Annotated in this window: 46 protein-coding genes, 1 rRNA gene and 1 pseudogene (1 of these 48 cut by a window edge); 17 read left to right on the forward strand and 31 right to left on the reverse strand. The window is 41.9% G+C overall.

Annotated features, from left to right (window positions below):
• On the forward strand, positions 1-1605 hold the 3' portion of the coding sequence (locus B9T19_RS05800; RefSeq protein WP_094567645.1) for a sulfatase-like hydrolase/transferase. 87 nt of this gene lie to the left of the window's left edge; 1605 of the gene's 1692 nt are visible here — the last part of the coding sequence; its start codon lies off the left edge, out of view; the stop codon is at positions 1603-1605.
• Positions 1606-1798: 193 nt separating this feature from the next.
• On the opposite strand, the gene B9T19_RS05805 is transcribed toward B9T19_RS05800, so the two are convergent.
• The gene (locus B9T19_RS05805; protein WP_233146804.1) at positions 1799-3142 is read right to left on the reverse strand and encodes an MATE family efflux transporter; all 1344 of its coding nucleotides are present in this window, start codon (positions 3140-3142) and stop codon (positions 1799-1801) included.
• A gap of 244 nt (positions 3143-3386) precedes the next feature.
• Between B9T19_RS05805 and B9T19_RS05810 the strand changes: the two genes are divergently transcribed.
• The gene (locus B9T19_RS05810; protein ID WP_094567646.1) at positions 3387-4313 is read left to right on the forward strand and encodes an HAD-IIA family hydrolase; all 927 of its coding nucleotides are present in this window, start codon (positions 3387-3389) and stop codon (positions 4311-4313) included.
• A 127-nt stretch (positions 4314-4440) separates the two neighbouring features.
• Here the strand turns inward: B9T19_RS05810 and B9T19_RS05815 are convergent, their stop codons facing one another.
• The 3 genes from B9T19_RS05815 to B9T19_RS05825 all read right to left on the reverse strand — a co-directional run bounded on the left by B9T19_RS05815 (position 4441) and on the right by B9T19_RS05825 (position 8055).
• Positions 4441-5919 carry a Ppx/GppA phosphatase family protein gene (locus B9T19_RS05815; RefSeq protein WP_094567647.1) on the reverse strand — a complete coding sequence of 493 codons (1479 nt, stop codon included), beginning with the start codon at positions 5917-5919 and terminating at the stop codon, positions 4441-4443.
• 46 nt (positions 5920-5965) lie between these two features.
• Complete coding sequence (gene rsmA, locus B9T19_RS05820) at positions 5966-6748, reverse strand: 16S rRNA (adenine(1518)-N(6)/adenine(1519)-N(6))-dimethyltransferase RsmA (protein ID WP_094567648.1); 783 nt, start codon at positions 6746-6748, stop codon at positions 5966-5968.
• A 314-nt stretch (positions 6749-7062) separates the two neighbouring features.
• Complete coding sequence (locus B9T19_RS05825; protein WP_094567649.1) at positions 7063-8055, reverse strand: peptidylprolyl isomerase; 993 nt, start codon at positions 8053-8055, stop codon at positions 7063-7065.
• Between the two features lie 170 nt (positions 8056-8225).
• On the opposite strand from B9T19_RS05825, the gene B9T19_RS05830 reads away from it, so the two are divergent.
• The 9 genes from B9T19_RS05830 (at position 8226) to B9T19_RS05870 (ending at position 20298) form a co-directional block, all read left to right on the forward strand.
• Positions 8226-8810: a ProQ/FINO family protein gene (locus B9T19_RS05830; protein WP_094567650.1), complete on the forward strand. Its 585-nt coding sequence runs from the start codon at positions 8226-8228 to the stop codon at positions 8808-8810.
• A 177-nt stretch (positions 8811-8987) separates the two neighbouring features.
• Entirely contained in the window at positions 8988-10706 is a 1719-nt protein-coding gene (gene argS, locus B9T19_RS05835; RefSeq protein WP_094567651.1) for an arginine--tRNA ligase, read from the forward strand.
• Positions 10707-10759: 53 nt separating this feature from the next.
• The gene (locus B9T19_RS05840) at positions 10760-11506 is read left to right on the forward strand and encodes an SPOR domain-containing protein (RefSeq protein WP_094567652.1); all 747 of its coding nucleotides are present in this window, start codon (positions 10760-10762) and stop codon (positions 11504-11506) included.
• A gap of 233 nt (positions 11507-11739) precedes the next feature.
• Positions 11740-12309 (forward strand): single-stranded DNA-binding protein, encoded by a 570-nt coding sequence (locus B9T19_RS05845; RefSeq protein ID WP_094567653.1) that lies wholly within the window; start codon positions 11740-11742, stop codon positions 12307-12309.
• A 141-nt stretch (positions 12310-12450) separates the two neighbouring features.
• Entirely contained in the window at positions 12451-13059 is a 609-nt protein-coding gene (locus B9T19_RS05850; protein WP_094567654.1) for a 5-formyltetrahydrofolate cyclo-ligase, read from the forward strand.
• 96 nt (positions 13060-13155) lie between these two features.
• Entirely contained in the window at positions 13156-15339 is a 2184-nt protein-coding gene (yccS, locus tag B9T19_RS05855; RefSeq protein ID WP_094567655.1) for a YccS family putative transporter, read from the forward strand.
• 435 nt (positions 15340-15774) lie between these two features.
• A complete protein-coding gene (gene ppnN / locus B9T19_RS05860) occupies positions 15775-17184 on the forward strand; it encodes a nucleotide 5'-monophosphate nucleosidase PpnN (RefSeq protein ID WP_233146805.1) in 1410 nt (469 codons plus the stop codon).
• A 415-nt stretch (positions 17185-17599) separates the two neighbouring features.
• Positions 17600-19255, forward strand: coding sequence for an MFS transporter (locus tag B9T19_RS05865; RefSeq protein WP_094567656.1), 1656 nt, complete (start codon positions 17600-17602; stop codon positions 19253-19255).
• A gap of 44 nt (positions 19256-19299) precedes the next feature.
• Positions 19300-20298: a linear amide C-N hydrolase gene (locus B9T19_RS05870; RefSeq protein WP_094567657.1), complete on the forward strand. Its 999-nt coding sequence runs from the start codon at positions 19300-19302 to the stop codon at positions 20296-20298.
• Positions 20299-20467: 169 nt separating this feature from the next.
• Here the strand turns inward: B9T19_RS05870 and B9T19_RS05875 are convergent, their stop codons facing one another.
• The 3 genes from B9T19_RS05875 to B9T19_RS05885 form a co-directional block, all read right to left on the reverse strand.
• Positions 20468-21016, reverse strand: a complete 549-nt coding sequence (locus B9T19_RS05875) for a hypothetical protein (protein WP_094567658.1) — start codon at positions 21014-21016, stop codon at positions 20468-20470.
• Between the two features lie 289 nt (positions 21017-21305).
• Entirely contained in the window at positions 21306-22949 is a 1644-nt protein-coding gene (groL, locus tag B9T19_RS05880; RefSeq protein ID WP_094567659.1) for a chaperonin GroEL, read from the reverse strand.
• Positions 22950-23106: 157 nt separating this feature from the next.
• Entirely contained in the window at positions 23107-23397 is a 291-nt protein-coding gene (locus B9T19_RS05885; protein WP_094567660.1) for a co-chaperone GroES, read from the reverse strand.
• A 421-nt stretch (positions 23398-23818) separates the two neighbouring features.
• Here B9T19_RS05885 and B9T19_RS05890 point away from each other — a divergent pair, with 421 nt between their 5' ends.
• Positions 23819-25162 (forward strand): MATE family efflux transporter, encoded by a 1344-nt coding sequence (locus B9T19_RS05890; protein WP_094567661.1) that lies wholly within the window; start codon positions 23819-23821, stop codon positions 25160-25162.
• Positions 25163-25364: 202 nt separating this feature from the next.
• Here B9T19_RS05890 and B9T19_RS05895 read toward each other — a convergent pair.
• Positions 25365-25889 (reverse strand): annotated as a pseudogene (locus B9T19_RS05895) (RNA pyrophosphohydrolase); the annotation flags it as partial.
• Positions 25890-26451: 562 nt separating this feature from the next.
• Here B9T19_RS05895 and fabG point away from each other — a divergent pair.
• Positions 26452-27207, forward strand: coding sequence for a 3-oxoacyl-ACP reductase FabG (fabG, locus tag B9T19_RS05900; protein ID WP_094567663.1), 756 nt, complete (start codon positions 26452-26454; stop codon positions 27205-27207).
• A 194-nt stretch (positions 27208-27401) separates the two neighbouring features.
• On the opposite strand, the gene B9T19_RS05905 is transcribed toward fabG, so the two are convergent.
• From B9T19_RS05905 to B9T19_RS10595, 4 genes are all read right to left on the reverse strand, one after another.
• Positions 27402-28676, reverse strand: coding sequence for an MFS transporter (locus B9T19_RS05905; protein WP_094567664.1), 1275 nt, complete (start codon positions 28674-28676; stop codon positions 27402-27404).
• A gap of 3 nt (positions 28677-28679) precedes the next feature.
• Complete coding sequence (queA, locus tag B9T19_RS05910; protein ID WP_198959056.1) at positions 28680-29717, reverse strand: tRNA preQ1(34) S-adenosylmethionine ribosyltransferase-isomerase QueA; 1038 nt, start codon at positions 29715-29717, stop codon at positions 28680-28682.
• Between the two features lie 234 nt (positions 29718-29951).
• Positions 29952-31169 (reverse strand): diaminopimelate decarboxylase, encoded by a 1218-nt coding sequence (lysA, locus tag B9T19_RS05915; protein ID WP_094567666.1) that lies wholly within the window; start codon positions 31167-31169, stop codon positions 29952-29954.
• Positions 31159-31329, reverse strand: coding sequence for a lipoprotein (locus B9T19_RS10595; RefSeq protein ID WP_158214361.1), 171 nt, complete (start codon positions 31327-31329; stop codon positions 31159-31161). The genes lysA and B9T19_RS10595 overlap by 11 nt, the downstream gene beginning before the upstream one ends.
• Before the next feature lie 460 nt (positions 31330-31789).
• Between B9T19_RS10595 and gyrA the strand changes: the two genes are divergently transcribed.
• On the forward strand, positions 31790-34462 hold the full coding sequence (gene gyrA / locus B9T19_RS05920; protein ID WP_094567667.1) for a DNA gyrase subunit A: 2673 nt from the start codon (positions 31790-31792) through the stop codon (positions 34460-34462).
• 124 nt (positions 34463-34586) lie between these two features.
• Here gyrA and B9T19_RS05925 read toward each other — a convergent pair whose 3' ends face one another.
• The 16 genes from B9T19_RS05925 to B9T19_RS06005 all read right to left on the reverse strand — a co-directional run bounded on the left by B9T19_RS05925 (position 34587) and on the right by B9T19_RS06005 (position 51495).
• On the reverse strand, positions 34587-34940 hold the full coding sequence (locus tag B9T19_RS05925; RefSeq protein WP_229821689.1) for a RidA family protein: 354 nt from the start codon (positions 34938-34940) through the stop codon (positions 34587-34589).
• A 176-nt stretch (positions 34941-35116) separates the two neighbouring features.
• Positions 35117-35866, reverse strand: a complete 750-nt coding sequence (gene ptuB, locus B9T19_RS05930) for a retron Ec78 anti-phage system effector HNH endonuclease PtuB (protein ID WP_094567669.1) — start codon at positions 35864-35866, stop codon at positions 35117-35119.
• A 3-nt stretch (positions 35867-35869) separates the two neighbouring features.
• Positions 35870-37633 carry a retron Ec78 anti-phage system effector ATPase PtuA gene (gene ptuA / locus B9T19_RS05935; RefSeq protein ID WP_094567670.1) on the reverse strand — a complete coding sequence of 588 codons (1764 nt, stop codon included), beginning with the start codon at positions 37631-37633 and terminating at the stop codon, positions 35870-35872.
• A 169-nt stretch (positions 37634-37802) separates the two neighbouring features.
• Positions 37803-39437: a thiamine pyrophosphate-binding protein gene (locus B9T19_RS05940; RefSeq protein WP_094567671.1), complete on the reverse strand. Its 1635-nt coding sequence runs from the start codon at positions 39435-39437 to the stop codon at positions 37803-37805.
• A gap of 185 nt (positions 39438-39622) precedes the next feature.
• Entirely contained in the window at positions 39623-41092 is a 1470-nt protein-coding gene (locus tag B9T19_RS05950) for an aldehyde dehydrogenase (RefSeq protein WP_094567716.1), read from the reverse strand.
• Between the two features lie 26 nt (positions 41093-41118).
• A complete protein-coding gene (locus B9T19_RS05955) occupies positions 41119-41910 on the reverse strand; it encodes an aspartate dehydrogenase (protein WP_094567717.1) in 792 nt (263 codons plus the stop codon).
• A gap of 143 nt (positions 41911-42053) precedes the next feature.
• Positions 42054-42866 (reverse strand): SDR family oxidoreductase, encoded by an 813-nt coding sequence (locus B9T19_RS05960; protein WP_094567673.1) that lies wholly within the window; start codon positions 42864-42866, stop codon positions 42054-42056.
• Between the two features lie 125 nt (positions 42867-42991).
• Entirely contained in the window at positions 42992-43789 is a 798-nt protein-coding gene (locus B9T19_RS05965) for an alpha/beta fold hydrolase (RefSeq protein WP_158214362.1), read from the reverse strand.
• 255 nt (positions 43790-44044) lie between these two features.
• Positions 44045-44566, reverse strand: coding sequence for a cupin domain-containing protein (locus B9T19_RS05970; RefSeq protein ID WP_094567675.1), 522 nt, complete (start codon positions 44564-44566; stop codon positions 44045-44047).
• A 167-nt stretch (positions 44567-44733) separates the two neighbouring features.
• Positions 44734-45963 (reverse strand): MFS transporter, encoded by a 1230-nt coding sequence (locus tag B9T19_RS05975; protein WP_094567676.1) that lies wholly within the window; start codon positions 45961-45963, stop codon positions 44734-44736.
• 318 nt (positions 45964-46281) lie between these two features.
• Positions 46282-47493, reverse strand: a complete 1212-nt coding sequence (locus B9T19_RS05980; RefSeq protein WP_094567677.1) for an NAD(P)/FAD-dependent oxidoreductase — start codon at positions 47491-47493, stop codon at positions 46282-46284.
• Between the two features lie 59 nt (positions 47494-47552).
• Positions 47553-48485 (reverse strand): VOC family protein, encoded by a 933-nt coding sequence (locus B9T19_RS05985; RefSeq protein WP_094567678.1) that lies wholly within the window; start codon positions 48483-48485, stop codon positions 47553-47555.
• An 85-nt stretch (positions 48486-48570) separates the two neighbouring features.
• On the reverse strand, positions 48571-49329 hold the full coding sequence (locus tag B9T19_RS05990) for an SDR family oxidoreductase (RefSeq protein WP_304441084.1): 759 nt from the start codon (positions 49327-49329) through the stop codon (positions 48571-48573).
• Between the two features lie 11 nt (positions 49330-49340).
• The gene (locus B9T19_RS05995) at positions 49341-50411 is read right to left on the reverse strand and encodes an aromatic ring-hydroxylating dioxygenase subunit alpha (protein WP_094567680.1); all 1071 of its coding nucleotides are present in this window, start codon (positions 50409-50411) and stop codon (positions 49341-49343) included.
• Positions 50412-50439: 28 nt separating this feature from the next.
• Positions 50440-50739 (reverse strand): recombinase-like helix-turn-helix domain-containing protein, encoded by a 300-nt coding sequence (locus B9T19_RS06000; RefSeq protein WP_094567681.1) that lies wholly within the window; start codon positions 50737-50739, stop codon positions 50440-50442.
• A gap of 444 nt (positions 50740-51183) precedes the next feature.
• Positions 51184-51495 (reverse strand): non-heme iron oxygenase ferredoxin subunit, encoded by a 312-nt coding sequence (locus tag B9T19_RS06005; RefSeq protein WP_094567682.1) that lies wholly within the window; start codon positions 51493-51495, stop codon positions 51184-51186.
• 344 nt (positions 51496-51839) lie between these two features.
• On the opposite strand from B9T19_RS06005, the gene B9T19_RS06010 reads away from it, so the two are divergent.
• The 3 genes from B9T19_RS06010 to B9T19_RS06020 all read left to right on the forward strand — a co-directional run bounded on the left by B9T19_RS06010 (position 51840) and on the right by B9T19_RS06020 (position 53678).
• Positions 51840-52625: an IclR family transcriptional regulator gene (locus tag B9T19_RS06010; RefSeq protein WP_094567683.1), complete on the forward strand. Its 786-nt coding sequence runs from the start codon at positions 51840-51842 to the stop codon at positions 52623-52625.
• A gap of 208 nt (positions 52626-52833) precedes the next feature.
• A complete protein-coding gene (locus tag B9T19_RS06015; protein WP_094567684.1) occupies positions 52834-53187 on the forward strand; it encodes a TM2 domain-containing protein in 354 nt (117 codons plus the stop codon).
• A gap of 215 nt (positions 53188-53402) precedes the next feature.
• A complete protein-coding gene (locus B9T19_RS06020; protein ID WP_094567685.1) occupies positions 53403-53678 on the forward strand; it encodes a hypothetical protein in 276 nt (91 codons plus the stop codon).
• Positions 53679-53965: 287 nt separating this feature from the next.
• On the opposite strand, the gene B9T19_RS10780 is transcribed toward B9T19_RS06020, so the two are convergent.
• The 3 genes from B9T19_RS10780 to rrf form a co-directional block, all read right to left on the reverse strand.
• Entirely contained in the window at positions 53966-54091 is a 126-nt protein-coding gene (locus tag B9T19_RS10780; RefSeq protein WP_255406348.1) for a hypothetical protein, read from the reverse strand.
• 208 nt (positions 54092-54299) lie between these two features.
• Positions 54300-54479: a hypothetical protein gene (locus B9T19_RS10495; RefSeq protein ID WP_143436861.1), complete on the reverse strand. Its 180-nt coding sequence runs from the start codon at positions 54477-54479 to the stop codon at positions 54300-54302.
• A gap of 42 nt (positions 54480-54521) precedes the next feature.
• Positions 54522-54636, reverse strand: a 5S ribosomal RNA gene (rrf, locus tag B9T19_RS06025).
• Positions 54637-54863: the final 227 nt, after the last annotated feature.

Genomic DNA, 54863 nt, shown 5'->3' on the forward strand with positions numbered 1-54863 from the left:
ATCTCAATTGAACGCCCAGATCGGCTCATTCGCCATCTCTTAACAGCACTCTTTGCACTCACAATTGTTGAGCTCTTTGCTTTTACCAAAATGCGCTATCGCATCCCCCTCTACCTCCTCTTTCTCTTTGGCTCTATGACCTATCTGATCTACTATTTTTCAGCAGGGAGTGAGCCGGATTATGAGGATTTTCGTACTCTAATGGATGCACGCGTCATGATTAAAGATGCTGCTTTAGGCTATCAGAATGCTATATTTATGGCGATTCTCTACCATCTTCCTATCACGATCGGCATCTTTCTCTTTCCAAAGCTCTATATGGGTTGGAAGGGAACAACAACAGCCATCGCACTCTATCTTATCGCGCTTGCCGGCATGTTAATGATCATCTACAACAAAAGTGGAAAAGGAACCAATGGACGCGCTTCCTACATTACACCTGTAGCACAAGTAGTAACTTTCACCTACCTTAACTATCTGCGTGCAGATAGTGCCAGTTTCGATTTCTATCCCCGAGAAGCACCTACAACAGCTGATCTTACACACCCTAAAGCACGCAACATTATTGTCGTGATGGATGAGTCGATCCGTGGTGATATGGTCTCTCTTGATAATCACTCCGGCACAACACCCGCGCTGACCACGTTTGCGCCAGACACTGTTTATGACTTTGGTCTAATCGCTTCCTTTTCAAACTGTAGCGATACATCCAATCTTGCCGCCCGAAAACTTCCCCGCCTCAATAAAGAACCGAGTGATCTCTTTTTAGATAATACGACCGTTTGGGATCTTGCTGAAATTGCCGGCTTTAAGCCTTATGTTATCGATGCACAACATAATGCCTCTGGACATAACTTTTATACCGATAAAGAGTTAGAGAATGTCGTTAATATCCCTGCATCACAACTCAAAAATGATGGTGAAGTGATCGATATTATTGCCGATATCTTTGCAGAAAGTGAGACACCTACCTTTATTTATGCCGGGCTTAAAGGCTCACACTTCCCCTTTCAAAACACCGGTTTTCCAACACCTTTTGAGCCGGCAATGAAGAATACAGTCCTTGCAGATGCCACCTCGGAAGAGGCTCTCAATTCTTACAAAAACCTTATTTTGGCAAACACAAATCAATTTTTTGTAAAGCTAAAAGCACTACTCGAAACATACCCCGATACCATTGTGATCTACACATCTGATCATGGGCAAGATCTCTCCGACCCTAAAAATAAGAAGACCCATTGCGATGCAAAAACAACCTCAATGGAGGAAGGAATCGTTCCACTACTCCTCTTTGCTGATCAATCTGTCATAGAGAGCCCTTTTATTGAGCAATTTAAGGAGAATCCCGGCATTACTAATCAGATGATTATGGCACCAATGGTGATGGATTTTATGGGATATCAACCTGCCGTTATCGAACAATTTACAGAGTATCCAACACTACTCAACCGTAAAGGAAAAGAGATCGGCTTTATCTATAAACGGCCGATCCCCCACTTTAGAAGTGAGATTGAACGCTTCGATATTACGCCGGAAGATCTCCAATATTTCCGAGAACATGGGCGATCTGATAAGCAACTAGAATATAACTTCTTTGCAGATTAATAATAGGGAGCAATAAAACGATCTATCAAAGAAATCAGTCAAAATGAAGCCAATGTAATTCATCATACAATTCATAATAGAATTCATAATAGAATTAGAATTTGTAAGATATGATGCGTTACATTGGCTTTTTGGTAGCTATCAATAGCTAAATTCAACAATAAAACTTCCTATAGAGAGCTGTTCTCTTTCACTACCCGCCTAGCTCATCTTCAAACTCTTCATCCGTTATTCGCTGATAACGACGATAAAACATAATACTGACAGGAATTGCCAAAAGGACTGTAGCGATAGGCATCGTTAACCAGACGCCATCTAATCCCCAATACTTTGGAAGAATATAAAGGAATGGGACTTGGAGTATCAAGTTCCCAATGGAGATAACCAGCGCCTTCTGCCCTTCACCAATTGCTTGGAAAAACATTGTTGCTGTCACAAAAAGCCCATCTAAAAAGAGGACAGCTAGATGCAATCTTAAAGCGTAAGCTGTCACCTCTGTCAGCTGTGGATCATCGGTGAACCAGCTTGTAAAAAAGTGGGGAAAGATCAATAAAAAAGCGGTAATAATGATCCCGATTCCTAGCCCTACATAGACCATTAGACGCGTAACGTAACGGGTCGACATCACCCGCTCTTCCCCATAAAATCGACTAATTAAGGGCTGTGCACCATTAGCAACCCCCTCTACAGCAAAATAGTAGATCGTCAAAAGATAACCGGCGATTGTATAGGCTGAAACGGCAACAGTCCCACCATAAAGTACCAAAGCCTTATGATGCAATGTCATGATAAAGCCGATATAGATAAAGGTAAAAAAGGCGGAGCTACCGGTTAAGAGAATATTGCCTAGCAACCTCAAATCGGGCTTAAAATCAGAAAGCTTTAATCGTTCTTCACTCTGTTTTAAAACGTAATAGCCCCCTAAAGTCATCGCCACTAATTCCCCACCAATACTCGCTAAAGCCGCACCTAAAATGCCGATCTTAAAGTAGGAGATAAGGAGAAATGAGAGAAGAATATTGACGGCCACCCCAGCTGCAATATAACCCGTTGCTCGTAGAGGAGTTCCCACGTTTCGAACAATAAAGGGCATCGCTAAACTACCGATAACAAAAGGCGCCGCAAAAGAGAAGGTACGAATAAAGAGGATCGACATCTCTGCCGTATCTCCAGAAACACCTAACACACTCACTAGCCAAGGAGCCAGCGTATAGAGCGTCACCCCAATCAAGATGCCGGGAACAAATTGTAGAAAGAGAGCCTGCCCCAATATTTTCCGGGCTTTTTGATCCTCCTCTTCCCCCTTGGCAATAGAGTAGAGGCTTCCGATCCCGACCCCAACTAAAAAACCAAACCCCAAGAGGAGGGTAATATATGACCAACCAATATTGACAGCAGCTAACCCATCAACACCGATAAAATGTCCTACAAAGAAACCATCAACTATCTGATAGGTTCCACTAATAAACATCGCAAGCACAGTAGGAATCACATAACTTGCAAAAAGTTTAATTACAAGAAGATTATAACGGCGCACAAAAACCTCAAGGTAGCTGATAATAGCTCTAGTTTACTCTGCTTTTTGAAAAAAATGATAGTGAAAAATAAAATATAGATAAAATAGAGATGAATTATTATTTTAGAGCTTTTTCTACCCAATATAATCCCTCATAATTCTCTACCAACAGCCTTAAGTAACATGTTAAAACATTGCCATAAAGGTATGATATGGTAGAGCTCTAATTTTTTGACAACCCGACTTCTTGCAATAAAGGTGTAAAATGCTTGATTTTGATAAAGTTTGGTCACTCTATGATACTCATTACAATCATGACCGACTCTTTCCTGAAAGTGATGCTCCCATCAAAGCAGCGGAGCAAATCGACTCCCTTCTTGCGATCAAGGAGCAGTTTGATATCTTGTTACTCGATGGCTTTGGGGTACTCAACGTGGGAGGCACTGCCGTTCCTCACATGCCCGATACTATCAAGGCCTTACAGAGTGAAGGAAAAGAGGCTTTTATCCTCACAAATGGTGCATCTTATCCCACCGACGTGCGAGCTAAAATGTATCCCCCTTTAGGATATGATATTCCGGCATCCCACATTATCTCCTCTCGAGATGCTGTAGAGCTTGAACTTCCCCACTTTGAATTAACACGTGCCGGTGGCACTTGGGGTGTGATTGTGGGCGATGGCGCTTTTATTGAGCGAATGCCGGCAAATACTGTACTTCTCTCAAAAGAGAATATCGATCGTGTGGATGGCTTTATCTTTCTTGCAACGAGCTATTGGAATCAAAAATGGCAAGATCTTCTCACCATCTCTCTCATTAAGCGTCGCCGTCCAGTGATCATTGGAAACCCTGATATTAGCGCACCGCTAGAGACCTCATTTTCAGTGGAGCCGGGTTATTATGCAATTGAACTTCTTAAGATGATCCCTGACCTTGAGATCACCTATTGTGGCAAACCGTTCCAGAATAGCTATAGAGCCGCTTTTAATAAAATTGAAGAGGTGGTTGGAGCGTTTGAGCCAAGTCGCGTCTTAATGGTGGGAGATACACTCCATACCGATATCTTAGGTGGAAATGAAGCAGGCTGTAAAACCCTGCTCAAAGCAGATTGGGGCTTTCTTCGAGGGCGTGATCCAAAACCTTATATTGAAGCATCCAAAATTTATCCCGATTTCATCATCAAAAATAGATAGTCGAAAGAAAAAGGCTTCTCGATTTAAATATCGGGAAGCCCTTTAACGTCTTTAAATTCTTTAAAGTCTTTGAACTCTTTAAAATTCCAACAGAACTAATATCGCTAACATCTTTAAAGTCTGCTCACTACCAAGTAAGATCAATGCCCGCTTGACGCAAGAAACGTCGCTCACTTGATAGATCTTCTTGAAAGAGAGGATGCTCTTTTAACCAATTCTCCTCAAAATGGAGTTCAATCTCCTTATCTGACACAATAATCTCTACCGTCGGTGATTCTTGTAAATAACGACCGCGGTTAAAGAGGACCGAAACACGAAGCAGAAGTGTCACCTTCAACAGATATTCGGGAAGGCCAATAAAATCATCAAGATCTATTTTTCGTTGATGATTGCGAATAATAGTGGCTAAAATTCGCTGATCTTGCTTACTAAAACCATCTAAATCGGCATGCTCAACAAGATAGGCAGAGTGACGAAAGTGACGATGATGGGAGATCGACAAACCGATCTCATGAAGATAAGAGGCCCATTTAAGGTAACGGAGCGCCTCCTCATTGAGAGTAATCTTCTCTCCTTCTCGATTCTTCAACATCTTTGCTAATTTGAGACTACTGATAGCAACCCGGCGCGCTTGCCCTTCATCAGCCCCCAATCGAGTAATAAGACTATTGATGGTCTCATCTCGACGATCTTTCTGTTGGACTCGCCCTAAAAGATCAAAAAGAATCCCCTCTCGCAATGCCACATTTGTCACAGCCATCTGCTTAATCGAAAGAATTTTAAAAGCCGCCTGTAAAATCACTAAACCGGCACCGATTACATCTGCCCGCAATTCACTAATATCGAAAAATTTAGCAATCTTCTTAACAGATCTTAAAGCGATAAACTTACGCACAAGCCTTTTAAGTGCTTCTCTTGTAATCACCTCATCCTCAAAACCTAAATAGGTGATCAAGGTCCCAATTGTTTTAATAGTGCCAGATGTCCCAATAAAATAAGCATCTTTGTACGGTATAAGGTAACGGAGCGATTGCAATTCCGACTCAATATAGATCAGCGCCTGCTCATATCCCTGCTGAGTAAAAGCTCTGTCAGGAAAGAAACGGCGAGTCATATTGACACAGCCCACATCACGGCTATAAGCCGATTTAATACTATTCTGATGACCTAAGATAAATTCGGTACTTCCCCCACCAATATCCATCACAAAAAGATCTTGATTCTCAACATGCACATATTGAGAAACGCCCAGATAGATCAGACGCGCCTCTTCTCGACCAGAGATGATATCAATAGGTAGACCTAAAGCCGCTTCCGCCTCTTTAATAAAATGAGGATCTTTCATCTTTCGAAGCGTTAACGTCCCCACAGCCCGGCAATTTTGAGGAGCAATATTGACTAAACGCTCTCGAAACATCCGTAGACAGTGAAGTGCCCGCTCTCTGACAACAGGATCAATGCCACCACCATCGAGTAGACCATATCCTAACTGCACCATCTCCTTAATGCGATCGACCACCATGATTCTGCCGTGATCTTCCTGCATTACTGCCATATGAAAACTGTTCGAGCCTAAATCAATAACAGCATAGATATTCTCTTTCATGCCTACTCCATTAATCCATTAGCTATCTATTTTAGAGCGCCATCCTCTAACGTCGTTCAGCTAAATAGTTACTTAAACGGACAAAATCTTCGATCTCTAAATTTTCTGCCCGAATTTTAGGATCAATATCGAGTGCTTCAATCTCTGCCTCACTCATCAATCCTTTTAAGTTATTACGTAACATCTTTCTTTTCATAGCAAAAGCGGCCTTTACTACATCAAAAAAGAGCGCATCACTCTTAATGCCGTAAGGATTTCCCTGATAAGGAATCAATCGTACAAATTGACTCATCACCTTCGGTGCAGGATCAAATGCATGAGGGGGGATCTCCAAAAGTGGGACGACCTCACAATAGCGTTGTACCATAATAGAGAGCCGGCCAAATGCTGATTCTCCTGGTTGAGCCGCCATGCGGTCAATCACCTCTTTTTGAAGCATAAAGTGCATATCTTCGATCAACTCAACATGGGCAAGTAGATGAAAGATAATAGGTGTTGAGATGTTATAGGGAAGATTTCCAACAACACGAAGTTTCTTTCCTTCGTCACACAACTGAGCTAAATCAACTTGTAACACATCTTGGTTAATAACCGTCAAACCTCGTAATGACTCTAGATAAGCGATGAGATCACGATCTAGCTCAATCACGGTCATCTCTTTTGCGGCGGCAAGAAGTGGACGCGTCATCGCACCAAGACCAGGCCCTATCTCAACCACTCTGTCGCCAGGCAGTGGCATGATGGCATCTACAATTTGAAAGATAATGCTCTCATCTACCAAAAAGTTTTGGCCAAATCGTTTCCGGGCTTTATGTTGTGGTTTATTCATCTCTTATAACCTTTATTTTATCTCTACTATCAATCTCAATCTCAATCTCAATCTCAATCTTGAGCATGATGTTAACTTTTATAATACTTACCAAGGCTGAGAGCGCTTACGATTCTTACAATTTAAAAAAGAAGACTTTACAAAACAGATAGCGCCCTTACTCGCCCCTGACCTCTTCTATTGTATCCTACTCTCTCGCTCTATTTTAAAGGGTTATCCCTATTCTGACTATAAAAAAGAGCTCCGGTACCCTTCTCTGGATTATCGGAGCTCTCTCTTATGATCTTTTTTATGACCTTTCTTATGATTTTTGTCTATTGCTTTGTTGGCGTTCCCACATGCTTCTCAATATGGACATCCGACAACATTCTATTGAGCCACTCATCAAAAGTATCGCCCGCTTTCTTACGGAAATAGAATTCACGCGCAACATTACGAATGGTCTCATCATCTTGGAAACCTTTACGACGCTCTTCTACCTTAATAAGGTGGTAACCATATGGCGTTCTTACAGGTTGACTAATTTCACCAATCGGAAGCGTCATCATTGTCTTCTCAAAAGTAGGTGCTAATTGGCCAACACCCACCCAACCTAAATCACCATCTTGCGCTGCAGAGAAGGGATCTTGTGAATTTGCACGAGCGATATCTTCAAATGTCCCATCTCCAGAGATAATACGATCTCTAAGACGATTCGCTTCCTGTAACGCTTTCTCTTCCGACTTATCTTTATTCACAGCAACTAAAATATGACTCACTTTATGTTGAGGCACATCTGCACGCATCATCTCCTCTTTAAGACGCTTAAATTCCGCTGTCTTCATATAGAGATCGAGCTCTTTTTCTGTAATATTGACCCCTTGGATCACCTGATTTTGTAAACGTGATGCTAACATCTGCCCACGAATATTTTCACGATATTGATTAAAGTCCATTCCTTGATAAGCAATATACTCTTTTAAGGTTGCAACATCTGTACCATTTCGCGCGGCAATATCCATAATTGCGGCATCAACTTCATTATTTTGAACATAAAGTCCGAGTTGTTTTGCAAATTGATCCTGAAATTTGCTCGTAATTAAGACACGAGCAACATGATCTTCGAGCTCTGTTCCACTCATTCTTTGATTCGGTGGCAGATAGGCCATCTCTTGCTTTGCAAGATCTAATTCCCGCTGCCAATCAGATAATGTGATAATGTCATTGTTGATCACTATCGCGATACCATCAACGGTTCCAAGACGCGCCATCGCACTTGGAAGGGATATAAACAATAAAGCTATCAAAGATAAAATACGCAGTTTCATAAAGGCTCACTTCTGAAAAATTCAATGAGTTATATCGATCTATTGCCTCTCTAAAGAGTCATCTCAACACTTGTGTAAACAGAAGAATTTTACCACCTTAATGCAATTATCGCTAAGATATAATAAAATTAGCCTTAGCAAAAATTTTATAGATCTAGGTTTTGGAAATAATGTCAAACGAAAATAATACACAACTAGAAGCATCGGCTCCACAAGAAGAGGTTCACCTCTCGCCGCAAGAAGCTCGTCAAAAACGTATCGAAATCTCACAACAGCTTCTCCAGAAGTTATCAGAAGAGTTTCCGAATATCTTTCCTAAGCCCAAGGATGGTCGTCCTGTAGCATTAGCGATCGGTATTCACAAGCAACTCATTCCGATCGTCACTGAATGGGGTTTTAGTGCGGTTAACCTTCGCTCTGCTCTCTCTTGGTATACCAAGCAGCTTCGTTATCAACAAGCAGTTGTCCATGCACCTCATAGAACGAATCTTGATGGTACAGAAGCAGAAGCAATTGATGATGAACATCGTGCTCTTGCTAAAGAGAATGTTGAAAAAATTCAAGCGCTTCTTGCAAAGAAAAACCCTGAAAGAGCCAAAAAACGAGCTGAAAAACAGGCGCAAAAAGCACCTAAAAACCGTAAGCCAAAAGCAGCAAAATCATCTGCATCTGCTCCTAAAAGAGCAGCTGAAAAAGCACCTCAGCAGACGCTCGACGAGAAGATGCAATCACTCCTCAATAAATTCAATCAATAACACGAAGATTGCAAGAGTAGTATTCAAGAGTAGTATTAGATTCATCACGATTCTATTGAGTACATATCCTATCAATATGATATGTACTCAAGATCGAAGGACTAATGACTACTCTCTCTTTTTTCTCTCGTATCTATCTCCCGTGTCTATTTTAATAGAGTAAACGTAAAATAACGTATGAAACAGATTCCTATCCGTATTATTAAACAGGCCCTTCAACAGGTTGCAGAAAATGAGCAGGTCGAGATCGATCTCGCACTCGCTGATAAGAGCGTTGAGAGAACTCGCGATCTTAGCCATGGTGACTTTGCAAGTAATATTGCAATGATGTCTGCTCGCGCCTTTAAGAGCAATCCTCGTGCATTAGCTGAAAAAATGGTCGATGCAATCGGAGAGCAGCCTGAAATTGAAAAGATTGAGATCGCAGGTCCTGGCTTTCTTAACTTTACCTTCAAACCCGAGGTCTACCATCACGAGCTACAAAATGTTCTTACCAAAAGAGCACAATATGGGCATAACGAGAGTGGCGATCGGGAAAAAGTACAGATTGAATTTGTTTCTGCAAATCCCACAGGCCCCCTCCATGTCGGCCATGGTCGAGGCGCGGCAGTAGGCGACTCTATCGCCCGCTTACTTGAGGCAAATGGCTTCGATGTTACACGTGAATTTTACTACAACGATGCCGGCGCTCAGATCGATAATCTTGCCGCTTCAGTCAAAGCGCGCATTGACGGTAAAACCCCTGAAGATAAGGGCTGGCCTGAAGATGGTTATCGCGGGGAATATATTATCGATATCGCAAAGAGCTATCTAGCAAAAGAGAGCGTTGCAGCGGATGATCGCGAAATCACCGCATCGGGTGATCCTGAAGATCTAGAGAATATCCGTAACTTTGCCGTTGCCTATCTTCGCCGGGAGCAAGATCTAGACCTTAAAGCGTTCGACATCAATTTCGATGTCTACTACCTAGAGTCCTCTCTCTATAAAGATGGCTCTGTTGATCGCGTTGTTGAGCGATTAATTGAGAAAGGAGTCACCTATGAAGAGGAGGGAGCGCTCTGGTTAAAGACAACAGAATATGGCGATGATAAAGATCGCGTTATGCGCAAAAAAGAGGGTGGATATACCTATTTTGTCCCGGATGTTGCTTACCATGAGAAAAAATGGGAACGTGGCTTCCGCTTTGTCATTAATGAACAAGGTGCAGATCATCACGGCACAATCTCTCGTGTAAGAGCGGGGCTTCAAGCTCTTGATATCGGTATTCCTCAAGGATGGCCGGAATATATCCTTCATCAAATGGTGATGGTATTGAGAGATGGTAAAGAGGTAAAAATCTCCAAACGTGCTGGATCTTACGTCACATTACGTGATCTGATCGATGAGGTCGGAAAAGATGCAACACGCTACTTCTTAGCGGCACGTAATCCTGATTCTCAACTTCAATTTGATATCGATCTTGCGCTCTCTCAATCGAGCGATAATCCGGTCTACTATATTCAATATGCACATGCTCGTATCTGCTCAATCTTGGCAGAAAGAGAGAAGCGCGATCACAATTTTGATGCAGAATTTGCGGCAAAACATCTCTCTCTACTAACAGCTACCGCTGAATATCGCTTAATGCGTACCCTCTCTAGCTTTGGAGAGATGGTTGCAACTGCCGGTAGAAATCGAGCACCTCATCTGATCGCAAATTATCTCCAAGAGCTCGCGGCAGATGTTCATAGCTATTACAATGCAAAAGATGAATCTGGAAATGCCATTCGTATCTTAACTGATAATGAGTCAGAAAAAGGGCTACAAGATGCCAAGCTCTATCTCTTGATGGCTGCGAAACAAGTTCTTGCAAATGGATTAACACTATTAGGTCTCTCGGCACCAACAAAGATGTAATAATAAAGATGTAATATAACGTTGTAACTTCAATCCTAAGTGATGCGCAAAGTATGCCAAAAATAGATCAAGTACAGATAAAAGGACAATGGAGAAGAGTTAAATCTTTTCTCCGCTTCTTCCGTAGAACTCCCACTCGAGGGGAGTTCATTGTCTATGTGATCATTGTTGCTGCAGTGATCGCGATCTCCCTCTTTTTTGCCCATCATGCAGAAAAAAAAGCAGCAGAGAAAGAGGCGCGACGCATCGCACAAGAAGAGCGAGCATTAGCGCGGGAGCTTGAGAAGCAAAAGCCCTTTTCTCCTGAAGAGATTCAGATTCCAGAATCGGAATTCTCTTTCTATGAGCAACTCGCTAATCGCTCCTTCCATATGGCAGGAGAAGAGACTATTGGCGGGCGCAACCTTAGTGAAGTGCCGATGATCCCCAAAGAGGAGAAAAAGCCTCTTAAATTTGAATTGATCAGCCAACCCTCCGGATATGAATCGGTGGATAAAGAGATCAAAAATGAGTTAGCACTTGAGTTACTCTCTGTCTCCGAATATGTTGCTCCTGAGCCAGATCGCGATCAAGGTGTTCAGAAAAAGCTACAAACCGGCAGCTTCTCCTCTACTTTTGAAGCAAATATTCATAAATCACAATTGGAGTCGATGGGGTATACGCCAACAGTCAATAAAGTCACCGTTAATGGGAAAACCGTTTACCGCGTTCAAATTGGCCCATTTAGTCCGAGAGATTTAGCACAGACAAAGCGGAACCTCGATGAACAGAGAATCCCCTTTATTGAGGTTAGACCCTAATTAATCTTCTCTCTACTACGCTTATCGCTGACAAGCGATATCGATTATAAGAAGGGATTTTTATCAAATATCAAGCTGTTATCAAACTGTTATCAGAATAATTACACTCTGATAATAGTTGATGATCTAATCATATTCATTGTCACCCAATAAATTTAAAATAACGCATAAATAGCGTATAGTGTAACAATACAATACTATTTATACTCATTACATGATTTAAGGTTTTTACTATGTCTCGTGGAATTAATAAAGTTATTCTTGTTGGTCGTCTCGGTAATGACCCTGATGTCCGTTACACTGCTGCAGGTAGCGCTGTTACCACCATCTCTGTTGCAACATCAGAGAGTTGGAAAGATCGTAATACTGGACAACAGCAAGAGCGCACCGAATGGCACCGCGTTGTCTTTTTCGGTCGCTTAGCAGAAATTGCTGGGCAATATCTTAAAAAAGGAAGCCAAGTCTATGTAGAGGGTTCTCTTCGGACTAATAAATATACCGATAAAAATGGTATTGAGCGCTACTCTACCGACATCAATGCAAATGAGCTACAGATGTTAGGCGGCGGTGGTGGCGGTGGCAATAACTTTGGAGGTCCTGCCGCATCTTCTGGTTACCAAGACTTTAATCAAGCACCGCAACAAGACACTTATGGTGGATCACAACAAGCACCTCGCCCACAACAAAACCAAGGCTATAACCAGAGCCAAAATCAAGGACAGAGTCAAGGATTTAATCAGCCCAAACAGCAAGAAAGTGGAATGGCTGACTTTGATGATTTCGATGATGATATCCCATTCTAGGCGAGACCTAAGAATAAGTAGTGCGATAATAAGCTTAAACAGCCTAGCCCTTATATGCTAGGCTTTTTCTTGTCCCCTCTTATCATCCCGTTTCCAGATTCTTTCTAGATTCTTTCTAAGTCTTAAAAGGAGCAACCTATCATGAAGATCGATCCTCCCTACAGCGCAGAGAAAGCAGAACTGAGAGATTATTTCAGCAATGCAAGAAGAGCCCTTTCAGATGATCAATATCGGCAATATTCACAAGAGATTTGCCGGCAACTTTTGAGCTACTTAATCGATCTCAAAAGTGAGCAACCCTCAGCAATACATCTCCATCTCTTCCTGCCGATAGAAGCTCAAAGAGAGGTCGATCTGCGTCCTCTGCTCCCACACCTTTGGCAATACAATATTAGAGTTGCCGTTCCAAGAGTTAAGCAAGGAGCGCTTGAACATATCCCATTAACAGCAGAAACCAAATTAAAAACTAGTCGTTGGGGTATTCCTGAGCCGACTGAGGATTATAGCCCCTTAACCGAGGAAGAGATCAACTCTATTACAACAGTTATTACCCCCCTTTTAACCTGTGATATAAAGGGACATCGCGTCGGTTATGGGGGCGGTTTTTATGATCAATTTTTTAAAACTTATCCCCATCTTATCAAGATTGGCGTCGGCTTCTTCCCACCTATTGAAAAGATATTGGATAGTTACCCAGGGGATATCCCTATCGATTACTATCTCTACCCCAAAGAGCTGATCCGTTTCTAAGATAGAAGAGCAGGAATGAAAGGCTAAAAGAAGAGAGATACGACCGGACAATAGAGTGGTAAAATAGCCACTTCCCCTCGCTATGGAGATTATGAGATGAATAGAATGTTAGCCCTCACAAAAATTATGGCTCCTTTTTATAATAATTATCTTCTCTATAGTCTCAAGATATTGATCATTATGGTGGGCGTTGTACTGATCCCTATGGCACTGACCGGCGATCTTCAACTCTCCCCTATCTTAGGCGCTGTAGCGGCAGCACTCTCTGATCTAGATGACCATATTAAAGGCCGAATTAAAAATATTGGCTTAATTCTGCTCATCTTCTTTCTAGTAGCTACAACCGTCGAGCTCTTCTTTCCCTACCCACCTCTCTTTCTCCTCCTCTGTACTTTAGGAACAAGCGCCTTGATCATGTTAGGTGCATTAGGAGAGCGTTATGCAACAACTGCCTTTGGAACTTTAGTCTTAATGGTCTATGCCATGCTCACTCTGGAACCAGATCGAGCTTGGTATATTCAACCATTAACACTGCTAACTGGCGCACTCTGGTATCATCTGATCTCTCTACTATTTCACCTGATCTGGCCTGCCCGTCCGATTACTGAATCATTGGGAGAAGCATATCGTGACCTGGCCCATTTTTTAGAACTTAAAGCACGCTTCTTCGACCCTGATGAGGGAGAGAGCATTCAAAAGTTGAAATTAAAACTCTCTATTGCCGGCAAAACATTAACAACGCGCCTCAATAGTATTAAGGGTGCTTTAATACGACGATTACAGAATGAGCAATCTAATCAGCCCTATTCAGAACTTCTCAATTACTACCTTGTAGCACAAGCGATCTACGAGCGCGCATCATCTATCCATGTAGAATATGAGATTCTGCATAAAGAATTTCTCTATAGTGATCTACTCTTTCGCTATCAGCGTGTCATGATGCAGCAAGGCAATGCGGCTCAAAAGGTGGCCGAAGCTCTACTTCATAAAAAAAAGTATCTCTATCCACAATATCTCTCGCGCATCACGAGCCGTCTTGAAGAGACCACATTAAGACTCAAAAAAGATCATGCCGCATCAATCGAGATTATTATCTCGATCGAAAATATCCTTCATAACCTCAAACAGATCAATACTCTCCTTCTTAAGATGGAGAGCGGTTTAACAGATTCAGAGCTTTTTCAAAGAGAGATTAAAGCGCTACGTCCCACGAAGAAGAGCAGCAAAATAGTGTCTCTGAAAGACTCACTTCTCAATATCTATCAAACCATCAATGCCCATTTAACTAAAGAGTCAGAAATTTTTCGTCATGCCGTCAGAATGGGCTTTGTCATGGGGGTAGGTTACCTCATAATCTGGGGAATTAATCTCGCTAATACCCATCTACTCGGGAATGGTCCTGTCACCAATCGCATCTATTGGATTGTCTTAACAGCTATTTTTGTCTGCCAGCCTAATGTAATTGTCACCAAAAGTCGTATCTTAAAACGGCTCTCCGGCACCTTTATTGGTGTCTTATTCACACTACTTTTTCTTCAATTTTCACCCTCAACGTCATTGCAGGTCCTAATGGTCATTGCAAGTAGCACACTCTTTTTCAGCTTAAGTGCTCTAGGCTACTCCTTTACAACAGCACTGATTACGATTATGGTCTTGATCAGTTTTAACCTCAATGACTATGCATTTATTGCTCCAGAGCGCTTAATTGATACCATTATTGGCTGTGCAATTGCTTGGTTTGCTGCACGCTTCATTCTTCCAGATTGGCGCTATCATAATATTCAACATGCCTATGAGAAAGTCGCCGAAAAAAATAGTGAATACTTAAGGGAAATTCAAGAGCAATATCATCAGGGGCGACATGATAGTTTAAATTATCTCTCAACACGCGCTCGAGCCAATGAGGCTGATAGTGAATTAGCCGCTCTCTTTGCTTCCTTATCAGAAACTAAAGGGAAAGATGAAGCTGCACTCTCAGAGCTCTTTCACAATCTCTGCCTCAACAATACCTTTTTAGGATACCTCTCCGCTCTTGGTGCCCATCGCTCCGCAATTGAGAATCAACAAGTCCTACAACTTTTAGATAAAACTGCCAACTTTATTACTCAAACATTACAACAACGACAATTTGATCAGCCAACCTATAGCCAATTAAAGAGAGAGATCGTTCAACAACAGGATCAAAATCGAAGTGATTTAGCTTCCGCCCTACTACTCCAGCAGCTAACATTGTTACTTCGAACACTCCCCTCCTATCTTAAGGCACTCTTTAAAGCTTAAAATATTTAATCACGGTAGAAGAGATTAAGGATGCAATACTTAGTGATACAATGAACTATTAAACTAAAACAGTTAAAAGTATAAAATCGAAAAGTAAAAAGTGTTATTTAAAAGGTGTTATTAATTAGAAACTTTAATCAAAATTGGTATTAAAAGAATTATCAAAAGTGAGTGATAATAATTGAATGAGCATGATTTAATGAGAATAATGAAGAGTGAACTTATTAGCCTCTAGCTCAATCTCATCTAGCTCAATCCTGTTCAACCTGGTTGTGATGCCATCCTTAAGTCATTACTCATTATGCGTTTGTCATTAATAAAGTTAATCATGCTGATAACATCGATAGCGTTGATAGCGAAAAAAAGTACTCACTCTTAATCTACCAACTATTAGAGTCCTATTTTAGAGTCCTATTCCTAAAGGAGTTTGTATATATGCCAAACCGTATTCGATACGATATCTATCCCCCAAAAGGATCGATGGATCTGATCTCACATACAGAGAGCGCTATCTTAAAAAAGACAGCAAAAGGGGAGCTCTACCCTCTCTTTAGAAACTGTACACTTGCTGTGCTCAATACTGGTAGCAAAACCGATGATCCTCAGCTCATTGCCAGTCAATATAAAGATTATGATATCGAATTAATTCGTACAGAGAGGGGTATTAAGCTACGCCTCTTCAATCCTCCACAAGAGGTCTTTGTAGATGGTAAATTAACCAATGTGATTCGACGCAATCTCTTTTCTGTCTTAAGAGATACCCTCTTTATCGATTCTGTCTCATCGCTCTATCATGAATATAAAAATGGAAATGATACCGGTTCACTCATTAAAGTTTCAGAGAATCAACGTAACTCTTTAACGACCGATTTTGTCTTTGCGATTTTACGAAATGCCAATGCTTTACTCACAGATCAAGATCCTAATATTATCGTCTGTTGGGGTGGGCACTCAATTAATGAGACTGAGTATGAATATGGATATGCGGTAGGCCAAGAATTAGGAGTTCGCCATCTTAATATCTGCACAGGATGTGGCCCTGGTGCCATGGAAGCACCTATGCGTGGTGCAGCAGTGGGTCATGCTCGCCAATCGAATAAAGAGAGTCGTTTTATCGGTATCACTGAAACCTCTATCATTGCAGCGGAACCTCCCAATCCTCTCGTCAATGAATTGATTGTTATGTCCGATATTGAGAAGCGCCTTGAGGCCTTTGTCCGCCTTGGGCATGGCATTATTATCTTCCCTGGGGGCGTAGGAACAGCGGAAGAGTTCTTCTATATCTTAGGTTTACTACTCCATCCTAAAAATAGAGATATCTGCCTCCCCCTCGTTTTAACAGGACCTAAAGAGAGTGAAAGCTACTTTAGAACGCTAGATGCCTTTATTAGTAAAACATTAGGGGAAGAAGCACAGAAACTTTATGAAATAATTATCGATGACCCCGCCGCAGTTGCTCGCAAAATGAAACGATCCATGCCACAGGTTAAAGAGTGCCGAGAATTACGAGGTGATGCCTACTGCTTTAATTGGTTACTCACTATTCCTAAAGATTTTCAGCAACCTTTTATCCCAACGCATGAAAATATGGCAAAGCTCGATCTTCATCTCGATCAACCTAAAGCACAATTAGCCGCTAACCTACGCAAAGCTTTCTCCGGCATTGTTGCAGGAAACGTTAAAGAATTTGGTATTCAAGCAATTCAGGAACATGGTCCCTTTGAGTTATCGGGAGATCCTGAACTAATGGAGATGATCGACCAACTATTAAGAGAGTTTGTTCAGCAACAACGAATGAAACTCCCAGGGTCGGAATATACACCTTGCTATACCATTCGAAGATAGAAAATAGGTAAGAGGCAATTTTTATACTGCCGACCAATTGATAAGATTTCTAAATAGCGAAACCTCAAAGTGATATCTACCTTTGAGGTTTTTTAATCTCTACTTTATCTCTACTCCAACTTCACAGCCACCTAAGCTCAATGAGTTTAATGAGTTTAATTTGATAAAAATTTATATTTAAATTTACAAAATATTAAACACAACTATTCATAATAGTATGCATTGTCCAATCAACAAATATCTTTCAAACAAAATCATAGTGTTAATGTTGCAAATCAAATTGATAGGTCATAAAAATAAACTTATTGCAATAATGATATAATGAAAAATAACATATTAATTTTATTTACAAAAATATTAGATTTTTCTATTTTCCTTAAAATATAGATCTGTTTTTTGATAAAAAGAGGGGTTTATGAAAGATATCACTTCACAAGCACCACCTACTAACATGCTTCCAAAAGTTAGTGGCTTAGTGCTTATTGTCCTTGTTTTAACCCAAATTGGCACAACGGGAGATAATAGCATCTTAAGTGTTGCGACATCTGCACTGATAGAGGGCTTAGGTGCTGATATGAGCGAAATATCTCTCGCTAATACAATCTACTCTCTGTGTGCTGGTGCCCTGATGATTGTGGGCGGACTATTAGGTATTATTATCGGTTGGAAGCTAAATTTTAGAATCGGTTTGATCTTAGCTATTGCCGGAGAGCTTGCTGTATCGTTATCACCGAATATGCTTATCTTTTCTTGGGTGGGTCGTGTACTTGTAGGTGTCGGCGCCAGTTTAATGATCCCATCTGTATTAGGAATCATCCCGGCGCTCTATCAAGGAAAAAATCGAGTCGTAGCCTTTGGGGCTATCGGTGCAGCGACTGGAATTGCCTCTATTATTGCTCCTATTGCCGCAGGATTTTTAATTGATACAGTTGGTTGGCGTATCAGTTTTGCCAGTCTTGCTGCCTATTTTGCTTTAATATTCTTAGGCACCTTTACCATTCCCACACTCCCTAAAAACAATCTAAAAATTCATTTCGATTCAAAAGGAAGTATCTTAGCTATTTTAGGTCTCTTTGCTCTTATCATTGGTCTTTCCAAAATTAGCAATTGGGGCCTATTCACCGCTCTTCCTGATGCGCCCTTTGATATTGCAGGTTACTCCCCGGCAATCCCCCTTATCTTCCTCGGCGCCATTATTCTCTATATTCTGCTGAGAGTCGAAGGTAAAGAAGAAGATCGCTATGGCACAGTCCTCATTCCTCGCTCATTTATTAAAAATAAGAGTGCATTTTCTGGAATATTAGCAAGTGCCATGACCTTCTTAGCATTCGCTGCAATCGTTATTGTTATCAACCCTTACTTCCTTGAAGTAGCCGATTATAGCGCGGCAGATACCGGGATCGCAATGTCCTCTATGGGAATTGCAATGGTGATCTTCTCAATGGGTATTCCTAAACTTTACCCCAACATCAATCGCCGTGCGACGGTGCAAGTCGGTTATCTTGCAATCTTAATATCCGCATTTCCTATGGCGATGGGGCTAACACCAACAGGAACCAATTATCTGCTCTATATCGGTCTTGGTATCTTAGGAACCGGCCTTGGATTGGTCGCCTCCCAAGCTTCAATTATTGTCGCTGAAGCAATTAGTAATAAGGATGCGCAACAATCGGGTGGTATTCAAGCTGCGGCTCGAAATGTGGGACAAGCATTTGGAGTTGCCCTCTTAGGAACATATCTCACTTTTGGTAATCCTGCTAATGTTATGCAACATGTAAAAGAGGATAAAACTATTTCTCCCGTTGCTGCTGAATTTGTTACGGAAAATAGAATTACTTTTATGAGCAACAACAACCTAGAAAAACTCTTAAAAGAACATCAGCTTCCACAAACAGATATCAATGAGTTATTAAAAATCAATGCGAATGCTCGATTAGAGACTTCAAGAAATGCTCTCTATATCCTTGCCGGAATCGCTCTACTCTTTCTACTCTTTACAACCCGACACATTAGTCGCCATAAAGAGGAAGAGGTACCCACAACAAAGACTCAATCATCAATTCAATCCTAATCCTATTCCTATTCATAATCGATAATTTTATAAGGAGATACAATATGTGTACAGCTATCAGCGTTAGATCTAAAGAAGGCCTTATCGCCGGAAGAACCATGGAATTTGGTTTTGACCTTAACTTCACCACAATTTTTCTCCCTCGCCAATATGAGATTGTAAAAAATAGTGGTACTGAAGGAGATAAGCTCACAACGCAGTATGCTTTTATGGGATCTAACTTCCTAGATCTTAATGGTGTCAATGATGGTATTAATGAACATGGTCTGATGGGAAGTATCAACTACTTTCCGGGTTATGCTAGCTACCAAGAGAAAGCATCTGGGACTAAGAAATATAGTCTAGGTCCGGAGAATCTCCTCTCATTTATTCTGGGTAACTGTAAAGATATCGATGAGGTAAAGGCGCTTATTAAAGATGTAGAATTAATTGAATCTGTACAGGAAGCGTTAGGATTTACCCTTCCACTTCACTATGCGCTCTTTGATAAGGCGGGCAATGCTATTGTTATTGAACCTCAAGATAAAACGCTTTATATCCACGATAACCCTGTGGGTGTGATGACAAACTCCCCTGATTTTCAATGGCACTTAACCAACTTACGTAATTACGTGAATAATTCACCCGTTAATAGTGATTCTGTAACATTACGTGACACAACATTTACTAAGTTTGGTCAAGGAACTGGACTTGCGGGCATTCCGGGAGACTTCACTCCGCCAGCACGATTCGTTCGAGCTGCATTTTTTGCCGGTAATATGCCAGAACAAGAGACGAGTGCAAAAGCAGTTAATCAAGCATTTCATATCCTCAATAACTTTGATCTTCCACTAGGCTCTACAGTTGATCACAATGCGCCTAAAGAGAGCCAATGTGAAATCACATTCTATACAGCAGTAATGGATAGCAATACCTTAGAGTATTACATCAAATCACACTTAGAACTCAACATTCATCGCCATCGTTTAACCGATTTTGATTTCGATTCTAAAGAGAAGATTATTCATCCACTAGATAAACACACAACCTTTATTGAGGCATAAATCAGACCTCTCGTAATGGTATTACCTGTATATCTATCTGTATACTTTACAATCTGCTTGATATAGATAATTAAAAAGCTCACTTCAATTTGAAGTGAGCTCTTTTCTATCCCTTAAATAGCCATCAGGCTACTCTACAAATTAGATGGTCTAATTGCTAGATGATTGGCTATCGAATATTTGCTTTTTTGAGAGCTTCTAACAATTGACGAATATTTTGCTGTGCAGTTAAATTACGAGCATCGATCGCTCTTGCCGTTCCAAGATAGGAGACTTTTAAAGGTGCTTCCGCCTCAGTTCTAATATCTTGATTAAATAGAACTCTTCCTGTCGTCGCATCAACGAGCTGATAATTGACTTCCATAATTGTTGGGAAATGTAATCCAATACTTAATTGGCTAAATTTTAACACCGTCGCTTTTAAGTTCGCTTCTCGCTTCGTACCATTAAAGAGCTGTGATTGATCGAGGCTCTCTTGAAGCGCTTTTGCAAACGTCGATTTAAATTCTGCCTCAAAATGATTTTTATTCTCTAAATTAAAGAAGAAGTCATCACTCGGTGCATTTGATGCAATATTGACAGAGACATCTCCTAAGTGCATTGGGATTCTCTCCGCTTCTGTAACAGCGATCGACTCACCCTCTGGTGTATATTGAAAGTTGGCGACGGTACAACCTGTCATCAACAGTGCAAGGGATAATAGAGCGAGTTTCTTCATTACTGATTCTCCTAATGTTAATAAAATGATGTAGCTATAGTGGCTATCGATTACCTCATTGTAGCGTAAAAATTAACTGATAATTTATTAAAATTACCAATACTCCCCCACACTTCTATAAAACTACAAAATAAGATCTTGTATCTCTTTTCATTCTTCCCTGAATAATCCTCCGCTATAAAGAAATTTTCTACACTCTAAAAAAAAGGGCCGCACATCGTGCGACCCTTCTACTTAAGTTACTCTTATTTTTTAATCTATCCCGAATAAGAAAGGGATTAGAGTGATATTACATCATGCCAGGCATTCCACCCATGCCGCCCATACCACCCATATCAGGCATACCGCCATCTTTCTTTGGTAGGTCTGCAATCATACACTCTGTTGTGATGATTAAAGAGGCAACGGAAGCCGCATTTTGGATTGCTGAACGAGTAACTTTAGTTGGATCTAAAATACCCATCTCAACCATGTCGCCATATTCACCTGTTGCTGCGTTGTAACCGAAGGAATCAGTCTTACCTTCTTTAACCGCATTAAGAACAACATCCGCCGGCTCACCTGCATTCGTAACGATTTGACGAAGTGGTTCTTCCATCGCTCTAAGTGCTACACGAATACCCGCATCCTGCTCATCGTTATCACCTTTAAGCTCAGCAATACGCGTTAATGCACGAACAAGAGCAACACCACCACCTGGGACAATACCCTCTTCAACAGCGGCGCGAGTTGCATGAAGCGCATCTTCTACACGTACTTTCTTCTCTTTCATCTCAACTTCTGTTGCGGCACCTACCTGAATAACAGCAACACCACCTGCAAGTTTAGCAACGCGCTCTTGAAGTTTCTCTTTATCATAATCAGATGTCGCTTCAACAATTTGTTGTTGAATTTGAGCAACGCGCGCATCGATCGCAGCCTTATCTCCATTACCATCAACAATTGTTGTCGTATCTTTATCAACTACAACACGTTTTGCGATACCAAGATCAGCTACTGTTGCTTTTTCTAAGCTCATTCCGATCTCTTCAGAGATTACAGTACCACCTGTTAATACAGCGATATCTTCAAGCATCGCTTTACGACGATCACCAAATCCTGGAGCTTTAACAGCGGCAACCTTCACAATACCACGCATGTTGTTGATTACGAGTGTTGCTAAAGCTTCACCTTCAACATCTTCTGCGATGATTAAGAGAGGACGACCTGCTTTTGCAACTTCTTCTAAGATAGTGATCATCTCACGGATGTTACCAATCTTCTTATCGCAGAGAAGAACAAATGGGTCTTCTAATTCAGCGGCCATCGATTCTTGATTATTGATGAAGTAAGGAGAGAGATAACCACGATCAAACTGCATACCTTCTACAGTCTCAAGTGAGTTCTCTAAACCAGAACCCTCTTCAACAGTGATAACACCCTCTTTACCTACTTTCTGCATTGCTTTTGCAATAATTTCACCAATTTCCGCATCCGAGTTTGCAGAAATCGTACCGACTTGAGCAATTGACTTATCATCTTCACATGGTTTAGAGATATTACGAAGCTCTTCAACTGCCGCTGCTACCGCTTTATCGATACCACGTTTGATATCCATCGGATTCATCCCCGCAGCCACAGCTTTCATACCTTCACGAACAATTGCTTGTGCTAAGACAGTTGCTGTAGTTGTACCGTCTCCTGCTGTATCTGCAGTTCTTGAAGAGACTTCACGAACCATCTGTGCGCCCATATTTTCAAACTTATCTTCAAGTTCAATTTCACGCGCAACAGAAACACCATCTTTTGTGACAACAGGTGCACCAAAGCTCTTATCTAAAACAACGTTACGACCTTTAGGGCCAAGCGTTACTTTTACTGCGTTTGCTAAGGTATTAATACCTGCAACCATCTTTTTACGAGCGTCTTCACCAAAACGTACTTCTTTAGCCATATCTATTAATTCCTTCTATGTTTAAATTCTTCTATAACTTTGATCTGTTAGTTTGATCTGTTAACTATGATCAGTTAGAGGTTGAATTAATCTAATAAGTGATAAGAACATCATCTCTATATCTATGTAAATAGAGTCTCATCTACGTTATAAGCTATTAACCCTCGATAACCGCCATGATCTCATCTTCACGCATAACGAGTAGCTCTTCGCCTGCGACCTCTACTTCAGAACCTGAGAATTTACCGAAAAGAACTTTATCCCCAACTTTGACATCTAAAGTCTTTACTTCACCACTTGCCAATACCTTACCGTTACCTACAGCAAGAACGACACCGCGTGAAGGTTTCTCTGTAGCAGTTCCTGGAAGAACGATACCACCTGCAGTTTTAAGCTCTTCTTCTTCACGTTTGATGATTACTCTGTCATGTAAAGGACGTAATTTCATAGTCTATTCCTCATTAAAAGATTCATTAAATGATTGTTAATTGCTACCTTAAAAGTGAGTCAATTAACGCTCCATATGATGTTTTATCAATTGTTATTATCAGAAACCTTATCTAACTTGCCCTAGCAGAGGCTTATTTATAAGGTCTAGCCTGAGTTACGTCTTAATTGATGGGGTCAATAAAAAGAGTTTCAAGTCTTTCCCCCCTCTTTTTTTCAATTTTGACTAATAAATGATCAACAATTAAGCGATTTTAGAACCCCCTCTTCAGCGTCCTAATAGATTCTCTGATAAGATTCCTTTTTCAATCCAGCGCAACACATCTTGGAAAAATTTTAATATCTTTTTCAAATTTTTTTCAAAAATAAATTTCAATAAACATCGCAATAGTAATGAAATCGATTATAAGAGCCGATAAAATATGGGAAAAAACCTCTTCTTAGCTTGGAATAACCTTACCATTCATCGCCGAGTCTGGGCTTTAACGCTCCCGATGATCCTTTCAAACATCTCTGTCCCACTGGTAGGGACAGTTGATACCATGATTGTAGGTCATCTGAATGATGCAAATCAGATGGCAAGTGTCGGTATTGGCAGCAGTATCTATCTCTTTCTAATCGCTATCTTAAACTTTCTACGCATGGGAACAACGGGCTTTACCGCACAGGCTTATGGCCATAAAAATGGAGGAATGATTCGCCTAATCCTCATTCAAGGCATTCTCTTAGCGCTTCTCTTAGCACTGATCCTACTACTTCTAGCCTTCCCGATTACAACACTCGCTTTTTCAATTATCGATCCCGAACCTGCTCTTTATGACGGCGCCTCCCAGTTTTTTTCTTGGCGATTAATGGGAGCTCCGGCGGCACTGATCAATTTTGCCTTAATCGGTTGGTTTTTAGGAATGCAAAATGCTCGTATTCCCTTCTATATGCTATTAGCCACCAATATTCTTAATATTCTCTTAACCTTACTTTTTATCTTAAAACTCAATCTCGGTATTACAGGTGTTGCTAAAGCGGCGGTAATTTCTGAATACTTTGGTCTTCTTGTCGGCCTTGCTATTTTGCCAAAAATCTTGCTAAAAAATCGAGGAGAGTGGATCTTCTCACCTCTTAAAAAGTGGCATAACTGGCAATCTTTAATCTTTGTAAATCGAGATATCTTTATCCGTAGCTTAACACTACAACTTGCCTTCTTTTTAGTAACACTACAAGGCTCCCGGCTCGGCGGTGATATTGTTGCCGCAAATATGATTATTCTCAATGGTCTCTTTATTCTCTCCTATCTCTTAGATGGATTTGCTCATGCTATCGAAGCATTAACAGGCCGAGCAATTGGTGAAAAGAGCCGAGACCAATTACGATCTGTCATGGTCGTCGCCGGTGGCTGGGCATTGATAATCACACTACTCTTCTTCTTTCTCTTTCTATTATGGGGAGATCAATTTATCAACCTGATCTCCAATATCGATGCTGTCCGAGAGAGCGCTTACCCGCTAATTCCTTATCTAACACTCCTCCCCTTAATTAGTGTTTGGAGTTATCTTCTAGATGGCCTCTTTATCGGCGCAACGCGTGCAAAAGAGATGCGCAATGCAATGATAGGCGCTTTTATAATCGCTTTACCGATCGGTATTCTACTAACCCCTTTTGGCAATGATGGATTATGGCTCTCATTCCTCCTCTTTATGCTGTTACGAGGTATTATTATGATCTATTTCACCTACCAAATTGAACAAAAGGAAGGCTGGATTGAGCATTAAAAAGAGCTCTAGAAGCCTCGAAAAGTCCCTAAAAGTCACCATTATAAATAGTGAAAATAGTGATATAAAAAAAGCACGTTTAATACGTGCTTTTCTCAATAATAATATGTTGCTCTATATGTCGCTCTTCAAAAGAAATTCTCTTCTCTCCATTTCGCTCTTTGAAAGTCTGCTTGCGAGAGTGCATTCTAAAGAGGGAATGACGTCTTCGTGAGCGTAAATCTTTAGGTTTTTTAGGAACCGTTCTTTCAAAAATCAAAGGGGCAAGCTCTGTTAGCGCTTTATCATAAACTTTACGTTTAAAATGAATCACATCGCGCAATGGTAACCAATAATCAACCCACTTATAGTGATCAAACTCGGGATGGTCCGCCGCATTCAGATTAAAATCCGCTTCCTCACCGATAAATTCGAGCATAAACCAGACCTGCTTTTGGCCGATACATGTTCTCTCATTCATATGATTTCGGCGAATCAAATTGTGGGGTAAACGATAACGTAACCACCGATCTGTTCTACCTAAAATTTTAATATGTTCAGGGCGTAATCCAACTTCCTCATAAAGCTCTCTATACATGGCTTCTTCCGGCGTCTCATTTGGATCAATTCCCCCTTGTGGAAATTGCCAAGCATCTAATTGACCGATGCGATGACCCCAGAATAACTGCTGATTTTGATTACACAATATGATTCCAACGTTTGCCCGAAAGCCATCATTGTCTATCATTTTGTGCCTTTATCTAAAAATTAAAATATCAACTCTATTGTTCCACAAGGCGCCTTTAAAGCCAAATCTTATTTAAAATAGAAGTAGGGAGCCTCGCTAAAATGGGCTGTTAGATGTGATAGTCATCTCTTATCTAAAAGATAGAGAGTATCAAAGATAATAAGAGCTTATAAGTAGATTAGTCAATTTATACAAAACTTATTAAAAGCTTACGAGGAACTTACGGAGGTCTTTTAAAAAGATATAGATGAACGCATCACTATTTTATAAATAGCTTAGATAAATAGGCGCACAATAGATTTGTAATAAAATGACTAAAATAATAATTTGAATAACGATTGGAATAATTATTTTAATAACCCCCAACCTACCCTATTTCTTGTATGATGATTTTATATATGATGTTATGTGATGAAAAGAATGTTGAGAGATGAAGCATTGAGATCCATCTTTCTAACTGGGAATCCATCATCAAAGTTAATTGTAGATAGTAAAGATTATCTACCAAGATTCCCACTCTTATCTTTCTACTTAAGATCTCTGCTTAAGCAAAGGAGTTACGATGTTTTCATTAGATAAACAGATCGCAATGGTGACAGGTGGCGCAAAAGGTATCGGGCGCGGCATTGTTGAGGCACTTATTGAAGCTGGAGCAACCGTTATTATTGCGGATATCGATACCACTGCCGGCAATAATACAGCAAAAGAGTTAGGTTGCGATTTTGTCGCATTAGATGTTACGAATCAAGCCCTCTGCCAAACGCGTATCGAAGAGGTGATCGAAAAGTATGGTAGGCTCGATATTCTCTGCTCCAATACCGGTATCTTTCCTCAGGCAACCATAGAGGAGATGACGGAGAAAGATTGGGATTTTATGCAAGAGGTCAATGTCAAAGGAACCTTCTTTATTGTCCAAGCAGCCCTTAAAGTGATGAAAAATCAAGGTTATGGACGCGTGATTATTACATCATCTATTACAGGAAATATTACGGGATTCCCCGGATGGAGCCATTATGGAGCATCTAAGGCGGCTCAATTAGGATTTATGCGTAGCGCTGCTCTCGAATATGCTCGCTTTGGCATTACAGTGAATGCAGTTCTACCCGGCAATATCTTAACGGAGGGACTCGAAGCACAAGGGGAGACTTATCTCAATCAGATGCGTGCGACAATCCCGACACATACATTAGGCGAACCTAAAGATATCGGTTATGCCGCAGCTTTTCTGGCATCGAAAGAAGCTAAATATATTACAGGACAAACCATTATTATCGATGGTGGACAGATTCTCCCAGAATCACCGGAAGCACTACTCTAACCACAAATATATCTGGATATTGAATATACGATATTTCTCCTATATTCATAGTTAAATAGAGAGGGAGCGTATCTTTCAATATGCTCCCTTCTCTTTTTCATCCTACAGTGACCTGCCGTTACAATCTGCTGCCGATCATTGAAGACTCAGATCTCTATTCGATCTTAAAACTTCCCCTAGTTTATGAAGATCTATTAGAGATAACTCTTGAATCTCTCTCGACCTAAATAGAGGCTTAAAAAGATTCCTAATGCACATAAGAAGAGAATGTAATAGGCAATAAACATTGGATGGAAATGCTCTGCAATCACCGGTACTAAGAAGGTTGTTAACCCTGCAAATACGGCATTACCAATATTGTATGAGAAGCCCATGCCAGTTAAACGCACATCTGCCGGAAAGAGACGAATGATAATCATCGGCACACAAGCAACGATCCCTAAGAAGAAGGAGGCGATGGCATAGAGGATTCCTACCTGCGTCAAATCACTACTGCCTAATGCGGTAAAGAAGATATAGCTTGTGATCGCAAGAAGCAGCGCAAACCCGAAAAGAGTTCTTCTCAAACCGATTCGATCAACCAAGAATCCCGCCGCTAAACTCCCCACAATATTCATAAAAGTGGCGACTAATGCTGCTTTATTAACAAATCCCGCCTCCATATTAAAAACTTCTGATTTCATTAAGTTCGGGGCGAGCAGAACTAAAACAACCCCCGCAATCAGTAACCAAGTACTCAATGTCGCAATAAAGAGTTGAGGACGAAAATCTTTTAAGAGCGTTTTCATAGGTGTACCGGCGTGCAGTGCTTTCTGCTTCTGCATCTCTAAGAAAACCGGTGTCTCTTTGAGATATCGACGAAGATAGACTGCTAACAACCCTAAAACACCCCCTAAAATAAAGGGAATTCGCCAGGCATATGCTAAAGTCTCCGAGGCAGTAAAGGAGATATTCATCATCGTTGAGACAAAATGACCGATCAATACGCCAAAAGTTAACCCTGCAGCGATAGCGCTATTAGCAATACCAAAACGCCCACGGGAGACATGCTCTGTGACAAAAACATGAGCACTAGGAACCTCTCCCCCTAATGCGACACCTTGTAAGATTCGCATCAAAAGAAGAAGTGCCGGTGCAAAATAACCGATGGACTCATAGGTCGGCAATAAACCAATGGCAAGTGTCGGCAGCGCCATCATAAAGAGCGAGAACATAAAGACCTTTTTCCGACCAATCAGATCTCCAAAATGGGCCAGCACAACACCACTTAATGGGCGAACAAAATAGGCAATCGCATAGGTAAGATAGGTCATCACCGTAGCAACTAACTCTGATTCTGCCGGGAAAAAGAGCACTCTTAAGGTAGAGGCAAATGTTAAAAAGACAATGAAATCATAAAACTCTAACGCTCCACCTAAAGAAGAGAGTGATAAGGTCTTTACCTCATCGCGTGTTAAACCTTGCGCCATAACTTACTCCTTCGCTCGATCCAATTCCGGCACTAACAACATACTATCCCCGTAACTAAAGAAACGGTATTGCGATTTAACCGCATGCTGATAGATCTCTTCGATACGTTTCTTCCCCATCAATGTTGAAACTAACACCAAGAGTGTCGATTTAGGAAGATGGAAATTGGTTAAGAGCCCATCAATCACTCTAAATTTAAAGCCCGGCTTGATAAAAATATCTGTATCTCCCACAAACGGGCGCAACTCCCCTGAAAGAGCAGCGCTTTCTAATGCACGCACGGCTGTCGTGCCAATCGCAATCACTCTTTTCCCCGCCGCTTTTGTTGCTTTAATCTCCTCTACTGCCGACTCTGGCACAGAGATCCACTCTTTATGCATCTGATGCTCATCTAAATTTTCACTTCGAATCGGTTGAAACGTCCCCGCACCGACATGCAGCGTAATCTCTGTAATATCAACCCCTTTTTGACGCAGTTGATCAAGCAACTCCTCTGTAAAATGAAGTCCGGCAGTCGGCGCCGCAACCGCACCCTCCTCTTTATTAAAGACGGTCTGATAGCGGGACTGATCAAGTTCTTCATCACTACGTGTAATATAGGGTGGCAATGGAAGATGCCCATAGGTTTCTAGCAGTTGTGCAATCGCGCTTCCATCGATCGTTCGTAGTTGAAAGAAATGATCATCCCTGGCCACCATTTCTAGACGAGGCTCCCCCTCAATCAAAACTTTTTTCCCCACTTTTAACGCTTTGCTCGCTTTAATTTGCGCTAAAATATCTGTTTCAGTCAGAAGACGCTCAACCATAATCTCCACCTTGCCCCCCGTCTCTTTTTGTCCAAAGAGTCGAGCCGGCAAAACGCGAGTATTATTGATCACAATCCGATCTCCGGGGTGTAAATATTCAACTAAAGCATCAAAGCTATGGTCTCGAATCTCGCCATGATAAGGGATTAACAATCGGGAGGTTCCTCTTACTTTCGGTGGAAATTGGGCAATCAATTCCTCGGGCAGATGATAATCGTAATCTGATAATTTCAACATGAACTCTTATTCCTACTTATATTTTCACTGATGTTTTTTACTAATATTTCTACTAATATTTCTACAGCCAATTCCAATTGTGCTAAAGATAAAATCCCAAAGTCCACCGAGGACATTGGGATTTTTATCATCACACGACTCTTTTTAATTAACCACTCTCAATCAATAGCTCTTGTTAACAATAATTAATTAACAATTATTAATTAACGATCTTAACGATCATTACTAACATTAGAGATATTGCAACTCATCTGCATAAAGTGACTCTTCGCTCTCTCTTTTACGAATCAGCTTTGCTTCATCCCCCATCAATAATACCTCTGCGGCTCGACCACGAGAATTATAGTTAGAGGCCATCGTAAAACCATACGCGCCGGCATGAGTAATAGCTAAGTAATCTCCCGATGTTAAAGCGAGCTGTCGATCCTTCCCTAAGAAATCACCTGTTTCACAAATAGGGCCGACAATATCATAATTTTTAACCTCACCTTCATCACGCTCATCGAGGTTAATAATATTCATCCATGAGCTATAGAGCGCCGGACGAATCAGATCATTCATTGCGGCATCAACCACGGCAAAGTTTTTCCCCTCATTCTCTTTAGTAAGAATTACCTGCGTCACTAAAACGCCGGCATCCCCTACTATAGAGCGACCCGGTTCAATCAATATTTTAAGATCACGATCACCAATCTTTTCGATCGCTTGATCGATCCACTCCGCAGGATCGATTAAAGTTTCATCTTCATAACGAATCCCTAATCCGCCTCCCATATCGAGATGCTTTAGATGGATTCCTAATGCAGAGAGTTCATCAATCAGGGCAAGCGTAATATCGAGTGCTTCAGCATAAGGTTCAATCTCTGTCAATTGTGAGCCGATATGAAAATCGATTCCCTGAATATCGATATGGGGCATACGCGCCATCTCACGATACATCGGCAATGCATCGGTCATACTGATTCCAAACTTATTCTCTTTTAGACCTGTTGAGATATAAGGATGTGTTTTAGCATCCACATTGGGATTAATCCTTAATGAGACGGGCGCTTTAACTCCCAATTTTCCAGCAATCTTATTGAGCATATAGACTTCTGCAACCGACTCTACATTAAAGCAGCCAATGCCGGCATTAAGAGCAAATTCTAAATCACAATTTCGTTTACCGACGCCTGAGTAGACCACTTTTTGAGGATCACCCCCGGCAGCTAAAACGCGTTTTAACTCACCACGAGAGACAATATCAAAGCCCGATCCCGCTTCCGCCAATAACTTCAAAATCGATAAGTTACTATTTGCTTTTACGGCGTAGCAGATAAGATGAGGATAATCCCCAAATCCACGGCGATAAGCATCATAGTTTGCTAAAATTTTCTCTGCCCGATAGATATAAACCGGCGTCTGAAACTCCTCCGCCACCTCTGTTAAACGCACCTGATCAATTTTCATCTTTCTCTTTTTTATAATCTTTTTTATAACTTGTCATAAAGTGTCCATCATTATGCTCTGCTTCGCTTTTTGCAATATAGAGCGCACCTGTTTGCCCGCAACCGGCTAAAAGCCCCATCACAAACAGGAGAACTATTCCCTTTTTATAAACCTTTAACACTCAACTATCCTTCTGAAGTAAAGCGATCTAGAGATTATTCTCCATTATTCATCGGTCATTCATCTGTTATCCATCTGCTATTTACCTGCTATATATCCGCTATATATCCGCTATTCTCTACTGAGAGCCGATAGATTAGATACACTATTAACAGGGTCAATCATTCTATTACAATTAACACAGCTTAGCACTTTGGAGCTACTGCTTTTCATCTTTCCTTAACAAAAAATATTTGATTGAAAAGATAAAGTGGAATTAACTTTCCTAAAGATAGCGCATTATTCGCCAAATATTCCCATTTTTAAATATTATTTTTTGACTGTAGGGGGGATAGCAGGAATTATTCTTTCTCGCTCAATCCGCTAATTTCTATCTGAAACAGGCGAATTAATCAACAAAATGTGTTACAATTACATGTTGTTTTTAAGTTAACTATCGTTTTTCAGTAAAGGTTGGTTCAATGAGTGATTTTGCCAAAGAGATTGTCCCGATTAGCCTAGAAGAGGAGATGAAAAGCTCCTATCTTGATTATGCCATGAGTGTTATCGTCGGCCGTGCTCTTCCCGATGTTCGCGATGGATTGAAGCCGGTGCATCGACGCATACTTCATTCAATGAATCAGACGAATAATCACTGGAATAAAGCCTACAAAAAGTCTGCCCGTATTGTGGGAGATGTGATGGGTAAATATCACCCTCATGGTGACTCTGCTATCTATGATTCCGTCGTCCGTATGGCGCAAGATTTCTCTCTCCGCTATATGTTGATTGATGGACAAGGAAACTTCGGTTCAATCGATGGCGACTCAGCAGCGGCAATGCGTTATACCGAAATTCGGATGAGCAAAATTGCCGAGACACTCCTTCAAGATATTGAGAAAGAGACTGTTGACTTTATTCCAAACTACGATGAATCAGAAATTGAGCCATCGGTACTCCCTACACGTATTCCTAACCTGCTTGTTAATGGTTCTGCCGGAATTGCCGTAGGGATGGCAACAAATATTCCCCCCCATAACCTTACCGAAACCATTAATGCCTCTTTAGCGCTCTTACATGACCCTGACCTGACCATTGATCAGCTGATGGAATATATTCCGGCACCTGACTTCCCAACGGCAGGGATTATTAATGGAACACGTGGAATTCGTGAGGCATATCATACAGGCCGGGGCCGTGTTGTCATTCGTGCAAGAGCAGAGATTGAGCATGATGAAAAACGAGATCGTGATGTCATTATCATCACTGAGATTCCATACCAAGTTAATAAAGCGCGCCTCATCGAACGTATTGTGGAACTCTACCGCGAAAAAATTATTGAAGGAATCGCGCCCGATGGACTCCGTGATGAGTCCGATAAAGATGGGATGCGTATTGTTATTGAACTTCGCCGAGGAGAGATGGGAGAAGTTGTTCTCAACCAACTCTATAAGCATACCGCACTCCAATCGAGCTTCGGGATCAATATGGTGGCTATCGATCGTGGCCAACCTAAACTCCTCAACCTCAAGCAAGTTTTAGAAGCCTTCCTCCTCCATCGCCGAGAAGTAATCACACGCCGAACAATCTTTGAACTGAAACGTGCCCGTAGCAGAGCCCACCTATTAGAGGGATTGACGGTTGCACTTGCAAATATCGATGAGATGATTCAGCTGATCAGAACTTCGGCAACTGGTGCGGAAGCGAAAGAGCGAATGTTAGCGCGTCAATGGGCGCCGGGTGAAGTTTCAGCCATGTTAGCACGCGCAGCAGAATTGAAGACAACACCAGATGGATTAGAGGGTGTCGGTCTTATTGGATCGACTTACCAGCTCTCAGAAGAGCAGGCGCAAGCGATCTTAGATATGCGCCTCCAGCGCCTAACGGGCTTAGAGCAAGATAAGATTTTAGAAGAGTATCAAGGCCTTCTCGATACTATTCGTGAATTGATCGAAATTTTAGTCAATCCTGATCGTCTTCGTGATGTTATTGAAGAGGAATTTATTGCAATCAGAGATGAGTTCGGTGATGAGCGTCGCACGGAGATTAGAGAAGCCGCTGAAGATATCAGCTTAGAGGATCTCATTGCCGAAGAGGATGTTGTAGTAACTCTCTCGCGTCGTGGCTATATCAAATATCAAAAACTGGATGAGTATCGTGCACAACGCCGAGGGGGTCGTGGTAAGTCCGCCGCTCGAGTGGTCGATGAGGATGATGTAGAGCATCTGATGGTTGTCAGCACTCATGCACAATTGATGTGCTTCTCCTCTTATGGCCGTGTCTACTGGTTACGCGTCTTTGAGCTTCCTGAAGCGGGCCGTGGTGCAAGTGGTCGACCTATTATCAATCTGCTCCCATTAGAAGCAGATGAGCGAATTACATCGATGCTTCCTGTCGATAGTTATGACGATGATCGCTACATCTTTATGGCAACTAAATATGGTGTTGTGAAGAAGACCGTCCTCTCTAACTTCCAAAGTCAACGTTCAAGCGGTTTAATTGCCGTCAACCTTGATGAGGGGGATGAGCTCATTGGTACTGAAATCACTAATGGTGAAAATGATATTATGCTCTTTACCAATACAGGTTTAGTGAATCGCTTTAGTGAATCTGATGTGCGCCCAACCGGACGTGGATCACGCGGTGTTAAAGGTATCACGCTTGTAGAAGGACAACATGTCATCTCAATGATGCTTGCTGTGGAAGAGGGTGTGGTCCTCATCGCTACAGAGAATGGTTATGGTAAACGAACCTTAATTGAGGAATTTGCGCGCCGTAATCGTGGTGGTAAAGGGGTTATTGGCATCCAAACTTCAGAGCGAAATGGCCAAATCGTGGGAGCCTCCATTGTTGAGGAAGATGATGAAGTGATGCTCATTACCTGTAATGGTGTATTAGTGAGAACCTCTGTTGCAGAAGTCTCAATCTTAGGACGAAATACTCAAGGCGTGCGTCTCATTCGTCTCGATGATGGCGATACACTTGTCGGTATGTCTCGTATCGAGGAGAATGATGCAGACGATGAGATGAGTACAGATGAGGAAGATCTCGAGATCGATGTGGTTGAAATCGATGAAGTAGACTTAACGGTTGAAACAGAAGAGTCGCTCGAAACAGAGAAGGAGAGTGATGAGGAGAAACCCTCGGAGGAGTAAATCGAAAGGGTATAAATCCAACTCATTAGCTATTAACTATTAATCAGCATTTAATGAAGTAAATTAAGAGTAAGAGAGCCGATCTATCCTTAGATCGGCTCTCTCTATTTTGTACTATCTTGCTCTATTTTGACGGTAATGCGACAACAATCTTCACCTCAACCTTCCAATTAGGATTCATCAATCCCGCCTGCACGGTACAGCGAACCGGTGCATTGTCAGAATCGACCCACTCATCCCAAGCACGATTCATCCCCTCGATATCTAAACTACTCACAAGAAAGATCGTTACATCTAGAATATGGGATTTTTCAGCTCCAACTTTCTCTAAAAGCTGATCAATATCGGCAAGTAAACTCTGCATCTGTCGATAGATATCTGCCTCTTCCACTAAAGGAATAGCGGTATAGTAAAGCGTATCGTTATAGATCACCGCATCTGACATCCGCGGGCCTTTATTAATTCGAGTAATCATGATGGTTCCTTATTACCGGTAATACCGGCGATTGAATTGCTAATGGAAAAGTCAATCATAACTGACTGCCTTTTGAAGTCTTATCGTAATCAATATCATTGATATCTTTGTCGTTATTTTTGCCGCTCTTGACCTTGTGATCTTGCTCTTGATCTAACTATCGATGTTAATATCTCTTACTAATTTCTATCCCCTCCGATTCCTTCATATGACTCTTCCCATCTCTCCACCTCTTCTTCGATCCGCTCTTCAACTAAACCTAAAAGATCTAAATGATTATGGATATAGTGCTCCTTAATCGATTGATAAGCACTATTTTTCTGCTCCGCTAAGAGTGAATGAATCTCCTCGGCTAACTCTTCGAGTAGCTCCGGATCCCCCTCACACAATTCACACCAGAGAATAAACTCCTCTTCTAACTGTTGAAGCGGCTCGAGATGTCGTCTGCGCAGACTCGCTAACGCATTATGATTGAGATTGAATCCTCGGATAGTCTCTTTCGCACGATGATAGTCATAATCTGATAAGCCCGGCTTTACCGAAATCCGTCCATTAAGATAGTAACGAAAGTAGGCGTGAGGATCCTCCTGATCCGGTTTTATCAACAACTCATGAATTACTTTATGAGGATTATGCGCACCATCTTTATAGATACCACAGCTATTATTATTGTTACAAGAGCCAAAAAGATTTTTCCACTCAAAAGTTAACGCCTCATATTTAGCGCGGGGATAGAGATGCTCAATATGGCTATCTTCCGTTGTAAAGGGTGTTTCACAATAAGCACAAATGTGATGTTGCATCTCATTGAGCTTTGACCAGATCTCTCGCCGATCACCCCCTCTCAGTCGTTGCCAATTTTTTGTGCCATTCTTCTGAGCTCGTACTAAACATTTAGGCACCTCTTTCGGCCGCACTAATTTTCTCATCCCCTACTCCTTTCTCTCCTGAGCAGGTCTTCGATTACGCAGTCGCGCTTTGAGCTGTTGCAATTTTTTCTGATGACGAAGCTTCTCCATCTCGATACTCTCTCGACCAAAATGCTTCTCTAACATCAGATAGAGCGCCTCCCCTTCCGGCGTCTCATCTAAGCCATTTTCAATCATCTTCTCTAACTGCTGATATTGTTGATGTTCGTACACATCAGGAACATCCGCAATATTTAAGATGCGCAACAAGATATTATCTGAAGAGAGGCCTCGAGTCTGAAAGCTTGGGGAATGAACTCGAACACGATTGGTTTCAAAATCATTTTTCAGAAAGCGAATTCGATCTTTATGAACAGTGGAGATAACTTGTGGGCTATGCGTTGTAATAATAAATTGCATATTAGGAAAGATTTTGAGTAAGGAATCGATAATCGTCTGCTGCCAAGTAGGATGGAGATGAAGCTCGATCTCATCAATAATCACAACGCCGGGGCTCTCCCTTGGATCTTCTAGATGGGGATTTAAGATCTCTAACCGTGAGATAAGATCTGCTACCATGAAGAGAACCGAGCGCTGTCCATGTGAAAGATGTTGGATATCATGTAACTCATCATAGATTGAGAGAACAACCCGATCCTTTCCTGTGGAACGATCAACAAAGATCCCTGTGGCATTCGGGATCAGATCACAGACAATCTCATTGACGATCTCTTTTAACTTCTGTGCGGTATTGAGCGGGCGACACTGCAGTGCAGCAATTTTTTCATCTGTCTCTGCAATCTTCACTTTTAACCCTGAAAGCATATCATCAACAAGCGCCTGCTTCATAGGATCAGCATTTTGATGCTCTTGGGTAAACTCTTCTGCTGTCTGCTCTAATAACGCTCTAAATTGTAGAAGATCGCGAAGTTCCGTTCCTGAGTCTTGCCGCGAAAGATTCTCTAACATCACAAACCACTCAATCATATCGGAGATGCGAACTTTCTCATCTAACGCATAATCGTATGCACTTGCCCGATGAAGATGAATTTTACGTGCCCCTCGCACAAAATTAGGGCGATTGACACTATAGAAGATAAAAAGGGGAAGCGTAATATTACAATCATTGAAAGTGATGCAATCACGGATTACCTTAGCATAGGCATTGAGTTCACTAAAATCGGAGCGTTGGGCAATTGCGCCCTCCTGCAGCGAACGTTCAAGCATAAAGTGGATCTTATTATGTGCATCAACCTCCATCTCAAGAGAGATCTCCGCTCTATTTTCACCACTTTTAATCTCCTCCTCAGCGATCTCTAAACCCGCCTCCTCTTCGCGATTAATCGCATTGAGTACCCAAGAGAGCCCCTTCGTTAAACACTCACAAACCGTTGTTTTTCCAGTAGCATTCTCCCCTATCAAAACAGTGAGTCGATCATCGAAAGTGATCTCTAAATCATTCAATCGACGCAGATTTTTAATTCTAATCCGGCGCACCTTAAATGTTGCTTCATTAAGAATCGACTCACAACGAGAAAAAGCTGATTTTGCCTTCTGCAGATTAGGATCTTGCGAGAGTGAAGCACGCGCATCAAGATCGACCTCTCGAAGATAGCGCTCTGCCTGATCATAATTTTTCAATAGCGAAAATTCCGATTCTAGCGATCGATCGGCTCCATAAGATGGTGAGTCTTTCGATAGATTATGATTATCGGATAGATTATCTGATAAATGACGCTGCTTCGCCGGTGTTAATTTCGCACCCCCATCTCTCTCATTCTGCTTCATTTTGCTCTCCTTAAAAGTGCTCCTAAAATAGCCTAAAAAAGGACTCTCCTTTCAAGATATCATAGAAAGATCAAAAGCAGGAGGCTCACAAAAAAGAGCCGTTACCTTTCAATGATAACGGCCCTCTCAATACAGATACTGAAGCTGATTCTCTTGAATTTGACTCTCTTTAATAGAGCTTTTTCTGTGGCGGACCTGCAAAGTTAAGGGGGCCGATCGCAGTCATATCCACTTCAACAACGGTGGGGCCTTCAATCGCAATCGCATCGGCAATGACCTGACGAAACTCCTCAACAGAGCTTGCTAAAAAGCTCACACAACCCATCGATTCTCCTAACTTCTTATAGCTTGGCGTATGTAGCTCATTATAATATTGGCGACCACCAAAATAGTTATTTTGAATGCCACGCATCACACCATAACCCTGATCATTCATCACTAACAACACCATATTCAGCTTCTCCTGAACCATCGTTGCAATCTCGCCAATGCCGAGCATTAAACCGCCATCTCCCACAAGAGCGACAACTTTTTTATCCCGATTAGCAATCGCCGATCCGATCCCATGCGCTAAACCTAAGCCGATAGCACCTGCAAGCGAGTGGATATTACGAAGTGGAGCTTGTACTGGAAAGAGTCGACTTCCCCAAGTGCTTCCTGACATCGTAATATCTCGCACTAAAATACCACTCTCCGGTAATGCATCTCGTAGAGCAAAACAGATCTCAGCATAAGGACCTAACTGCTCTGTCAAAGCATTGATCGCCGCTTCTTTCGCTTCTCTAATCTCTCGATCATAGTCGGGATCGATAAAAGAGTGTTGCTCTAAGGCGGTTGCAAGATACGCTAAAGAGGCTTTTGCCTCAGAGCAGATAAAGTGCTCGACACGGTAGTTTCTCTGTTGCGCGACAGGATTGGCATCGATCTGAATCAATTTTTCAGGAAATTGGACGCTATAAGTCTTCGTCTCATTACTTCTCAAACGAGATCCCACTACCAAAGCAATATCAGCTGACTTTAGGAGCTCTTCGACCTTTTGAGAGTTATGGAAAGCGCCCAAACTACGAGGATGATGATCAGGCAATACCCCTCTAGCATGGGTCGAAGAGAGAATAGGAATCCCAAGATCTGCCAATGCTTTAACCTCATCTTCAGCCTCTAAACATCCTCCTCCAATCCATAGAATTGGGCGTTTTGCCTCTTTTAAAGACTCTACCACTCTGTCTAAGGCAGCACGATCAATCATCGGCATCTGTAAAGCTCCCACAGGATAGAGCTCTTCGGGAAGCTCGATCTCGGTCGCTTGTACATCGATCGGAATCTCAACACTCACCGGCCCCATTGGAACGGTTTGCGCCACACGAATGGCCTCACGCATAATACCAATGGCATTATCGGGACTCATAATTCGATAAGCTGCCTTACTCGCCGCCTTCAAGAAAGTTAATTGATCTTTTGCTTCATGAATAAATGAGGCATCTCGATCGAGATACTCTCGTTCAACCTGACCGGTAATATGTAATACCGGACTCGCCGCATTACAGGCCTCAATTAGAGATCCCACCGCATTTCCGGCACCAGCACCGGTACTTGTAATTGCAACACCTAATCCCTTAAAACGCGCATGAGCATCCGCCATCGTTAAGCAACCTGCTTCTCCTCTAGAGCAGACAAAATTGATCTTCTCTCGGCGCCCAATAGCATCTGCAATAGGAAGGTTATGGATCGAAATAACACCATACACATCCTCAACACCATGCATCTCTAATAAGCGTGCAATCACTTCTCCAACTGTTACCTTCATTCTTTTCTCCTACGCCTTCTAATCTGCGTCTATCTTATTCTCTACCCATATTCTCTATTTTTAGAGACGCTATCGATCTAATAGCATTTTCTCTCATGAGATATCTCACTCGATATCTCGCTACCTCTCGCGCGAGCTCTCTATTTTTCTTTATCTTTATCTTTCTCTTCTCTATCTCTCTTTTATTACGACTCACACCAAGGATTAGGAGTCTCATCTAAGCTTAAGAAGATACTCTTTTGTTGCATATAAGAGAGAATCCCTAAACGCCCCTTCTCTCGCCCGATGCCACTCTCTTTATAACCCCCAAAAGGTGTTGAGATAGAGAATTTCTTATAGGTATTGATCCAAACGGTTCCCGCTTCTAAAGTTCGTGCTAATTGCCATGCACGGCGATAATTTTCTGTCCAGATACCGGCAGATAGCCCATAAACGGAGTCATTAGCTTCGGTAATAAGTGCCGCTTCATCATCAAAAGGAAGCACCACCAATACAGGACCAAAGATCTCCTCTTGACAGACAGAGTCACTATTTTTTAAGCCGGTAATAATCGTCGGGGCATAATAACAACCCTTTGCTAACGCCCCTTCTAATAGCCGTTTTCCACCTATCTCGATCTTACCCCCTTCAGCAACCGCCTGCTGGACATAACGGTCGATACTCTCTAAATGTTGCTCGCTAATCACTGGTCCCACCTGTGTTGTGGGATCTTCTGGGTGTCCAACGCGCAGAGCGGCACTCTTTTCAATGAGCTTTGCTAAAAAAGGTTCATAGAGCGAACGATGCACAAAGAGGCGTGAGCCGGCGATACAGGCTTGTCCGGCTGAACTAAAGATGCCATAAATAACACCATTGACGGCTAACTCTAAATTAGCATCATCTAATACGATTGTAGGTGACTTGCCACCAAGCTCTAAAGAGGTGGTAACAAGGCGCTCTGCTGCAATATGGGCTAAAGCTCTTCCAGTATTGGTGCCTCCGGTAAATGAGATCTTCTTCACTAATGGATGATTCACAATGGCATTCCCCACCACTGAACCGCGCCCCGGCAGAACACTTAAGATTCCTTTAGGCAACCCTGCTTCTTCAAATCGTTTAGCTAATTCTAGTGCAATTAACGATGTAGCTTCCGCAGGCTTTAAGATGACCGCATTACCCCCCGCTAATGCCGGGATCAACTTCTGTACTTCAGAGGCAATAGGGGAGTTCCAAGGAGTAATGGCCGCAATAACACCTAAGGGCTCATAGAGGCTCAAAGTAATCGCATCATGCATGCGCTGATTGGTTAATTCATTATCCATCGTCTCCAATGTAGAGGCGACATAACGCGTCGTGGCAATAGCACTTGCAACCAATCCCCGTGTTTCATAGAGGGGTTTACCATTATCCCGAGTTTGAAGCTGAGCGAGTTCATCTCGATCTCGCTCTAAAATATCTGCAAACTTAAAGAGAATGCGCGCTCTCTCTGTCGGCAATAGATCTCTCCAGGCGGGATCTCTCCATGCTCTATCTGCTGCAACAATCGCCTCTTTTACATCTTCCAATGAAGCTGTGGAAAACTCTGCGTTAAGACTCATATCTGCGGGGAAGAAGCTCTTAGAAGGCTCTCCACGACCAACTCTCCATTCACCTGCTAAAAATATTTTTTTCACTATATCCTCCTTATCCTCTGTCAATATCCTTAAATGAGCAACGCATCATCTAGCTGACGACAGAAACGCGCCACACTTAATGCAGCGAGCATTGAAGTCTTAGGGTTACTCTCTAAAGGAACCCCCATCATCACAATCTCCATAGCACCAAACTTACCTTGCGCAATGATTTTATGCTGATTTCGCGCCATCTCTGGATCGGCAATCAACTCAACTTCAGTCTCATCCATTCCGATTCCGGCAAGCGCTAAAGTAGCAGCGACATTGGCATTAGCAGGAAAAAGTTTTGCCGCTTCTCTCGCACTTCCCTTAAAGAAAGTGGTCGCATTCTCTAGCTGATCGAGATCGACAAGCTCTTCTGCATAACTTCCCTTCCAACTACGGGGATTCTTTCTCCCTTGATAGAGAACGGAATCTAATCCTGCTAATTTAGCCGAGGCTAAACCATCGATGCCGGCAATCGCTCCCGATAAGATCGAGATCTTCACCTGATGCTCTTTTGCTGCCTGCTCAACCTGCTTCTGAAATAGTGAATCGGCAAAGGTTCCTACTGAGATCACCCCAACATCGATTCCCGCACTAATCAAATCAAAGAGATGTGCTTTCAATCCTAACTGCCCTGCCATCTCAACAGCACAATCTGGCTGACCATCTATCTCCGAAATGCGACTAATGACTTTAATCTCATCGCCCACAATTGCTTGAGTCTTAGCGACATCTTGTGGCATCACTACTAACCATCCCACTTTGACATCTTCGGGTAGAAGCGGCATCACAGCTTGTGCCATCGCCCCATAACCAATCATTACAATTTTCTTCATTCTCTCCCCCATCTTTTCCTGCTCACTCTATATCTGTTGTTCTCTATCTATTGCTTCTCTATCCATTTGTTCTCTATATATCAACTGCTCTCTATTACGCTTCTACCGATACCACTTATTGATTATTTTATGGAGCAACTTCATCAAATCTCTCGACTGAAGCCACCTGAGACATCAACAACTGACCCCGTTGTATAGGAGGACATCGGTGATGCTAAAAAGAGTAACGCTCGTGCCGCCTCTTCTGCCTTACCTAATCGCCCCATGGGGATTCCTCGCTCCTGGGCAATGCCGGCAATCCACTCATCCCAACTCTTAGAACGATCTGAACGCTCCTCATATCGACGGCGCCACTGCCCCGACTCCACCATACCGATTAAGATCGAATTGACCCGAATCCCATTAACTCCTTTCTGAGCAAATTCCTGCGACAATGTCTTACTCAAATTGAGTAAGCCCGCTCTTGCTGCCGATGTTGCAATCATATGTCGCTCCGGCTTTAGGGCTAATAGCGAGTTCACATTGGTAATCGAGGCCATATCTGATTGCTCTAAGTAAGGCAATGCCGCCTTAATGGGATTTAAAACACCAAAATATTTAAGAGTCACTTCTCCGAGCCAATCCTCATCCTGAGTCTCTTCAAAAGAGGCGACTTTCCCCTGCCCGGCATTATTAATTAAGAAATCGATCCCCCCAAAATGTTGAACTACAGCGTTGATCAATGCTTCCACAGAATCACGATCTAGCACATCTGCGACAATGGTTAACATGTCACTAGACGAAACTTCAGGTAATGCTAACCTCACCGCTTCTAAAGAAGCATCTAAACGCGCCTGATTACGTCCACACCAAGCAACTTTAGCACCGCCTGCTAGAAGTAATTTTACCGTTTCTAAACCAATACCAGATGATCCACCGGTCACAATTGCGACCCGATTCTCCACACCAAAACTCATCGACTGCCTCCTCATCTTCCTTCTAATCCTTCCTATTTATGATTCTCGTCTCAATATCAAACGCTCTCTTCCTCTAATAGAGGGGTGAGATCCACCTATCTCACTCTGTAAACGTTTTTTTCCTCTTAAATCGGCCCAAAGAGTCTCTCTTTAAAAAAAAGTGGCGCATCGATATAAGCAAGATGCCCCGCATCAGCAACCTCAACTAAATTGAGCCTTGAATGTCGTGCTTTTAAAGCATGCATCCCTTCTGGTGGCGTAATGCCATCTTTTAGGCCAAAATAGAGATCGATCTCCAATTGTGGATCAATTTGTGACAATGCACGATCGATAGAATCATAAGCAAGAAGATGAGACGCATTAGTAAAACCATCCATTGTTAAGCGTTGTGAGACTTCACGAACGATGTCCATATTCTCAGTAGAAGGATTTCCAAGCAGATAAGGACCTCGTTCCTCAGCCATCCCTAAATTCCCTAATCGAGCTAATAATTTTGGCCGACGCTGATAGACTTCCGCCTTAACAGATTCCTCTTCTTTAGCATATCCTTGTGCCGGTGCAATCAGCTGGACTCGCTCTAAATATTGTGGATATTTTGCAGCAAAAGCAGTGGCCATCATCGCCCCAAGAGAGTGCCCCACTAATATGATGCGCTCCAACCCCAACTCATTGATCAATGCAAAGAGGCGATCGGCATAATCTAAAGCCAAAGGGGTATCCGTTATCAACTTCTCACTCTTCCCATATCCAGGCGCATTCCATGCAATAAGATGAGCAGAGATTTCACGATCCTGTAACTGTTTAATCCATGAGTATGCGCCAGAGCTAATCCCATGGAGTAACAGAAAAGGTGTGCCCTCTCCCTTTTTCTCTAAATACTCGATCCCGCTCTTTGGGGCGAATTGATACTCAACCTGGTTCATAAAATCTCTTCTCCTCTCAATCATCAGTCAAGATGGCTTAAATCGATATCTCCTAAAATCTTTAACAGATCCTCAATACATCTCAAATTAAGAACCCGATCCCTCTAGGATTCGATTTAAGCCCCTCTTGTTATCCCTTCTTCTTATCTCTTTTGTTATTAATACTACGTACAAAATCTCATGATCTTGAATAACCTATCTATCTCTGATCACGTTTAATGACACTTGATTACACTTAACTACACATAATTACGCTTAATTACGCTTAACTTTAGAGAGCGGATGATCTTCAGGATAGGTCGGGATCTGCGGTTTTGAAGTACCCAACATGACACACATTAAGGCATCTTCTTGCGTATAGTTATAAAGTCCACGATAAATTCCTGGAGGAATAGAGATCAGGTCACGCTCTTTAAGAATGACTGAATATTTCTCTCCTTTATCTTCTAAAAAGAGTTCGATAGAACCTCTTAGCAGGAAAAAGACCTCTTCAACATCATCATGAAGATGGAGTGGCCCTTCACATTGTGCCGGTAATACCATCGTTGAAAATGTAAAGTTCTCTGCCGGAACGGTATTACTATCTGATGCAACGCCTGTTGCGCCTGTCCCCATGTAACGCATCTGCGCACGTCGATATTTAGGGTCATAATCAGCTTGAAATTTGAGTGCATCAAAATCATACTTACGATCTTCTAATCGTGCGATTCGTGTATTCATCCACTCTTCTAAACTTTTGCCTTCTGGACGGTTCCAAGTTTCAAATTCTCTAGACATCTCTATTCTCCTTTGTGAATAAATTTTATGAATAAATCTCTATGGATAAGATCCCCTTTGGGTTCTCAATAAAGTATTGTTGTTACAGTTACTTCTTCAATAATATTTCCGCTCTATTACGATCGGTAGGAAGCTACTGCTCTAAAAGTGCCCCTAATAACATCTCCCTAATAACGTCTCAATAAGGGGACAAGAATGATCGATCCTGCAACGGCAACACCCGCAAGAAAGATAATTCCGGTATTAAAATTGCCAGAAAAGGCAACGATATATGCGATTAAGACCGGTACAATAGCGCTTGTAAAGTTAGCGAGACCATTAAAAATCCCCCCTGCAGTCGTCGCCACATCACGATCACTCACATTTGAGAGAAGCGCAAAGACGGCCGATACGGAAACTCCCCACATTAAAGAGCTGATGGTCATCATCGTAATCACGAGTATATTGCTCTCAACGATCACCATTAGGTACATCGCTATCCCGGCACCTAATAACCCTATAAAGACTTGCGGTGCGCGACGAATCGAAAAGCGATCTGAGTAGAGCGCCCCTCCGATCTCTCCAATCAACATCCCAATAAAAGGGATCATCGATAGTGTGCCAAACTCTTTAAGATTGAATCCTTTCTCTTCCATGAGATAGGTAGGAATCCAACTATTGAGTCCCCAGAGATAGGTCATCAAAGCGATATTAAAAAAACAGACTAACCAAAAAGGACCATTACTCATCAATCGCTTAAGATTAACACTATGTGAGCTCTTAACGACTCGCTTCCGTCCCGATACTTCCACATTACGTAAACCATAATGGACTAAGATTGTTGCAATTAAGGTTAATGCGCCCATCACATAGAAGGTGGTATGCCAATCGTAATTACCTAAAACATATGCGGTAATCGGAAATCCTAACGCCGCACCAATAGGGGTACCTAAAATAAACATTGTGGAGGCACGCGCCTGCTCTTTATCGCTATAACAGAGCTTTACGATGCTATAGCAGAGTGCAAAGAGAGGTCCTTCTGCAATCCCTAATAAGATCCGATTGATCAGCATCCCTTCATAAGTCGTTGTAAATCCCATAATGAGCATCAAGATACCCCAGCTCAAAACAGACCAGAAAATTAATTTTTTAGGGCTAAATAGATCTCCTAAAAAACTTAAAAATACGGAGGAGAAACCATAAGAGAGAAGGAAACTTGTCATCAACCAACCGAGCCTACTCTTATCTTCAACAACACCCATCGTCTCTTGAAAAGCGGGATCAGAAAAGAGTACAGCAATGCTGATCTTGTCAAAAAAGGCTAAGACAACGCAGATCATTAAGACTGTTGCCGGCGTCCAATGCACTATTAAATTTTTGGGCACAAAAGGTAGCCTTTCAGCTAGCGCTTCTTTCATAAATTTCCTCCTAGTAGATATCTCAATGCGTACTCTTGATGAGAGTCGATCTTTTACACTGTCGACTTATTACGCTTCGGTGGTTGCTCTTTTCTGCTATTTTTATTCTGATTCTCTATTACTTTTTCTATTACTTTTTCTATTCTATTTCGACACTGACTTCTATCTTATGGAGACCCTCTCCCCCTATTTCTCGCCTGTTTCTCTGCGCTCCTACTTTAGAGCGATAGCCCTCTCGCTGGCATGCTTGAACTTCTACCAATTTATTCTGATAAATCCATCCTGATCAATCGCTCCTATCGAATTTAGCCTCATCAATTAACGGAGCTTCATCACATTAAAAGCAGGATCGCCAATCTCTACCGCCTCTAAAGTTCTATCAGCCTTGATCCATCGCTTTGCAATCTGTACAACTCTTGCATCATTAATCGAAACTAAATATTGCAATTTTCCCTCAGGCGTAAGGTAGAAGAAGCTCTTTTGACGTGGCGCGCTATTACGGATCACTACCTCAGTACGATCAAGTCCGACCGGCGTCCCTAAAATCTGAATATTGCAATCATATTGATCTGACCAGAGCCAAGGGGTTTCACGGTAAGGTGTCGCCTTTTCGCCCCCTAACATCGCTTTTGCGGCAACTACCCCTTGATGCTGTGCATTTGCCCAAGATTGAACAGAGAATCCTAAATCTGGGTGAATAGCGACATCTCCTGCAGCATAAATATGGGGATCAGATGTCTGGCAATAATGATCTACAACAATACCGTCACGCACATCTAATCCGGCCTCAACAGCGAGCTCTTTATTGATATGCGCCCCTGCTCCAACAACGACTGCATCAAAGCTGCGCCATTTTTCCCCATTTTGAATAATCGTTAACGCCCCATTCTCTTCCACAATATCGAGAGTTCCACACTCAAAACAGATCTCAATACCCTCTTCTTGATGAAGCGACTCAATAAAATCAGAGACCTCGACAGAGACACTTCTAGCACAGAGACGCTCACCTAACTCCAATAGTGTGACAACACACCCCTGTTGCCGTAATGAGGCTGCAATCTCTAAACCGATCCAACCACCACCAATAATTGCAAGTGACTTAATCAATGGGAGCGCGCGCTGCAACGCTAAACTATCCTCAACTGTACGCAGTGTGAAGAGATTAGGCAGAGATCGCCAGGCATCAACAGGAACTCGTGCTTGACTGCCGGTCGCAATCAGAAGCTTGTCATAAGGAAGCTGTGAACCATCTGAGAGCGTAACTATCTGTTTATCACGATCGATTTTGGTAGCAGAGAGGGATGCGTAGAGCGTCAAATTGAGCGCCGCAATCTTCTCTGGTGGGAAGAAATGGAGATTTTGATGATCCATCTCTCCAAGCAATACCTGCTTCGATAATGGTGGTCTTTCATAAAAGAGTTGTGATTCATCTGAAATCACGGCAATCTCTCCCTCAAATCCCTCTTCTCTTAAGGTATAAGCAGCCCAAGCAGATGCCTGCCCACCCCCAATAATAACCACTTTCTCCATCTTCACTCCCTCCTTTTTCTATTTTGATAACAGGTTTCACATGAAACAATAGTGACGCTTTAAGATCCTTTGACCTGGCGTCGTGTTTCATGATCCAGTCCACCCTCAATCGCCCACTCCGTAAAGAGCTCAAGCGCATAATCATAGACTCGGGGTGTCCATGCCGGCGTTACATAATCATCATTGGTGTAATACTCAAAAGCGCCCCCTAAAGGTGAATGTACATACCAGAAATAAGCTGATGAGACGGGATGACGACCAGGACCGATAAAGGAATCCCATTTAAGTCGGTTCATATTGAGACCTCCACCAATCACCTCATGAATATCTCGCACCACAAAAGCAACATGATTGAGCCCCGTTGTTTCACGTTGTGGCAGTTTCAATAAGAAGAGATCATGATGCCAACCTTCTGCAGCACAACGCATAAAGGCGCCACGCCCACGATAGGCATCTGAAAGATAGAAGCCTAACTTCTCCTCATAAAACTTCTGCGTCTTTTCTAAATCCGGGGTAAAGAAGACCACATGCCCAATAGCAACAGGATCTGCTTTTTCATAAACAGGACTAGGCGCATTGACCCGATTGATTCTGCCAAACTGATTGATCGGCAGACTTGTCGCCTCTAAATCTGCTTTTAGAATGTACTCCTCAAAACGGAGCGTCATACCATTGGGGTCCTGACACTGAACAACACCATCGGCAAAGTGATATCCCGGCTCTGACTGAAGTCTCTCTGCTAGAAGCTCAATGTCTTGATAACGATTCACCGCCCAAGTCACCTCTCTTAAGGTGGACCCTGCTTCAAATGCCGGCGGTAAGCGCTCATCATCGATAGCAAAAACATAGATTGAGCTACCATTGCCTAATTGATATTTCGCTGCCCTCTCAATATCACTCTCTACCTCTTTAAGGCCGAAGTCTGCAAGATATTGTTTCGACTTTGCAATATCCTCAACACCAAACTTCAATGTTTTGATTCCATTTAACATACTTAAATTCCTCGTTAAAACTTCTGACTCTGATGAACCCTATTAATTTCTGCGTAATAGTACGTCATGCTTGTTTCATATTTATTTAATTAAAGACAAAACCACCATTAACAGGGATATTTTGCCCGGTAACAAAAGCGGCGAGATCAGAGAGAAGATAGAGTGCGGTGCCACTGACATCTTCAGGAAGTTGTTCCCGTTGAATCGCTCGGCCATTAACATAGAGTGAGTGTCGCTCTGCCGGTACATATGCCGTCGCTTCAACTAATGTTAAGCCTGGAGAGAGACTATTGACGGTAATATTAAACTCTCCCAATTCACGGGCCATAGAGCGTGTCATCGCCAAGATAGCCCCTTTACTTGCGGTATAAGCCATCAATTTGGGTGCTCCCCAAAGGGCCGTATCGGAAGCGATATTCACCACGCGACCCTGGTCCGATCTCTTAAGAAAAGGAACCATCGCCTGTGTCATCAACCATGTTCCTTTCACATTAATAGTCATGACTCGATCCCATAGATCAGGATCATAATTCATCATATCGACGCCCCCAACACCTGTAGCTAGCGCCGCACAATTAATTAAACCATCCACATAGGACCACGCTTGCTCAACTTCCTCAGCAACCTTATCGATAGCTTCAGGCAAACTTAAATCTGCCACAATATAAGATGCCGGCAATCCTTCAGCTTGCAGTAATTCTGCTCGCTCTTTTAAGAGATCCTCTAAAATATCGACCATTAGTACTGTAGCGCCAGCCTCTAGAGCCGCGCGAGTAAAGTCATACCCTAATCCGCGTGCCGCGCCTGTAATGATGATCTTTTTCCCCTCTAATAGTGCTCTCATGATCACCTCAATTATTCTGCAGGATGAATAGTGGCGCCCACAGCATCTACATTTGCCTGACTCGCTTGATATGCCTCATACTCTTTAAACTGCTTTTCTGCTGCGCGCTTAAAAGTGCGGCGGAGACGTGTAATACCCACATCATGTTGATAAAGGAACTCATGCTCTCGAGCATTAGGGGCTAATAGTTCTAAAATAATACGATCTTGCTCTAATACATCCCAATGCAATCCTTCTAAATGATTGCGATACATAAAGCGCCAAGTATCACGCTCCCATCCTGAAACTTTACGGCAACGCCAGAAAAATACGCGCGTATTATTTTCATCAATAGGGGTCGCAAAACCAACAATCCAGAAGCTTCCACCAGGACCAAATTTAGATTGATAAGGAATAGAGAGTCGTAACCAAGCGCCACCGGTTTCTCCGTACTCCACCCAGTCAAAGTTCACGCCTGATTGCCCATCTTTCTCAAAGATAAAACCTGTTTTCGTCATTTTTAGGCTCATCTCCGCTTGGCGATCACCCTCAGACATTGAGTGAGAAACGGAGTGAAGATAAGTTCCATGCATGGGATCCATCACATTATCAACTGCATATTGATAATTGACTTTCCAATCTGCGATACAGAGGAAATGACTCCACTCATCACTATCGAGCTGCTCCGGGAAAGTGAGTTCTGTAGGTGCTTCATCACCAACACCAAACCAGAGGAAAATGGCACCATGAACCTCTTTCACATGGTACGATTTCACACAAGTAGCCCCGGTCATCGGACAACTTGCAACAGCAGGAACATCCTCAACAACACCATCAAAACGAACTTCAACACCGTGATACCAGCAAGCAACACGATTGCCTAAATTCCATCCTAAAGAGAGTCTCGCACCACGATGGGGGCAGCGATCTTCAAGTGCATGAACCTTACCCTCTTCATCACGCCAAACAACAATGTTCTCACCTAAGCGGGTAATTCCCACAGGACTGGTCCCTACCTCCCAACTCGCTAACACTGGATGCCACAGGTTACGTAAACCAAAGTTGAGGTACTCTTGTGCGTCTTTAAATTTTCTAGATGTCATAATCTTCTCCTCCTACACTCTTAAAACCTTAATAACCTAAACGAGCCATCTCAGCTTCGAAGCTCTCTTCTGTAAATTTCTCACCACTCTCTAATAACATTCCTTGCTCATTGAGCGCAGAAACCACTTCGGAGAGTGTTGTCGCTCCTTTTGAAAAAGCGGCGATAAGGTTCTCCACAAGACTCAACTCATAAGCGGAAGGTTCATGTGCACGGTTTTGCCAAACCACATGCTTCACATCTCCAGGAATCTGAATATTATTGATGCCGGCATCAGGATTAGGTCTATTCTCTAGCCAGGTTTTAAGCTTCTCATTGTAATTTGCCATCTGCTTCCTCCTTTGATTTCTGTATGTCATTGCATACAAAATTTCTTAATAATTTCTTAATAGTTTCTTAATTTATAGTATCTCTTGGTATCTTGAATCAGCCTACACTCCACCTATCGGCCAAGCTACAACAGAGTATTGATACAAGATATTTGATATCAGTGATTAAAAATCGATCTCCCTTCGCTCCCTCACGTCTACCACAGGCACACTTTAAAAAAGCTCCCTTTTGCAATAGCCCTCAATAATCTCTTTCCAATGAATCTATTTAACAAAAGGGAAATGGAGGTGATACGGAGATATGAAAATATGAATATAGGGAGATATTAAGATTTAACTCTTCAAAAATAGTTATTAAATAGAACAATAATCACTCTATTATCCTAATCTCTGCGCTCTTCCCTCTTCTCTACGCTAGATAACAAGAAGTATCAACAGCAATAGTTACTGTTCAACAGAGATCATGATCTCTCCTGCCTCTACTTTCACAGGATAAGTCAATAAATTTCGACAGCCAGGACCACTCTCTAAATTACCCGTCTTAATATCAAAAATAGCTTCATGAAGAGGACATTCAACTGTTCCGTCTTCCACAAAGCCTTCTGTTAAGAGTGCATAAGCATGGGGGCAGATATTCTCAATGGCGAAATAGTGATCTCCCACCTGAAAGATTCCGATCTTAATATCCCCAATATCAACCGATTTAGGCATATACTCTTCCACTTCACCCACCTGGCATACTGAAACCCAATTCATCTTCTTCCTCCTCAAAGACCCCTATCCTGCTTGACAGGGATAATCAGAAAATAGCGATCCACTCATATTATTGTTTTGACATCTTGTGAATGGTAATCGTCTGTTATTCAAATAAAATATTTAATTTATAAGGGTAATCCCATAATGACTAGTCTTTTATCTAGCTTATTTTGCTCAATCTACTAAATTATTTAGTTTTATATATAAAACATCATTTACTTTATAAAACAATAATGCAAGAATACGATTAATAAAAGAAGCTTGTCAAGCCCATTTTCTAAATAGAGGTCTTAACAGCTAATTTTTCCTATAATAGATAAGAATAAAAAGTGAGGAGTTTAGCGATGATAGAAGAGATTGATGCAGAAAAATACCTTGTGCCGGGGCTCGTTAGAGGATTGAAGATATTAGAAAGTTTTACCGTAGAAAAGAGTGAGATGACTCTAAGCGAGATCGCTAAAAACTTAGAAATTAATCGATCAAGTGCTTTCCGATTAGTCCAAACATTGGAATATTGTGGTTATCTTTTGCGCACGCCTCATAAGAGTTATAAGCTCAATGTGAAAGTACTACAACTCGGTTACACCGCTATTGAATCGATGAATATTCCACAGCAAGTTACGGCGATTATGCAACAATTGCGTGATAAAACGAAAGTGGCTGTTCATCTTTCTATTCTCGATGATATCGAAATTGTCTATCTCAATAATATTCAGGCATTAGGGGCTTTCACCTCCAATATTCGAGTTGGAACGCGATGGCCTGCTTATGCAACAGTCATTGGTCAAATGTTATTAGGATCATTGAGTAATGAGGAGATAAGGGCTCGTTTTGAGGGAATCTCCGAATGGGAAAAATACTCAGCGTCAACAGCAAAAGATATCAATGAGTTGATTGAAAAGATCGAAATAGCAAGAAACTCCGACTATCTCATTAGCTGGAAAAACTTTAAACCCGATATGATTGCCTGCGCTGCACCTATTCGCGGTAAAATCTCTAAAGAGATTCAATATGTACTCTCTGTAAGTTGTCCGGCAACAAGCTATAGTAACCGAGAGCAATTTGTAAAAGAGGTTGTTCCGCTACTATTAACAGCTGCCGATGAGATTTCAGATCTGATGATTCAATAACATTACTCTGCTACATTATGCTGATCGATTCTAAAATAGATTTTAGAGTAGAACCCTATTTTCCCTCTATTAGTATTATTAGTATAAAATAGAAGAGATTCCCTATTAATAATCGATGCAGATGTAGGTATGTAGCACTATTAGAAACCTCTACCATAGAGCGATCGATCAATCTGATTAATTCAACGTAGAAGAAAGGAGTATTCTAGTGAATAGTCATAATCAAGAGTTTATCAATACTTATCTTGCTATCAATGCGAATAAATATCCTAAAGAAGCACTAACAACAGTGACCTCTATTTTACACAGGCTCAATGAGAGTCAACAAGCGGCACTCCATGCTCTTCCTCTTAAAGATCCGACATTAGCATTACTTCTCTCCTTCTTCTTCGGTTCTTTTGCTGTAGATCGCTTCTATATTGGTAATATTTTATTAGGAGTTCTTAAGCTCATTACAATTGGTGGCTTAGGTATTTGGACGGTAATAGATTGGTTTATCATCTCCAAACAGACCCGGCAACAAAATTTAGACCTTTTACTCAAATTTGCAGATCAACTATAACTTTTAAAAGCGGAATTCATCATACAACTCGCCTCTTTTTAGAGTGAAATAACCGTAATCAAATAGTATCTGATCTACATAGATGGTAAAACCAACAAGGGCTGACGGGTATCTGCAAAAGAGCAGACCCATCAGCCCAATTTTATATCTCAGTAGTACTAATCAATAACTACAGATAAATTGATACAACATCACAAAGGAATTACACCTATCTCATGATATTACTTGTTGTTGCCCTTATTGTTATTCTCTTTTTAATCTATATTCTCCGCTATCAAAGAGCACTCATTCGATATGGCATTCCTCTTCTTGCTATTCTAGCCACTCTATTGCTCTTCTTTATTTTGCAAAATATTATCTATCCTTATGATGAGCATATTCCTATTCGAGCAAGTGAACAGAATCAAAAATTAGAAGAAAAGAGTAGAAATAGCCGAATGCGATCTCGTGAGCGACAACTTCAAAGAGGGGAAATTGAAGCAATCAATTGATCTTTATAAAGCCTTTCCTCAATCTATTCATTTTAAAGATAGAATAGATAAAGAGCCCTCTTAAGAGTTCAAACCCTAAAACAAACAGAGGCTGATGAGTTGCCGGGTCTTACTATCGCGTTCTTCCCCAAATCACGTGCCGGCAAAAGGCATTGAAAATGCCCAAACTGCGGGCATGCACTGGTTAAAAGAATGAAGTAGTGGGTTCCCGCAGCTCCATGAACCTTCTTAAGAATCATCAAAATGATTCATTGAAACAATAGAGGCTGCTGCCTTGCCGGAACTTACTATCGCACTCTTCCAAAAATCGCGTGCCGGCAAGGGGCATCGAAGATGCCGACTGGCGGGCATGCACTGGTTAAAAGAATGAAATAGTGGGTTCCCGCCGCTCCATGAACTTTCTTAAGAATCATCAAAATGATTCATTGAAACAATAGAGGCTGCTGCCTTGCCGGAACTTACTATCGCACTCTTCCAAAAATCGCGTGCCGGCAAGGGGCATCGAAGATGCTAAACTGCGGGCATGCACCAGTTAGAAGAATGAAATAGTCGGTTCCCGCAGCTCCACAAATTCTCTTAAGAATCATAAAGATGATTAGTTGAAATAATTAGTTGAAATAATTAGTTGAAACAACAGAGGCTAATGAGTTGCCGGATCTTACTATCACATTCTTCCAAAAAACTGCGTGCCGGCAATGGGCATTGAAAATGTCCAAACTGCGGGCATGCACTAGTAATAAGAATGAAGTAGTGGGTTCCCGCAGCTCCACGAACTTTCTTAAGAATAAAAAATCCCGACAAAGAAAAAGCTCCTAGCTAATTAGCTAGGAGCTCTTAATGAAGCCCTGGGGTTGACCTACTCTCACATGGGATCTCCCACACTACCATCGGCGCTGCTACGTTTCACTTCTGAGTTCGGGATGGGATCAGGTGGTTCCATAGCGCTATTTTCCCCAGGAAAACTGGCTTGTGCTTGAAGTGCCGATGCATTATTTGCATTTTATTTTGCACTCCACTCACGAATAAATTTGATTAGTTGGTTAGTAACAGCAATGTCTGATTGAATTGCTTAAGTTGTTGTATTCGCGTCAACTTTGGAAACGATCATGTCTCGTATCAAAATTGTCTAAGACCTATTATATGGTCAAGCCTCACGGTCAATTAGTATTGGTAAGCTCAATGCAT

The sequence above is a fragment of the Ignatzschineria sp. F8392 genome, assembly GCF_002252045.1.
Taxonomy (GTDB): domain Bacteria; phylum Pseudomonadota; class Gammaproteobacteria; order Cardiobacteriales; family Wohlfahrtiimonadaceae; genus Ignatzschineria.

Coding starts and splice junctions, on each gene's coding strand:
- B9T19_RS05810 (WP_094567646.1), top strand. CDS start 3,387: ATGCTTGATTTTGATAAAGTTTGGTCACTCTATGATACTCATTACAAT.
- B9T19_RS05815 (WP_094567647.1), bottom strand. CDS start 5,919: ATGAAAGAGAATATCTATGCTGTTATTGATTTAGGCTCGAACAGTTTT.
- rsmA (WP_094567648.1), bottom strand. CDS start 6,748: ATGAATAAACCACAACATAAAGCCCGGAAACGATTTGGCCAAAACTTT.
- B9T19_RS05825 (WP_094567649.1), bottom strand. CDS start 8,055: ATGAAACTGCGTATTTTATCTTTGATAGCTTTATTGTTTATATCCCTT.
- B9T19_RS05830 (WP_094567650.1), top strand. CDS start 8,226: ATGTCAAACGAAAATAATACACAACTAGAAGCATCGGCTCCACAAGAA.
- argS (WP_094567651.1), top strand. CDS start 8,988: ATGAAACAGATTCCTATCCGTATTATTAAACAGGCCCTTCAACAGGTT.
- B9T19_RS05840 (WP_094567652.1), top strand. CDS start 10,760: ATGCCAAAAATAGATCAAGTACAGATAAAAGGACAATGGAGAAGAGTT.
- B9T19_RS05845 (WP_094567653.1), top strand. CDS start 11,740: ATGTCTCGTGGAATTAATAAAGTTATTCTTGTTGGTCGTCTCGGTAAT.
- B9T19_RS05850 (WP_094567654.1), top strand. CDS start 12,451: ATGAAGATCGATCCTCCCTACAGCGCAGAGAAAGCAGAACTGAGAGAT.
- yccS (WP_094567655.1), top strand. CDS start 13,156: ATGAATAGAATGTTAGCCCTCACAAAAATTATGGCTCCTTTTTATAAT.
- ppnN (WP_233146805.1), top strand. CDS start 15,775: ATGCCAAACCGTATTCGATACGATATCTATCCCCCAAAAGGATCGATG.
- B9T19_RS05865 (WP_094567656.1), top strand. CDS start 17,600: ATGAAAGATATCACTTCACAAGCACCACCTACTAACATGCTTCCAAAA.
- B9T19_RS05870 (WP_094567657.1), top strand. CDS start 19,300: ATGTGTACAGCTATCAGCGTTAGATCTAAAGAAGGCCTTATCGCCGGA.
- B9T19_RS05875 (WP_094567658.1), bottom strand. CDS start 21,016: ATGAAGAAACTCGCTCTATTATCCCTTGCACTGTTGATGACAGGTTGT.
- groL (WP_094567659.1), bottom strand. CDS start 22,949: ATGGCTAAAGAAGTACGTTTTGGTGAAGACGCTCGTAAAAAGATGGTT.
- B9T19_RS05885 (WP_094567660.1), bottom strand. CDS start 23,397: ATGAAATTACGTCCTTTACATGACAGAGTAATCATCAAACGTGAAGAA.
- B9T19_RS05890 (WP_094567661.1), top strand. CDS start 23,819: ATGGGAAAAAACCTCTTCTTAGCTTGGAATAACCTTACCATTCATCGC.
- fabG (WP_094567663.1), top strand. CDS start 26,452: ATGTTTTCATTAGATAAACAGATCGCAATGGTGACAGGTGGCGCAAAA.
- B9T19_RS05905 (WP_094567664.1), bottom strand. CDS start 28,676: ATGGCGCAAGGTTTAACACGCGATGAGGTAAAGACCTTATCACTCTCT.
- lysA (WP_094567666.1), bottom strand. CDS start 31,169: ATGAAAATTGATCAGGTGCGTTTAACAGAGGTGGCGGAGGAGTTTCAG.
- gyrA (WP_094567667.1), top strand. CDS start 31,790: ATGAGTGATTTTGCCAAAGAGATTGTCCCGATTAGCCTAGAAGAGGAG.
- ptuB (WP_094567669.1), bottom strand. CDS start 35,866: ATGAGAAAATTAGTGCGGCCGAAAGAGGTGCCTAAATGTTTAGTACGA.
- ptuA (WP_094567670.1), bottom strand. CDS start 37,633: ATGAAGCAGAATGAGAGAGATGGGGGTGCGAAATTAACACCGGCGAAG.
- B9T19_RS05940 (WP_094567671.1), bottom strand. CDS start 39,437: ATGAAGGTAACAGTTGGAGAAGTGATTGCACGCTTATTAGAGATGCAT.
- B9T19_RS05955 (WP_094567717.1), bottom strand. CDS start 41,910: ATGAAGAAAATTGTAATGATTGGTTATGGGGCGATGGCACAAGCTGTG.
- B9T19_RS05960 (WP_094567673.1), bottom strand. CDS start 42,866: ATGAGTTTTGGTGTGGAGAATCGGGTCGCAATTGTGACCGGTGGATCA.
- B9T19_RS05965 (WP_158214362.1), bottom strand. CDS start 43,789: ATGAACCAGGTTGAGTATCAATTCGCCCCAAAGAGCGGGATCGAGTAT.
- B9T19_RS05970 (WP_094567675.1), bottom strand. CDS start 44,566: ATGTCTAGAGAATTTGAAACTTGGAACCGTCCAGAAGGCAAAAGTTTA.
- B9T19_RS05975 (WP_094567676.1), bottom strand. CDS start 45,963: ATGAAAGAAGCGCTAGCTGAAAGGCTACCTTTTGTGCCCAAAAATTTA.
- B9T19_RS05980 (WP_094567677.1), bottom strand. CDS start 47,493: ATGGAGAAAGTGGTTATTATTGGGGGTGGGCAGGCATCTGCTTGGGCT.
- B9T19_RS05985 (WP_094567678.1), bottom strand. CDS start 48,485: ATGTTAAATGGAATCAAAACATTGAAGTTTGGTGTTGAGGATATTGCA.
- B9T19_RS05990 (WP_304441084.1), bottom strand. CDS start 49,329: ATGAGAGCACTATTAGAGGGGAAAAAGATCATCATTACAGGCGCGGCA.
- B9T19_RS05995 (WP_094567680.1), bottom strand. CDS start 50,411: ATGACATCTAGAAAATTTAAAGACGCACAAGAGTACCTCAACTTTGGT.
- B9T19_RS06000 (WP_094567681.1), bottom strand. CDS start 50,739: ATGGCAAATTACAATGAGAAGCTTAAAACCTGGCTAGAGAATAGACCT.
- B9T19_RS06005 (WP_094567682.1), bottom strand. CDS start 51,495: ATGAATTGGGTTTCAGTATGCCAGGTGGGTGAAGTGGAAGAGTATATG.
- B9T19_RS06010 (WP_094567683.1), top strand. CDS start 51,840: ATGATAGAAGAGATTGATGCAGAAAAATACCTTGTGCCGGGGCTCGTT.
- B9T19_RS06020 (WP_094567685.1), top strand. CDS start 53,403: ATGATATTACTTGTTGTTGCCCTTATTGTTATTCTCTTTTTAATCTAT.
- B9T19_RS10780 (WP_255406348.1), bottom strand. CDS start 54,091: ATGATTCTTAAGAAAGTTCATGGAGCGGCGGGAACCCACTATTTCATT.